We start from the raw sequence: 41139 nt of genomic DNA on the forward strand, positions 1-41139 counted from the left end.
AGCAGTTTCATAAATTTCGTTTTTATTCATTCTCGGTGACCTCCTTTGAGGATTATTTCAATTCTAATTATACAGTGGACACAATTTTATTTTAACTCCCTTAACCTAATATTACGGTTTTGAATATAGGGAAAGTAACGCCAATATATAGGGTTATAAGAGCAATAAAATATGCACAAGTTATATAAAAAACATGATAAGACGAAGCCCTGAAATTAACTAAGTTCCAGGGGTTGTCTTAAAAAATCCTACAGTATCTCGACACTATCCTCAAAAAATTTGTGATTGACATGGTTTAGAAGGATGTATATAATAAAAATGAAGAGTGGGGTTATAGCTCAGCTGGTCAGAGCGCTACGCTCACATCGTAGAGGCCACAGGTTCGAATCCTGTTAACCCCACCAGTAAGTTGAAGGTTTCCGGCATGTGATATATGCCGGGATTTTTATTTTGGTTCGCAATATTTAAGTCACCTCTTGACATATTATCGAAATGCTGTAGAATGGTAGTATAATGAAAATCTTTCAGAGTTTACTTTTCAAAAACTACTATATGGAGGTTGTACAATGTACATTCCGACAATTAGTCCTTATGCTTTTAAAATTGGTCCAATTGCTGTTCATTGGTATGGAATTTTTATGGCTATTTCTATTGCTATTGGTGGATATTATTTGTACCGACAGGCGATGAAACTGAATTACGATGAAGATTTTTTGCTTAATCTTTTGATGATTGTCGTAATTTCAGGAGTTGTAGGTGCTCGACTTATGTTTGTGTTGGCAAATTATCCTGAGTGGTTTATTAAAAATCCTATTCAAGTGTTAAAGATTTATGAAGGTGGACTTTCATGGCATGGAGCAGTTTTAGGTGGTTTTTTAGCGGGGCTTTATTATTGTCGTAAAAAAGGTGTGAGGATAAATCCCTTGGAGGATTTTGCAGTTTTAGGTCTTGCTATTGGAAACATATTAGTTAGAATTGGCAATATTTTTAATCATGAAGTATTGGGAAGGCCGACTGAATTTGCTTTTGGGAGATGGCCTGCGCAATTAGTAGGAGTTGCTATGGGAGTAATACTTCTCATAAGGTATTTTTATATACAAAAAAAGCATATGCTGATGGATATCAATTTTGGTCTTTTATATTTTACTATCAATTAATGAGAGGTTTAATTGAAGAAACTGTAAGGGATAATCCTTTAATATGGCCTGTATATTTAAATGAAAAATGGGGAATAGGATTTTTTACTTTAACTCAGTTAGTAACACCTTTCATTTTGATATTGGCATACTGGATGATTAGAAGGGTTTTAAATGACTCTGATAAACAATTTTACAATTAAAACTGCTTTTGAGGAGTTTTCTTATTTAAGGCAATTGAATTTATCTTTAACTATTGTTAAATTAAAAGGAAACTACTTTATTTTACCACATTTTAATGGTAAAATTATATTAGTAAATTTCTCACAGAGGAGCTGGAAAGATGGAAAAAAGAAAAGTTTTTGATGACTTATTAGTTAAAATTGACCAGAGGGCAAAAGAAATTGATGATATGAATGAATTTTATGGTGAAGTTGTTAAGATATTAGCAGACAATGTTCCTTACTACAATTGGACAGGTTTTTATTTCATGAAAGATGGAGAGTTAGTAATAGGGCCTTATATTGGTAGACCTACTGAACATGTGAGAATAAAAGTGGGACAGGGAGTTTGTGGAAGAGCTGTTGCAGAAAAAAGCACTGTAATTGTTGATGATGTTACAAAAGAAGATAATTATTTGGCTTGTAGTCTTGAGACGAAATCGGAAATTGTAGTGCCAATATGGGCTAATGGTGAGATAATAGGAGAAATAGATATTGACAGCGATGATTTAGCTGCTTTTGATGAAGAAGATAGAAGATTTTTAGAGAAAGTTGCGGAAATTATAAGTCAAAAACTCAAAAAATAGATTTCTATTTATTTTTTGTGGTATAATAATTGTGTCAGGAAGGAGGATAGGCTATGAGAGAAAGAGTAGAAGAAGTGTTAGAGCTTCTAAGGCCATCTCTTCAAGCAGATGGAGGAGATGTGGAACTTATTGACGTTACAGAGGATGGAATTGTAAAGATAAGGCTGACAGGTGCTTGTGGAGGATGCCCTTTTGCTACTTTGACGCTGAAAGAAGGCATTGAAAGGGCCATCAAGGAAGAAATTCCTGAAGTAAAAGAAGTGATAGCAGTTTAAAAAATCCGGGTTATCCGGATTTTTTTTGTTATATAAGCAGGAATTTAACCATACATAGAATAGTATATATGGAAATATTTTCAAGGAGGTCTATGTATGGTTAAAAAATCTGTTTAGCAGGATTGATTGCCTTAATATTATTTTTAAATTTATCAAGTGCCTATTCAGAAGCTAATACTTATTTAGAAGAAATAATATTGCAAAAAATAATGATGAAGGTACCATTTGCAAATGGGTTAAAATTAGTTGAATATAAATTGGAAAATGGATTATACAGCTTTAAATTTGAAGGAAATAATCCCTTTAAGGCTTTAAAAATTGTATATAATAGTAACAATGATAAGGTGGAATATATAGATTACTACGTAAATACCTTTATGCCTTTTGACAAAAACTTATCAGTGGTGTATTCAGAAGATGAGTCGATAATTTTAGCACACAATTTGATATCTTCGATTACAGGAGAGGAATATCAATTTGTAAAAAGCCTTTCAGATGATGAGTATATTGATGAAAGTTTAGAAAAACCATATATTTATAAGCTAATATTTAAGAAAGTGATAAATAGCCTCATAGTAAATAATAGAGAAATAGTTGTATACATAAATTCTCATTCAGGAGAAGTTGTTAAATTTTTTGGTGAAAATCTTTCGGAAGATGTGGAATATGATGATACAAAAAATATTAAAAGTGTTGATGAGATAAAAAGCTTATATCAAAGATATGTTATCCCTCAGCTTATGCTTTATAAAGAAGGCCAAAAGTACCAGTTAGTTTATATCCCCTCTTTGAATCCTTTATTTTACGGAATTGACGCTAAAAGTGGTATTTTTACTGATTATAAGGGAAATGATATTAAAGAAGAAATGGTTACACTGGATTTTGTAAAGTTAAAAGGCAATTGTTTTAATTTTAAAAATCCAGAGACAATTGCTCATGATATAGCGAGGAGTTTAAAAATAGATAAAATTTCCTTGATCAAATCCGGTTATGTGAATAATTTTTATTTGACGGGTAAACCGGCTGTGACCTATGATTGGAATTTTACAAGTTTAAAAGACAAAATTTTAAATATAAATGTAGCAATTGATTCTCACGACCAAAATATTCTTCACTTAGGTTTTGGTTATTGGAGCTATAATAAGAAAAATTTTAGAATACTTGATATGGAAGAGGCAAAGACATATGTGAAAGAACATCTTTATAATTATTTGTCTTGTGATTTTTTGGTAGCATATCCTATGAATTATCGAGATAATAAAATTTATACTTTTTATAGACAAACAAACAATACGATAATTTCTAATAATTATATAACAATTGAAACAAATGAGGAAGGAATAATTAAAAAAATAATTTTTAATTGGGATTATATTGATTTCCCAAAGATAGACAATACTATCAATATACAAGTTGCTCAAAATATTTTTATGGATAGTGGTTTTAAAATGTACTATTTTATAACAGAGAATAAAAAAGGTAAATTATTGTATATACCTAACTCTTTGGAGTTTATGATAGATGCCAGCACAGGGAAAAAGATATATTACAGTTCTTTAAATTGGGAGGAGGATTAAAATGGATAATGAAATTTTAAAACTTGAAGCGGCTGAAGAATTAGGACTTCTTGAAAAAGTAAAAAAAGTTGGATGGTCTAAGTTATCTGCCCAAGAAACTGAAGATAGGTTCAATAGTTAAGAAAAAGATGAAATTGAAACGGGAGGTAGGAAAAAAAGATAAGTTGTGATATACTTTATTTGAGGTGAATTATGATGGGGGATAAAAGCTTGTTTGAAGAGGCTGCTCGTCTCATTAGGCAGTCAAAAAAAACTATGGTATTGACAGGAGCGGGAATATCAACGGAAAGTGGTATACCTGATTTTAGAAGTCCAGGAACAGGCTTGTGGGAGAATTTAGATCCGATGGAGGTTTTGTCGACAAGAGTATTGTACAATTCCCCGGAAGAATTTTATAAAGTTGGTTTCAAGATTTTGTCTTCAATGAGAAATGCTAAGCCTAATGAAGCTCATTACATATTGAGCGAAATGGAGAAAGATGGTATAATTTCTGGAGTAATTACACAAAATATAGACAATCTTCATCAAAAAGCTGGTTCTAAAAATGTATTTGAAGTCCACGGCAATACGAGAGAAGGAAGTTGTTTACGTTGTGGTAAAAAAGTTTCTTTTGAAATTTTAGAGGAAAAAGTAAATAAAAAACAAATTCCTCCTTGCTGTGATGATTGTAATGGCGTATTGCGCCAGATGTAGTGCTTTTTGGAGACCCTATGCCTTATGCATTTGATTTAGCACTAAAAGAAGTAAAGTCAAGCGATTTATTGATAGTTATAGGTTCTTCTTTGACAGTTTCACCAGTAAACTTTTTGCCAGATATGGTAAGACATTTAATAATTATAAATGCAACTGAAACTCCTTATGATTATAAAGCTGATGTAGTTATAAGAGAAAAAGCAAGTTACGCTCTTGGAAATATATGGGATATAATAAAATTTCAATAAAAAATTTGACAATTTGATATATAAGTGCTATGATAGAAAAGTAAATTATTTATCAAGTTTGGAGGAAGATATAAATGGTAAGAGGTAAAGTAAAATGGTTTAATGCCGAGAAAGGGTATGGCTTTATTGAAAGGGAGGATGGGACAGACGTATTTGTCCATTACTCAGCAATTGAAGGCGATGGCTTTAAGACATTAGAGGAAGGACAAAAAGTTGAATTCGAGGTAGTTGAAGCTGCAAAAGGACCACAAGCTTCTAAGGTAAGAAAGGTAAACTGACGCGAAATCAAACCCTAACATTGATATGTTAGGGTTTTTTAATATAGGAGGTAGGAATATGAAAGATTACATTGTAAGAGCTACAGGTTATAATAATAAAATATTAGCTATTGCAGCTTTTTCAACGCAAACTGTCCAGAAGGCTAGAGAAATTCACAATCTAACACCTACTACTTGTGCAGCTTTAGGAAGAGCTTTGACTGCTGTTGCTATGATGAGAGTTACGATGAAAGGAGAAAAAGATAAGGTTACCTTAGTTATAAAAGGTGATGGACCGATTGGTAATATCGTTGCAGTGTCAAATTACCCAGGAATTGTCAAAGGGTATATAGGAGATCCTACAGTGGATTTGCCACTTTCTGAAAAAGGGAAATTAGATGTAGGCAAGGCTGTTGGTAAAAATGGATATGTGACTGTAATAAAGGATATAGGTTTAAAAGAACCTTACGTTGGAACTGTAAAGCTTCAAACTGGAGAAATTGGAGAAGATATAGCCTATTATTTTTATGCTTCTGAACAGATACCTTCTGCTGTTGGGGTAGGAGTGTTAGTTGGTAAAGAAGGAAATGTCTTAGCTGCTGGAGCTTTATTATACAGTTATTGCCCGATATTGAGGAAGAAGTTGTAGCAAAGTTAGAAGAAAAACTTAAGAATATTTCTTCAGTGACAGAATTGCTGATGGAAGGACATCTGCCGGAAGATATATTGAACATTATATTAGGGGAGTTGGGATTTGATATTTTAGAACGGACAGATTTAAAATATGAATGTGATTGTTCACAAGAAAGATTTGAAACTGCAATAATTGCGCTTGGAAAAGATGAGATAAATAAACTTATTGCAGAAGGACAATCAGTTGAAATGGTGTGCCATTTTTGTGGCAAAAAGTATATAATAGAGGAAAGTAGACTTAAAGAATTGCTGAGAATTGCAGAGGAATAAAGCAAATTTAAGAGAATCACCAATATTTTTTATTCTTAATTAGACGTAAAGGCGAAAAAATCCTCAAAATAGTGTTGACTAATAGCAGTTTTTTATGTATACTATTACTTGCACGGCAGTAAAATGGTCGTATAGCTCAGCTGGGAGAGCACCTGCCTTACAAGCAGGGGGTCATAGGTTCGAGTCCTATTGCGACCACCAGGCCCAGTAGCTCAGTTGGTTAGAGCGCCAGCCTGTCACGCTGGAGGCCGAGGGTTCAAGTCCCTTCTGGGTCGCCAGTTATGCCTCGATAGCTCAGTTGGTAGAGCAAGGGACTGAAAATCCCTGTGTCAGTGGTTCGATTCCACTTCGAGGCACCATTTATGCGGACATAGCTCAGGTGGTAGAGCATCACCTTGCCAAGGTGAGGGTCGCGAGTTCGAGTCTCGTTGTCCGCTCCATTATGGCGACATAGCCAAGTGGTAAGGCAGAGGTCTGCAAAACCTTTATTCCCCGGTTCGAATCCGGGTGTCGCCTCCATAAAAATATAAAAGTTTAAAACATAGCAAAAAGCCCTAGAAAGGGCTTATATTTTTTGATTTTTAAACTCTAATCGTTTGTAGTCTTTTGGACTGGAGGGGAATTATGGTAAAAATTATCGACATAGAAAATATAGAACAAATTATAAAGGAAAATGATATAGTGTTTCTTTATTTTTCTACACAAGATTGCGGAATATGTACTTCATTACTTCCTAAACTTGAAAAAATGCTAGCAAATTATCCAAAAATAAAAAGTTTTCACATTCCTATTGACGAGATTCCGGTGGCTTCTGGTAAGTTTTCTGTTTTTACTGTTCCTACTGTAATAGTTTATGTGGATGGAAAAGAGGCAATAAGAGAGGCTCGCTTTATAAGTATGGACACATTGGAAGAAAAAATTTCAAAATATTATTCTTTTTTCTTTGGAGAAACTGCGTAAAACTTTATTAATGATGTGGTTTTTGCCAAGATTTTTATATAATAATATGGGATGGTATCACATAAAGACAATTTTAAAAGGAAAAGATGATGTTAGTTGTTATTTAAAATGATAAAAAAAGTTAGGGCATATAGCAGTATGCTCTATTTTTATATGAGGAAAGAGGGTGAAAAAATGTTTAATCCTTTTGTTCCCCATGGTAATTTTAAATGGGTTGTAATTGATGGAAGGGAGAGGGAAATTGGAGATAGTTTGTTTAAGTTAGGAATAAAAGTTTTATATACGGAAAAATGTGCAGATTTATACGATGCTATTTCTTTCCATCCCGATATACTTTTACATCCGTTAGGAGATGGAGAAATTATTGTAGCCCCCAATGTGACACCAGAGTTTATACACAAATTGAAATTAATAGGTTTAAAAGTAAAAATAGGACAAACTTTTTTGAAACGTAACTATCCTTATGATATCGCATATAATGTAGCAAGATTGGGAAACACAGCTTTTCACAATTTGAAGTACACAGATCCTGTTTTAAGAGAGTCCTTAGAAAGAAAAGGCGTCAAGTTTTTAAATGTAAGGCAAGGTTATACAAAATGTAATATGGCAATCATAGATGATAATAGCTTTATAACTTCAGACAAAGGAATATTTGAGGTAGCAGTTGATAATGGTTTTGAAGCACTTTTGATAGAACCTGGAGGTGTTTTTTTAAAGGGTTTTGAATACGGATTTATTGGCGGTGCAATGGGGCTTATAGGAGAGAAAAAATTAGCAGTGACTGGTGTGTTTAAATCTCACAAAAATTATGAAAAAATTATTGAATTTTTATATAAAAAAGGAATTGAAATTGTTTATCTTACTTTTAAACAAATAAAAGACATTGGTTCCATCATTCCACTGATTTAAAACAGATAAAAACGAGAAAAAGAGACATATACTATTAACGAAGGGAGTGAGAAGATTGCAACTATTTTCCATAGGTGTTTCAAAGGATTTAAAACTAGATGAAGAAAATTTGAAACATGGTTTAAAAAATTTAGCTGAAAATGGTATAAAAATTGCAATAAATTCTAATGTATATGGCCCAGTTACGTATTATAGCTTAAAAGTTGAAGATAATCAAGGTTTTAGTAATGTTGGGAGAATAAGAAATTATATAGCAGAAGCTATTTCAGATATAATAGTTAACCAAATTGACAAACGGATAATAAAAAAATTAATCAATAAATATTACCATTATTTTTCAGAAGATGAAAAAGAGGAAATAGAAAAAATTGCTTACAATATTTTGGAAGACGACGTGAATAGAGAAACATTTAAATTGGCAAAAAAAGAGCAAATTTTTGTATTGATAAGGGATTTTTTAAAAGAGAGTGATTATATAGACTTAGAAGGGTTTGTGAATTTTAGACTTAGGGATTTTATTGGCGAACTTAGCGAAGTTACAGATAAAGCTGTTGATGAATTTTTAATGAGAAAAGAGTATAACGAGTTATAGGTTTACTTAAATACTTTGTGGAATTACAGGACTCAAAAGTTGAAGTATTGAATGTCATTGTTGATAAAAATGGCAAGTTTAAACTTTATGATGAAAATTCTAAACCAATATCTAGTGATTTTATTGATGAAATAGTTAATGAATTAAAAGATGGTGTTATAAGTGATGAAGATGCTTTGATGAGTACGCTTATAACCATAGCTCCTAAAAAGATATTTTTTCATTCCATTAACAATATGAGAAATAGGGAAATTTTAGAGACCATTAAAAAAGTTTTTAATAACAAAGTGGAAATTTGCTATGGTTGTGAGTTGTGTTCAAAAATTAAGTGTGAAAAATAGCCCAGCTTAAGGCTGGGTTTTAAAATTCGTCAAAATCTGATATTATTATATTTGGTGATTTTTTAAAATTTAGAGGTGGTGGAATGCAATTTTTAACAAGGATGCTATTTTTAGCTTTTGTAGGAGCTGCTATTGGATGGTTTACGAATTTTATCGCCGTTAAAATGCTATTTAAGCCTTTTAAACCTATAAAATTTTTCGGTATAACATTACAAGGGCTTATCCCTAAAAGAAAATGTGAAATTGCTAAATCAATAGGTGAAATTGTGGAAATGGAATTGTTATCTTTTAATGATTTATGGGACAGGCTTTTAACAGAAGAAAATCGGAAATTATTGTTATCGAATTTGGATTTAAAAGTCAAAGAAGTTACAGAGAATAAACTTCCTTCTTTTTTTCCTAAGGCTATAAAAGGAATGATATCAAGGTATATCGGTGAGATTATAAATAGAGAAGTAGAAGTATTTTTGAATTCTCCTTCTAATGAAATGGTGGAGATTATTTCAAAAAGGCTTAAAATATCAGAAATTGTAGAGAAAAAGATAAAAAGTTTTGAATTAGAGAAATTGGAGAATGTGGTGTTTAAAGTTGCTCACAATGAACTTTATACGATAGAGCTTATGGGAGGAGTCTTGGGGTTTATTATAGGGGTATTGCAAGCAGTTATAATACAATTTTTATAAAATTATTATTGACAAAAGCTTTAGGGAAAGATATAATGATTAAAAAATTGAATATTAAAGCAATGAGGGGGAAAGTAGATATTTGATGAACATCACAGAGATTGAATGACATAGGCTGAGATCATTCAAATGTTCTGAATATCGAAAACCACCCCGGAGCTGCGGATGATGAATCCGAACGGTTATTCCGATATAATACCAGAGTATAAAAAAGAGTGGAACCGCAGAGAACCTCTGCCTCTTTACGGGGTAAGAGGTTTTTTATTTAAGATTTTGCAAAGGAGGTAGTTGAATGATTCTCACATTAAAAGATGGTACACAAAGAGAATTTGAAAAGGGTATGACAGTTTATGAAATAGCTAAAAGTATAAGTGAAAGATTAGCAAAAGAAGCCGTTGGTGGAAAGTTTAATGGCAAAGTAGTAGAACTTAATACAAAAATTGAGGAGGACGGAAAATTAGAAATTTTGACTTTTGATGATGAAGAAGGGAAAAAGATTTATTGGCACACTTCTTCCCATATTTTAGCACAAGCTGTAAAAAGGCTTTTTAAAGATGTGAAATTGGCAATTGGTCCAGCCATAGACAATGGTTTTTACTATGATTTCGACACAGATAGGCCTTTTACAACGGAAGACTTTGAGGCTATAGAGCAGGAAATGAATAAAATTATAAAAGAGGATTATAAGTTGGAAAGATTTGTTCTTCCAAAGGATAAAGCTATAAAATTAATGGAGGGAAAAGGTGAACCTTATAAAGTGGAGCTAATTAAAGAGATACCAGAAGGGGAGGAAATTTCTTTTTACAAACAAGGAGAATTTACTGACCTTTGCGCAGGACCTCACCTTATGTCAACAGGTATGGTAAAGACTATTAAATTGTTATCAGTTGCTGGTGCCTACTGGAAAGGCGACGAAAAAAATAAAATGCTTCAAAGAATATATGGAATAAGCTTTCCTAAAAAAAGCATGTTAGATGAATATTTACATATGTTAGAAGAAGCAAAAAAGAGAGACCATAGAAAATTAGGGAAAGAGCTGGATTTGTTTAGTATCCACCCTGAAGGACCAGGCTTTCCATTTTTCCATCCTAAAGGAATGATTATAAGAAACATTTTAGAAGATTTTTGGCGTAAGGAACATATGAAGCACGGTTATCAGGAAATAAAAACACCTATAATTTTAAATGAGGAATTGTGGCGTAGATCTGGACACTGGGACCATTACAAAGAAAATATGTATTTTACTGAAATAGACGGTGAAACTTACGCGATAAAACCCATGAATTGTCCTGGAGCAATGCTTGTTTACAAATCTACAATGCATAGTTACAGGGATTTACCCTTAAGACTTTGTGAATTGGGTTTAGTGCATAGACATGAACTTTCAGGAGTTTTGCATGGGCTTATGAGAGTAAGAAGTTTTACTCAGGATGATGCTCACTTGTTTATGACTCCTGAGCAGGTAGAAGACGAAATTTTAGGGGTTATAAATTTAGTGGATTATTTCTATAAAATCTTTGGCTTTGAGTATTTTGTTGAATTGTCTACACGTCCTGAAAATTCTATGGGGTCTGATGAAGACTGGGAATTGGCCACAAATGCTTTGATTTCTGCTTTAAACCGCGTGAATTTACCATATAAAGTTAATGAGGGGGATGGTGCATTTTACGGACCCAAAATAGATTTTCATTTAAAAGACAGCATAGGTCGTACATGGCAATGTGGAACTATCCAATTAGATTTCCAGATGCCTGAAAGGTTTGAACTGGAGTATATAGGCCCAGATGGAGAAAAACACAGACCTATAATGTTACACAGGGTAATTTACGGAAGTATAGAAAGATTTATTGGAATTCTTACTGAACATTTTGCGGGGGCTTTCCCAACTTGGCTGGCGCCAGTACAAGTTAGAGTTTTGCCTATATCTGATAAACACTATGCTTATGCCCAAAATGTATATGGGCGTCTGTTGGAAAATGACATAAGAGCTGAATTGGACGACAGAAATGAAAAAGTAGGATACAAAATACGAGAGGCACAACTTCAAAAGATTCCCTATATGCTGATTGTAGGGGATAAAGAAGTAGAACAAGGGACAGTATCTTTAAGGTCAAGAAAAGAAGGGGATCTAGGTGCTATTTCCTTAAGTGAGTTTATAGAAAAAATTCTTAAAGAAATCGCTACAAAAGCTTTATAAAATCAAAATGCTCCTTTAAGGGGCATTTTGATTTATTGTTTATTGAAAGAATTTAAAAAACGTGATAATCTAAAATTAAAATATCAATTTTGAGGGAGAGGTATGAAAAAGAACTTAGAGGTTTACAAGCATTTGAAATACAACATAAAAATGAATATGATAAATGGTCTTGCATGGGCTATAGGCTTTAATATGGTTAACCCTTTTATTGGAATATATGCCATAAAATTAGGAGCCGACGATTTTCAGGTATCTCTTTTAAATTCTCTTCCCGCCCTTATGGTGGTAATTGGAGTAATTCCTGTGACCTACTTGATTAATAGCTTAAAGAATGTTCATAAATTTGCTTATATTGTTCTTTATATTGCACGAGCTTTTTATTTTTTACTTGCTCTTGCTCCCTTTTTTAATAAGGAGTTCCAACCGTGGATTGTAGTCATATTAGTAGGAGTAATGAATTTACCTTCTATGGCGGTTGGTATGTGCTGGCAGTCTTTTATGAGTGAATTAATTCCTCACGAATATAGAAGTAAAGTTTTCGCTGACAGAAATTTTTGGACGACAATTGTGGCAACAATTACAGTTTGGTAACAGGATGGTTGCTTGATAATATAGTATTTCCTATTAATTATCAAGTAATATTTACCATTGCATTTATTTTCGGATTAATAGAATCTTATTATTTTTCAAGGTTTTACGTGGTGGAAAGCGATTTGGAGGAAGCCAATCCCGCAAATTTTTACGAAGCTTTTAAAAACATGTTGGAGTCCAAAAAATTCATATATTTTAATATAACTTCTTTTATATATTATTTTACATGGATAATGGCTTGGCCTATATTTACCGTATATAAAGTGAATTTTTTGCATGCTAACAACGGATGGATGAGTATATTTACTATTGTTTCCTCGATTGGGTCTATTTTAGCTTTTTATAAATGGGCTGACCTTTCTAACAAAAAAGGAAACGGATTTACTGTTGCATTAAGTGCATTGCTTCTAGGATTTATTCCTCTTATGTGGGCTACAACTAAAAGCCTTTATGTTGGTGCTGTTTTTGATTTTTTAGGGGGTATAGCTGTAGGAGGTTATAACATGTTGCTTTTAAATTGGCTGTTAGAACTTTTACCTCCTACATCAGGAAAAATGAGTTACATAGCAGTTTTTACATTAATTACCCAAATTGCTGCTTTTATTGCTCCTATGTTTGGAATGTGGCTTTATACACAAATTGGTTATGTAGTTTTTATGATTTTAACAGGTATTGCAAGAATAGTAGTGAGTATTTTGTACTTTTTAGTAGCTAATTATGAAGATGAGATTAAAAAAGTTGAAGCAAAGTAAGGAGGAAAAGTATGAGGTATATTACTGCAGGTGAATCCCATGGAGAAGCATTAATTGCTGTTATTGAAGGTCTTCCTGCAAATCTTTTAATAGATGAAGACTTTATAAATAAAGAGCTTAAAAGAAGACAAGGTGGACATGGAAGAGGAAAAAGAATGGCAATTGAAGAGGACAAAGTCCACGTTTTAAGCGGTGTGAGCAACGGGAAAACAATTGGTTCCCCTCTTGCTATACAGATAATAAACAAAGATTATGAAAATTGGAAGGGTAAAATAGTTCCAGCTATGACAAGACCTCGCCCTGGTCATGCAGACCTTTCAGGAGCAATAAAATATAATCAAAGGGATATAAGAAATGTTTTGGAGCGTTCCAGTGCACGAGAAACAGCAGCGCGAGTGGCAGTAGGAAGCGTCGCAAAATTACTTCTCAAGGAGTTAAATATATTCGTAAAAAGTAAAGTTTTAGAAATAGGTGGAATAAGTGTAGAAGAAGAGTGGCCAAAGATTATTGAAGAGGCAAAATCAAAAGGAGATACTTTAGGTGGTGTAATAGAAATAATAATAGAAGGTGTGCCTATTGGATTGGGAAGTCATGTGCAATGGGACAGGAAACTGGATGCTCTTTTAGCTTATCATGTCATGAGTGTACAAGCTATAAAAGGAGTAGAGTTTGGCTTGGGATTTGAAGCAGCAAGAAGACCTGGATCTTTAGTTCACGATGAAATATACTACGATAAAGAAAGAGGTTTTTATAGAAAATCCAATAATGCAGGAGGAATTGAAGGCGGGATTTCAAATGGAAGTCCTATAATTATAAAGCTGCGATGAAGCCAATTCCTACACTTTTAAAACCTCTTAATTCAATTGATATAAATTCAAAGAAACAGGTAAAAGCTGCCTATGAAAGGTCTGATGTAACTGCTGTAGAAGCTGCTGCCTGTGTATTAGAAGCGGTATGCGCTTGGGTGATTGCTGATGAATGCCTTAAAAAGTTTGGTGGTGATTCAATTGAGGAACTAAAGAAAAATTATGATGCTTATTTAGAGTATGTAAAAAATTTCTAGATTTTAAAAATAAAAAGGTAAGCATAAAGTTCGCGAAAAATTTCGGTAGACTAGTTAATAGAGTTGACATTTTGCACAAGACGAGTGACTTGACAGAGCAGTTGCTAAGCATAAAAATAAATATTGACAAAAAAATAAAATAATGATAAACTAAAGAAGCAATAAGTAGAAGCGCCCGCTTCTCACCTTTCACCGAGGGTGCAAAGGTTTTTTCAAAAGTAGTTATTGTTGTTTTGTTATAAAGAAGCGGGTATTTCTATATCCGCTTTTATTTTTTCATAATTCTTAGGAGGTGTGTATTTATTAACAAAGAGCTGCAGGTCAATGAGGAAATAAGAGACAAAGAGGTAAGGTTGATAGACCAAGATGGAAAGCAAATTGGCATAATGTCGGCAAAGGAAGCTTATAAAATTGCTCAAGAGCGACATCTTGATTTGGTTAAGATTGCCCCTCAAGCCAATCCGCCCGTGTGCAAATTGATGGATTTTGGTAAGTACAGGTACGAGCTTAGTAAGAGGGAGAAAGAGGCAAAGAAAAAGCAAAAGGTGATAAATGTTAAAGAAATAAGAATGTCTCCAAATATTGAAGATCATGATTTTGGAGTAAAGTTGAGAAGTGCTATTAAATTTTTAAAAGAAGGTGACAAGGTAAAAGTTACTATAAGATTTAGAGGAAGAGAAGCTGTTCATACTTCACTGGCAGAAGACCTTTTAAAGAGGTTTGCAGAAGAGCTTGATGAGTATGGCGCTATAGAAAAAGCTCCTAATATGGAGGGTAGGAATTTAATAATGGTATTAACACCAAGAAAATAGTAACAATTACAGAAGGAGGATATATTTATGCCTAAAATGAAAACACATAGAGGAGCAGCAAAAAGGTTCAAAGTATTAAAGTCAGGAAAAGTTAAAAGGTCAAAAGCTTATAAAAGTCACCTTTTGACCCATAAAAATGCAAAAAGAAAAAGAAGATTAAGAAAAGCTACTTATTTAGTAGGTGGGGATGCTAAAAATATCAGACGCTTACTACCTTATTCATAATAGATTAGGAGGTTTTTAAAATGGCTAGAGTAAAATTTGGCAAAGTAACGAGGAGAAGACGCAAAAAAATATTAAAGCTGGCAAAAGGTTATTGGGGAGCTAAAAGCAAACTTTTTAGAGTTGCTAATCAAGCAGTAATGAAATCTTTAATGTACGCTTATATTGGTAGGAAATTAAGAAAGAGAGATTTTAGAAGACTTTGGATAACAAGAATAAATGCTGCTGCAAGAGCTCATGGGATTTCCTACAGCAGGTTTATAAATGGACTAAAAAAGGCTGGAATAGAAATTAACAGGAAGATGCTTTCAGAAATGGCTATACACGATGAAAAAGCTTTCGAAGAATTAGTAAATATAGCTAAGCAGCATTTAAACGCATAAGGCCAGTTTTTTGGCCTTTTGCTTTAACTAATTTTATAAAAGAGTGGTGGGAATGTTAATTACGAGTGAAAACAATGACCTTATAAAAAAAATAAAAAAGTTAAAAGACAAAAAGGGCCGATACGAAGAAGGGCTGTTTTTTGTAGAGGGTACTACAAGTGTATTGGAAGCTTTAAAAAGTAACTTTGAAATAGAGTACATAGTTATGGGAGAAGGGGTTAAAATAGATATTCCCACAGGGAATTTTAAAATTGTACATACTACTGAAAGAGTCTTTAAAAAAATAAGTGACACAGTAACTCCACAAATGGTGATGGCAATTATAAAAATACCAAAATATGAAGAAGATACTTATATAAAAGACAAAGGCATATATATTATAGCGGACAATATTCAAGATCCAGGAAATTTAGGTACTATAATCCGTACGGCTGATGCATTTGGAGCTAGTGCTATTTTTACTATAAACAACTGTGTAGATGTTTTTAATCCAAAGGTTTTAAGAGCATCCATGGGGTCTATTTTTCACATTCCTGTCATAGTTACTGCTTCACAAATTTTGTTAAAACTTAAGCAAAGAGGAATAAAAGTTTTTGCAACTCACTTAAAAGCTCGGAAATTAGTTCATGAGTGCAATATTTCGGATAAAGTAGCTTTTGTTTTGGGGAATGAAGCGAAAGGTGTCAGTGTTGTAGACTGGTAGATGACTTTGTAAAAATACCCATGACAGGGGAGGCAGAGTCTTTAAATGTTTCAATCGCTGCTGGTATATTTTTATACGAATCTCAAAGGCAGAGGTTGATAAAAAATAATTAGGATGGTATAATTTTAAAAAAATATTGCAAAATGCTATGAAGGAGTAAAGTACATTATCGAAAATCACAGGGAGATAACACCGCAGACTGAAAGTGTTATCGTTAGGTAGATAATGGAAAGTTCCCTCCGGAGCAGCGTGCTGAACTAATAGTAGGCATTGCCGGTCATGCCGTTAACCAAATGAGTGAGCATTTTTTATAAAATGCTAATGTAGGTGGTACCGCGGATTCTTCGTCCTATTGACGGAGGATTTTTTATTTTAACTAATACGCTAAAAGAGGGGTTGAGATATATGGAGGAATTGTTGCGCAAGCTTTATGAAAATGCACAAAGGGAGATTTTGTCAGCCGATAGTTTACAACAAATTGAAAACTTAAGAGTCAAATACTTGGGCAAAAAGGGTGAATTGACACAGATTTTAAGAGGAATGAAAAATTTAAGGCCTGAAGAAAGACCATTGATTGGTCAAATTGCCAATGAAGTAAGAGAAAAAATTGAGGGATTACTCACAGAAACAAAAAATAAAATTGCCCAATTAGAAAAAGAAGAGAGAATTAAAAGTGAGTACATAGATATAACTATGCCGGGAACACCTTATGAGTATGGTCACAAACACCCTCTGACACAAGTATTGGATGAAATCAAAACAATATTTTTAGGATTAGGCTTTTCTATTGCAGAAGGACCAGAAATAGAGTTTACTTATTACAACTTTGAAGCATTAAATACACCAGAGGACCATCCAGCTAGAGACTTACAGGATACCTTTTATGTTACTTCTGATATACTTTTGAGAACTCAAACATCCCCAGTACAAGTAAGGACTATGGAGAAAAATAAGCCTCCAATAAGGATTATATCTCCAGGAAGGGTTTATAGATCTGATGAGATAGATGCAACTCACTCTCCAGTGTTTCATCAGATGGAAGGGCTTGTAGTAGACGAAGGAATAACTATGGGAGATTTAAAAGGAGTTTTAAATATATTTGCGAAAAAGTTTTTTGGAGAAGACACTCAAACCAAATTTAGACCTCATTATTTTCCTTTTACAGAGCCCAGTGCAGAAATGGATGTGAGCTGTTTTGCTTGTGGTGGAAAAGGTTGTAGAGTTTGCGGATATACTGGTTGGATTGAAATTTTGGGAGCAGGGATGGTACATCCTAATGTCTTGAGAATGTCTGGTATTGATCCTGAAAAATATAGTGGATTTGCTTTTGGCTTGGGAATAGATAGGATTACAATGCTGAAATACGGAATAGATGATTTAAGGTTTCTTTTTGAAAATGATTTAAGGTTTATACAACAGTTTTAAAGGGGTGGTCGTATGTTAGTATCACTTTTGTGGTTGAAAGAGTTTGTCGATATAGATGAAGATGCGAAAATTATTTCTGAAGGTCTTACTATGTCAGGGTCAAAAGTTGAGACTATAACAAGCTACGGGAAAGAAATTTCAAATGTGGTGGTAGGGAAAATTATTTCATTAGAAAAACATCCTAATGCAGATAAATTGTTAGTTGGCATTGTAGATGTAGGTACTGAAAAACTACAAATTGTAACCGGAGCACAGAATATTAAAGTGGGGGACTACATACCAGTAGCCCTTCATGGTGCAACTCTTCCTGGAGGAGTTAAAATAAAAAGAGGCAAATTGAGAGGAATAGAGTCAAATGGCATGATGTGCTCTGCTAAAGAATTGGGACTTGATGAGAGCCTGTTGCCAGAATACCAAAGAGACGGGATTTTTATATTGCCACCTTTCCCATTAGGAATGGATATAAACGAGGCTCTTCAGTTAAAAGATGATGTATTAGAATTTGAGATAACTCCAAATAGACCTGACTGTTTGTCAATGGTAGGAATAGCGAGAGAGGTAGCTGCGACTTTTAAGAAAGAGTTTAAAATGCCAATGATAGAGGTTAAGGAAAGCGAAGAACAAAATCCTGCAAAAGTGACTATTGAGGCTACAGATTTATGCTTTAGATATGTAGCGCGGGTTGTTAAAAATGTTAAAATTGGTCCTTCTCCTATGTGGATGCAGATACGCCTTTTAAAAGCGGGAATAAGACCTATAAATAACGTGGTGGATGTTACAAACTATGTAATGCTGGAATTAGGTCAGCCTTTACACGCTTTTGACTTGGACAAAGTTGAAAACAAGCATATAATTGTGAGAAGGGCAACAGAAGGGGAAAAATTAGTTACATTGGATGGGAAAGAAAGGATTTTAGACAGCTCAATGTTGGTTATTGCGGACGAAAAGAAAGCTATAGGTTTAGCCGGCGTAATGGGAGGAGAAAATACAGAGATAACTGACACTACTGTAAATATTTTAATAGAAAGTGCTAATTTTAAAGGAAGCAATATAAGGCATACTTCTAAGAAATTGGGGTTAAGAAGTGAAGCTTCTTCAAGATTTGAAAAGGGTTTAGACCCAGAGGTTACAGTTTTGGCTTGTGAAAGAGCAGCACAGCTTATGGAAAAATACTGTGGCGGTACAGTTTTAAAAGGGCTTGTGGACGAGTATCCAAAGCCAATTGAAAAGACAGTTTTAACTGTAAATCCTCACAGGATTAATAGATTTTTAGGCACAGAGCTTCCGACATCTCAAATGATTGAAATATTGGAGTCTTTAGAGTTTAAAGTTATAGAAAAAGGCAATGACCTTGAAGTAACGGTACCTCACTTTAGAAGAGATGTTACAATGGAGGCAGATATTGCTGAAGAAATAGCAAGACTTTATGGGTATAACAATATTGAAGACAGTTTAATGAAAAATGCAGAAACTACCTTGGGGGCATTGACCAAAGAGCAACGACTAGAAGAAAAAGCAAGGGAAGTTCTATTGGCTTGTGGGTTAAATGAAATTGTTACTATGTCTTTTATGGGGCACAAGGATTTAGACAAAATAAACGTACCTTTAGATAGCCCTCTTAGAAAAGCAGTCAAAATTATAAATCCTCTTGGGGAAGACCAAAGCCTTATGAGAACTACTCTACTGCCCTTTATATTGAACGTAGCTTACACTAACTATAGTAGAAAAGTACAAGAGTTCAAAGTTTTTGAAATATCCAAAGTGTTTATACCCAAAGAATTACCCTTAAAAGAATTACCACAAGAAATAAAGACTGTTGCAATAGGAATGTACGGGGAAAATGTGGATTTTTTCTCATTAAAAGGAATAATAGAAACATTCCTTGAAGTAATGGGTATAAAAGGAGTAGAATATGTAAGGGCAGAAGATCCTTCCTATCATCCAGGAAGGTCTTCAAAAATTCTCCTAGGTGACGAAACATTAGGTATATTTGGAGAGATACACCCTGATGTTTTGGAAAATTACGATATACCTGTTAGAGTCTACGCTGGAGAAATAAACTTAGATAAAGTAATACAATATTCTAATGTAGAAAAGAGGTATATTCCTCTTCCCAAATATCCAGCTGTAGAAAGGGATATAGCAGTTTTGGTAGATGAAGACATTTTTGTAAAGGATGTGGAAAAAGTTATACTTGAAACGGGAGGTAAACTTGTAGATAAAGTTGAATTGTTTGACGTCTATAAAGGTCCTAACATCCCTGAAGGTAAAAAAAGTGTTGCTTTCTCTATCTGGTATAGGTCTTATGAAAGGACTTTGACAGATGAAGAAGTAAGTGTAATTCACAACAACATTGTAGAAGATCTTGACAAAAAATTAGGAGCCAAATTAAGATAAAAAGGCAATTTTAAGCCTTTTTTATCTTTTATCTTAATTATAAGAAGGAAATTGCACTTTAATGTAGAACTAAGTAAAATAAACAAAAGATTAAGGGGATGTTTTTGTGGAGTTAAATAAAGTCACTGTGATTATAAATGGGAATGAATATATTTTAAAATCTGATTATCCTGAAGAGCACGTAATAAAACTTGCCAATTATGTAGACAATGTGATTAAAGAGTTATCACAAAATTACGAAAAGTTATCACAAATGCAACTACTACTTTTGTCGTCTTTGAATATCGCAGATGAACTTTTTATTGCAAAAGAAGAAAATAATGCTATCAAAAAGGAATTGCTTTCTTTGAAAGTAGAATTAGAAGAAAAAAATCGCTATATAAAACAATTAGAGGAGGAGCTTAGTAAAACTAAACAACAGCTTTTAGAGACAGAGGAAGAATTTCGGCAGTTTATAGAAACTTTTGATGAAGAAAAGTAAAGGTGATTGGATGAAAAAAGTTGAATTATTAGCTCCAGCAGGAGATTATGAGGCTCTAATGAGTGCAGTTAATGCAGGATGTGATGCAGTGTATTTAGGAGGAAAAAATTTTGGTGCAAGAGCTTATGCAACCAATTTTGACCATGATGATTTAAAAGCTGCTTTGGAATTCTGCCATTTAAGAGATGTGAAGGTATACGTTACTGTAAATACCCTTGTAGCGAATGAAGAATTTGAAAAGCTAGTGAACTATTTAGATTTTTTGTATTCTATAGGTGTTGATGCTGTTATAGTGCAGGATATGGGAGTATTAAAGTTTTTGCGAGAAAATTATCCTGGTTTAAAAGTTCATGCCAGTACACAAATGACAGTCCATAATTTAGAAGGAGTACAGGAATTAGCTGAAAAGGGAGTTTCCCGGGTTATTTTATCAAGAGAGCTTACGTTAAAAGAAATAAAGGATATAGTTCAAAATTCTAATATTGAAGTAGAAGTCTTTGTTCATGGAGCACTCTGTGTCAGTTATTCTGGACAGTGCTTTATGAGTAGTATACTAGGAGGAAGAAGTGGAAACAGAGGAAGATGTGCACAACCCTGCCGTTTAAAGTATTCTCTTGTAGATAAAGAGGGAAAAGTTTTAGAAAAGGATTTACACCTTTTGAGTATGACGGATTTATGTACTATAGAAAATATACCAAACCTCATTGAAGCAGGAGTTACTTCTTTTAAGATAGAGGGCAGGATGAAAAATGCCGAATATGTTGCTTCTGTTGTAAAAGCTTACAGAGAAGCTATTGACTGTTTTTATGAGGGCAAAGCTTTTGATTCAGGTAAAGCTATAGAAGAGATGTCTCGAATTTTTAATAGAGGATTTTCTAGTGGCTATCTTTTTGGAGTTAAGCCTCCAAAATGAGTTATATTTCTCCTAAAAACACGGGAGTTGCTGTGGCAGAAGTGATAAGTGTGACTTCGAAAAATGCAAGGCTGAGACTTTTAAGGGATATTGCAAAAGGTGATGGAGTTTCTGATGAAAAAAGAGAAAAGGGGCAAAAGGTTGAAGTAATATTTAAGAATGGGAAGAAGGTAGATAGAGCTTATGAAGGAGATATAATAGAACTACCTCTTAAGTTTTATGTAAAAGAAAGAGAAATATTAAATAAAACTTATGATGTATTGTTAAATAACAAGCTGAAAAACTTACCTTCCAAAAAGATTCCTATAAAAATTTATGCGGAGTTAAAAAAGGACAAACCTTTGTATATAAAGATACAAGAAGGAATTCATACAGTAGAAGCTTATAGTGATGAAATAAGTCAGATAGCGGAAAAAGTTTCTATTAAGGAAGATTTTTTGAAAGATAAACTTACTCAAATAAATGACACAGCCTTTTATGTAGAAGAAATAGAAGTAGTAGTTGAAAAAGGACTTTACATGTCTGTAAAAGGAATAAAAGAAGCGAGAAGAAAAGCACTAGAAATGTTAGAAAAGAAAAAGTTAGACTATTATAAAAGAGAAGAAAAGCACACATTTTTTAAGCTACCTTCTTTCAAAGAAAAAAAGGAAAATATAACCTTAACTTTTTATACTGACAAGCTTGAACATTTGAAGATAGCCAGCCAATTGGGTATAGAATATGTCTATTTCAATTACAAGCTTGATGTAAAACTTTTAAAAAAAGGTTTAGAACTAATAAAAGATTCAAAGACAACGGTTATACCTGCTTTCCCTTCTATATTGAGGGAAGAGATAAAAAGAATAAAGCCTCAATTAGAATTTTTACAGGATATGGGGATAAACAAAATTTTGGTTTCAAATTTAGGGCTTTATCATATTGCAAAAAATTATGACTTTGAGATATTTATAGATTATCCTTTGAATATTTTCAACAATTTAGCTGTAGATTACTTTAAACCTTACGCTGTGACTTTATCTTATGAACTTACGCTGGAGCAGATTAAAGATATTGCCAAAAGAAGTGACGTAAAATTTGAAGCTTTAATATACGGTAGACTGCCTCTTATGACGATGGAATATTGTCCAATAAAGAATTTAGTAGGCTGTGACAGAGAAAGGTGTGAAAAAGGTTATTATTTTCTAGAAGACAGAAAAGGCAAATTAATGCCTCTTAAAAGCAATGGTTTTTGCAGGATGCAGATTTTAAACGCAGATGTGCTTTTAATGGTAAGCATAAAGGAGCTTAAACAAGCTGGACTTTCTTTTTTGAGGATACATGATACAATAGAAGAAGATGAAGAAATAGAGAAAGTTTTAAAAATGCATATTGAAGCTTTAGAAGGGAATGAAATTGAAATTTTAGAAGGAAAATATACAAAAGGACATTTTTACAGAGGAGTTTTGTGATGGTGAGGGGAATTAATAGTAGAGCATTAAAAAGTCTTGAATTTGACAAGATAGTGGAGTTTATTGTTAGCTATTGTGATTCGGATCTAGGCAAACAAAAAGCTTCAGATATTGTCATAAAGAAAGACATAGAGGAAATAGAGAGGGAATTAGATTTATTGAATGAGGCAATTTACTTTATTTCCTCCTATGGGGGTATTTCTTTTGCTTTTGAGGACATAAGGGATTATATAAAAAAGCACAAATAGATTCCGTGCTTTATAACAAGGAGCTTTTAAAGATAAAGAAGTTTCTTAAGTTGGTAAGCCAAATAAAAGGCTATTTCAAAAATCTTCAAGAAAGTGATAGATTTGTAAGGTTAAAAGAATACGATAAAAAAGTTTTACCGATAAAAGATTTGGAAAAAAGGATTGAAAATATAATAATTTCAGAAGATGAAATAGCAGATGATGCTTCTCCACTGCTCAAATCTTTAAGAGGGCAGAAATCAGCCATAAATGAAAAAATAAGGGCAACATTGAATTCGATAATTTCTACCCGTCAAAAAGAATTGCAAGAGCCTATTATAACTGTAAGACAGGGAAGATATGTTGTACCTGTAAAACAAGAATATCGCAGCACTTTTAAAGGTATTGTCCACGACCAATCCTCCAGTGGTGCTACTCTTTTTATTGAACCTATGCAAGTAGTTGACTTAAACAACGAATTGAGACAAGTGGAACTAAAAGAAAGACAAGAGATACAGAGAATACTTTTTGAGCTTTCTCAAGAGGTCAAAAGTATGCACAGGCTTTATTTAATGACATTGAAATAGTTTCAGAATTAGATTTTACATTTGCTAAGGCTAAATATTCTTTAAAGCTAAAAGCCGTAAGGCCAGAGCTAAACACAATGGGATATATTAATTTAAAAAAGGCAAGACACCCTCTCATAAATCAGGAAGCTGTTGTCCCTATAGATATATACATAGGAGACCAATTTAATACCCTAGTCATTACTGGTCCTAATACGGGAGGGAAAACTGTAACTTTAAAGACAGTGGGACTTTTAACTATAATGGCAATGGCAGGGCTTAATATTCCTGCAGAAGAAGGGTCACAGGTTTCAATATTTGAGGAAATTTTTGTGGATATAGGCGATGAGCAGAGTATTGAACAAAGCTTAAGCACTTTTTCTTCCCATATGACGAATATTATAAGCATGCTCCAAAAAGTAAACAAAAATTGCCTTGCTTTGTTAGATGAATTAGGGGCAGGTACTGACCCTGTAGAAGGTGCTGCTTTGGCTATGAGTATTCTCGATACACTGCATAAGATTGGTGCCAAGACAATAGCTACTACCCATTATAGTGAGTTAAAGCAGTATGCTTTAAAAACCGCAGGAGTAGAAAATGCAAGCGTGGAATTTGATGTTGAAACTTTAAAGCCCACCTATAAGCTTATAATAGGTCTTCCTGGCAAGAGTAATGCCTTTGAAATAGCTAAAAGATTAGGGCTTCCTCGGCAAATAATAGAAGATGCAAGAAAATATATTTCAGGAGAAGCCTTAAAATTTGAAGATATAATTGCAGACGTCGAAAGTAAGCGAAGGGAATTGGAAAAGGCAAACCACGAAATGGCTTTTTTAAGGAAAGATGTGGAAATCTTGAAAGAGGAATTAGAGAAAGAAAAGAAAAAATTGCAAAATGAAAGGGATAAAATATTAAAAGAGGCGAAAGAAAGGGCAAGGAAAATAGTACAAGAAGCGAAATTTACTGCTGAGGGGATAATCAAAAAGATTAGAGAAGCAGAAGAAAGTACACAAAATAAAGACAGGATCATACAAGAAGTAAGAGAAGAATTGAAGAAAAATTTAGAGGAATTAGAAGAAGAAGTTTTAAAGCCTAAAGAGGTTTCCTACGGCAAAATTCCTGATAGTTTAAAAGAGGGACAGACAGTCTATATAGTGCCTTTAGGCCAAGATGGGATTGTGCTTTCTCTTCCTGACAAATCAGGGAATGTGGAAGTGCAGGCAGGAATTTTAAAGATGACTGTGCATATAAGTAATTTAAGGGTAGTGGAGGAGAAAGAAGATGAGGTAGTAAAAAAAGGCTACAGCAAATTTGTACACGAAAAGTCTCAATCTATAAGACTTCCATAGATGTGAGAGGCAAAAACCTTGACGATGCTTTGTTAGAGGTGGAAAAATATATAGACGATGCGTATTTGGCTGGTCTTACTCAAGTGACAATTATTCACGGACGGGGTACAGGGGTGTTAAGGACGGGTATATCGCAATTTTTAAGAAGCAATAAACATGTTAAATCTTTTAGGTTAGGTAAATACGGTGAAGGAGGAGACGGTGTTACAATAGTTGAATTAGTTGACAAATAGGGGATGATAAAATGTATTTAGTAAGTGCTTGCCTTGCTGGTGTTAACTGTAAATACGATGGAGGAAACAATGAAAATAAAGAAATAAAAAAATTGGTAGAGGAAGGGAAGGCTATTTTAGTTTGTCCTGAGCAATTAGGGGGGCTTCCAACTCCTCGACTGCCCTCTGAGATAAAAGTTGATAAGGTTTTTAACATTGAAGGAAAAGAGGTTACGGAAAATTTCTATAGAGGAGCGTATGAGACTTTAAAAATTGCTAAAATGTATAAGATAAAGGAGGCAATTTTTAAAGCTAAAAGCCCTTCTTGCGGCTGTGGAGAGATTTACGATGGCACTTTTTCGGGGAATTTGATAGATGGAGATGGAATTACCACAAGGATTTTAAAGAAAAATGGGATATCTGTTATGACAGAACATGACTTTTATAGAAAATATAAAAAATAAGTAACAAAAACACCTCCTCCACATAAAATGTAGGGGAGGTGTTTTACTTGAAGAGGAAAAGATGGGGACTAAGGCGGGTTAATTCGTTTTACATATATTTGATTTACGTAACTATTTTATTTGTGATTTTATACTATTTTACAGAATATCGATTAAAACCGGCTATTATAGCAGTAAGTGAAACTTTAGCAAAAGAAACAGCTGTAAATACTATAAATGATGCTATAAATGAAAAAGCGCTAAAAGGAATAGAGTATAAAGATTTAATTTATGTAAGAACAGATAACAATGGAAAAGTGTCAATGTTACAGGCAAATACTATTGAAATGAACTTGCTGGCTTCTAAGATTACAAAAGAAGTGAAAGAAAATTTAAATAATTTAGGTCCTCTCTATGCTAAAATTCCTTTAGGTTCGGTTTTTTCTACTGATTTATTTGCAAATGCAGGGCCACGTATAAAAGTAGGGCTTTTGCCAGTTGGAGCGGTAGATGTTGATTTTAGTTCACAGTTTGAACCGGCTGGAATAAATCAAACAAGGCATAGAATATATTTAGATATTCAAACTACGATACGAATAATTGCGCCTTTAGCTTCAGAAAAAATAATTGTTACACTTCACATGCCTATTGCAGAAAGTATAATAGTTGGAGATGTACCTTCAAGCTATGTGGATGTAAATGGAGATAAATTTACAATTCCTGTGCCTCAATCTCCAAATTCAAATGTAGAAATACAAAAATAACTATTGAATTTTTTTGATAATGTGATATAATAAAAAACGTGTGATAAGTGGGGGTGTAGCTCAGTTGGGAGAGCACCTGCTTGCAAGCAGGGGGTCAGGAGTTCGAATCTCCTCATCTCCACCAAATAAAAAGAAAATTACCCGATAAGGGTATTTTTTTTTGCTTTCGTATAACTTAGCAATTTTTTCTTCAAAATGCAGGATTTCTGCATTTTTTGTCGAATTATTAAAAAGATGGTGCTCAAAGAGGTGAATTAAATGAATACCGATGTAGAAGTCACATACAAAAAACGATTGGATAATATTGTAGAGAAAACAATAGAGGCAATTGAAAGCAGTAAAATACAAATTTTTTGATATTTTAGAAAAGGCAAAAGAAGAAGCGAAAAGATTGGAAGCGCAATTAGAAGAGCTAAAAATCCAAGTTATAAATGTTATAAAAGAAGTAGAGTTGTGCGAAAGGAAAGAAAAAAAGTGCAAACTAAAACTTGCACTTGTAAGTAAACAGTTTGGGCACCTATCTGAACAAGCAGTAAGGAAAGCTTATGATGAGGCAAAAGAGGCTCAAATAGAGTTGGCGTTAAAGAGACGGGAAGAAAAAGAATTAATAGAAAAAAGAAATGAACTGGAGAGAAAACTTATAGACAATAAGACTATTATTGAAAAAGCTGAAAAGCTTGTTTCTCAAATTAACGTAGCTCTCAATTATTTAAATAGGGATTTAAAAAAAATGAATACTCAATTAGAGCAATTGAAAGACAAACGAGCTTTGAGTGTAAAAATTATTGAAGCACAGGAAGAGGAACGAAAAAGAATTGCAAGGGAAATTCACGATGGTCCTGCGCAAGCGATGGCAAACGTGTTATTGAAATCTGAACTTTGTGAAAAATTGATAACCAAAGATATTGAACAGGCGAAAGTAGAACTTAAAAATCTAAAAAATATTGTACAACAATCTCTAAAAGAAGTAAGGAAAATAATATATGACTTAAGACCTTCTGCTCTTGATGACTTAGGTCTTATTCCGGCATTATCCAGGTACATAAAAAATTTTTCAGAGGAGACAGGCATATTTGTAGATTTTAGTGTTTTGTCGGATTACAAGAGACTTAGTCCTGAGATTGAAATAACTTGTTTTAGAGTAGTACAAGAGGCTCTTACAAATATAAAAAAACATTCCAAGGCAAAAAATGCTTCTGTTAAATTTGAGTTTGGCATGCGATTTATTAGCATAATTATCAAAGATGATGGCATTGGCTTTGATAAGGAAAATATTGGACAAGGCTATGGGCTGATGGGCATGAGGGAAAGAGTAGAAATTTTAAACGGTAAATTTGAAATAAGTAGTTTCAAAAATAAGGGTACTCAAATTTATATTTCTATACCTGTAAGGGGTGTTGAGGATGATCAGATTGTTAGTGGCTGATGACCATGCTTTGATAAGAAAAGGGTTAGTCCAGCTTATTGAAATGGAAAAAGATATAAAAGTTATTTCTCAAGCTTCAAATGGGGAAGAGGCTTATCAACTTGCAAAGAAATTTATGCCCGATTTAATACTTATGGATGTAAATATGCCTGTAATGAATGGCATAAAAGCAGCAAAAATGTTAAAAGAAGAAAAACATCCAAGCAAAGTATTGTTTTTGACTATTTACAACGATAGAGAATACATTTTGGAAGCACTTAAATTGGGAGTAGAAGGGTATATTTTAAAAGATGCTGAATATGATGATTTAATAAAAGCGATAAGGACTATTTACAATGGAGGAGTTTATATTCATCCTTCTTTAATGGAAGAAATAGATAACATAGATCACGAAAACTTGAAAAAAGACCTCACACCACGGGAGATAGAGATTCTCAAACTTATTTCTAAAGGGTATAGCAATAAAGAAATTGCACAAAAACTATTTTTAAGCGAGAAAACTGTCAAGAACCATGTTTACAATATTTTTAAAAAATTAGATGTGAAAGACAGAACTCAAGCTGCTATTTATATGCTTAAAAATGAGACGATTTTACAAAACTAAACTTTTACAATGCTAAATTTGACTTTTATACAAAAAAAGCGTATCATATTGTTGATACACAATGTCATCCATACAAAAAACCACGGGGGGTAATTTCTTTGGAAGAAAAAGATTTAAAGGAAATTGAAAAGCGTTTAGGTTACAAAAAAGTGGATGCATGGACAAAGATTACGCAAGAGGAGAAAGAAAAGGTTTACCAATTTGCAGAAGACTATAAAGATTTTATGGCAAAGTGCAAGACGGAAAGAGAAATAGCAGAAAAAATTGTAGAAATGGCCGAGAAAAACGGTTTTATTAACATTGAACAAGTTACAAATTTAAGGCCGGGCAGCAAAGTGTATTACAACAACAAAGGAAAATCAGTAGTTTTAGCTGTAATTGGTAAAGAGTCAATGCAAAAGGGAATAAAATCGGTAGCATCTCATATTGATTCTCCGAGAATTGACCTAAAACCTAATCCAATGTATGAAGATGGTGGTTTGGCTTTATTTAAAACCATTACTATGGGGGCATTAAAAAATACCAGTGGGTGACAATCCCTTTGGCTCTCCATGGAGTAATTGTCAAAGCAAACGGTGAGAAAATAAACATTATACTGGGAGAAGATGAAAATGACCCAGTCTTTTACATAACAGATTTATTGCCCCACTTAGGGAAAGACCAGATGGAGAAAAAAGCAGCAGAGGCGGTTACAGGAGAAGCATTAAATGCTGTAGTTGGAAGCATTCCTTTTTCTGAGGAAGTCAGCGTGAAACCCAATATTTTAAAATATTTAAATGAAAAGTATGGCATAGTGGAAGAGGACTTTTTAAGTGCTGAGTTAGAATTAGTACCTGCCTATAAGCCTCGCGATATAGGATTTGACAGAAGTATGATTGGAGCTTATGGTCAAGATGACAGGGTTTGTGCTTATGCTTCTTTAAGAGCTATTCTTGAGCTTGAGGTGCCAGAGAAGACAGCTGTTACAATATTTGCCGATAAAGAAGAAATTGGAAGTATGGGCAATACGGGTTTACAATCAAGATTTTTTGAAAATGCTATTGCAGAGATATTAGAAAAATACGAAGGTAGCACAGATATTAAATTAAGAAGGGTTTTTGCGAATTCCGAACTGCTTTCTGCTGATGTAAATGCTGCATTTGATCCTACTTATCAAGAAGTCAGTGAAAAACAAAACACTGCTTATATAGGTAAAGGGGTTTGTGTAACCAAATATACTGGTTCAAGAGGAAAATCGGGGTCAAATGATGCAAATGCTGAGTTTGTCGGCAAAATAAGAAAACTCTTCAATGAAAATGGAGTAGTATGGCAGACAGGTGAGCTGGGCAAAGTTGACATGGGAGGCGGCGGCACAGTAGCACAGTTTGCAGCGAATTACGGAATGGAGGTTTTGGACTGCGGTGTTGCTCTTTTAAGCATGCACGCTCCTTATGAACTGTCTTCTAAAGTGGATGTGTATATGGCTTATAAAGCTTATAAAGTGTTTATGGAAAAAGATTAAATCCGGGAAAACCCCGGATTTAATCTTTTATAAACATTTCAACAACTATTATGCCATTGCCCTCTTTATTTTTCACTATTCCTACTCCTACCTTGTTGTAATAAGGGTTTAAAATATTTGCTTTATGTCCTTCTTTATTACCACCTCAAATCATATATTCTACAGACAGCTGTAAATTCCTTCAAGTAATTTATGGTGAGATAGGAACATTGTATCAACTTTTGCTTTATTGGAATATATTGATTTTGAGGTGGTATTAGTGAAATATGGATTGATTGTCTTTTACTCTTATCAGCATGGTTTAATGGCAGAAAAGATATTAAAGAAAAATAATATTCCGGTGGAGTTTGTACCAACTCCCAGAAGTATCACAGAAAGCTGCAGCCATTCTCTCAAATTTGGATTAGAATCTTTACGAATAGTACAAAACCTTTTGCAAAGGCTCAACATTACTTATAAAGGGATATACGAAGTAGAGAGAATTCCTGCGGGATATAAAATAGTCAAAATTATTTAATTTTCGTCGCTTTTTATAAATATACTTTTTATTTTTTGAAAAGTACTGACATTTTGAAGAGCTTCAAGTTTGCTGTTTAAAGTTATTATTTGATTTTGCAAATCTTTTATTTGTTTTTTAAGATTTTCATTTTCTCTTATCAAACTATTCACCATTGTATTATAATTGTCCGCTTTAAGGACAATTTTTATTTTTTCGTCATTTGTTTGTCTTAATAATTCTTGTAAGTCGGCTATATTTTTGTTTTTTATTGCAAGTTCAACATTTTTTCTACTTAGTTCTTCTTCTAATTTTGTTTTTTCCTCTTTGATAGTTTCAAGTTTTTTTATTAGGATGTTCAAGTATTCCTGAACTTCTTTTATATAGAAAGTGAAGTAAGAACCTTTCTCGCCGTTTTTACGGGCTAATTTGTACTGCAAAGAAGGAATTACATCTCCTTTATCGTTTATCAGTAAATAATTGCTTTGAAATTTGTCTATCGAGGTTTTTAACTTAAAAAAGTTGTATTCAGAGAAAGAAGGGGGAATCTTAAAGGGCTTGCACCAACTATTTCCTTCATCAGAGGACATGGTGGCAAAAAAGCTCTCGTTTTGAAGGTAAGTGCACCATAAAGTATTTTCTAAAAGAGAGATATAGCAATTTTTAATATTTGTAGAATAAGCTAAAGTCATGATACTACCCCAACTACCTTTTGGCCAGCTTCCAGGGGTTTTCTTTCTGTATTTTATTTCTTGAATTATATCTTCCTCTACCCATAAAGTATGTACATTTTTTTGAGGATCTATAGTTATTGTAGGATAGAATATTCCTTCTGCTTCTGAAATTAAGAATTTTGGCGACCAGTTATCTTTTATGTAGTTAAGGTAGTAAAGTTGGCTGTTATTTTTTTCTTTTGTAATGTAAATTAAGTGAATATTTTCTTCTTCATCAATGAATAAGTCATAAAAAGGGGTGAAAGAGATATTTCTTATAACAGCTATATTATTGCCATCCCAATTTTTTGCCCATTTTTGGTGTATTAAATGGACTTCTCTAGGATTATTAAAATTACTGATTGTGAAAAATATGTGAAGTGTTTTATTTTTTATAAAAAGGTGAAAATTGCTTATGTACGTTTTTTTATCTTTATAAGCGTATAAAGCTTTTCCTATCCATCCCTCTTCCTTTTGAATTAAAAAAACTATTTCTCCTTTTGAATTATAGTATATCAGATTTATTTTTCCTTCTTCGTCGTAACAAACGTCAAAATCACTTAAACAGTCTTTTACAATGATTTCTTCTGATAATATTCCATTTTCTATAGTGTTCAATATAATTTTTCTATCTTTAAGACAAAGATACTGTAAAAAATTCTCATCTTTTTTAATTACAATCTTGTCCATAAATTTCCCTCCTTTCGCTAAAGTATATGCATAAAGATTATTGAATAGAATTAACATGTTATTGCAATAATGAAAGAAGGATTTTTGAGGTTAAGTGTAGAAATAAATAAAAAAATAAATCAGGCATCAATACAGACAAAAAGGAGGATAAAAATGGATTACGATGTAATAGTTTTAGGGGGAGGACCGGGGGGTTATACTGCTGCTATTAGACTCAGTGAATTAGGGAAAAAAGTCGCTGTTGTGGAAGAAGATTCACTAGGGGGTACTTGTTTAAATCGAGGCTGCATACCGACAAAAGTCTATTCTCATGCGGCAGAGCTTATAAATGCCATAAAAGATGCTAAAGACTTTGGAATAATGACCCAGTATACATTAGATATTGCAAAACTTCGCCAGAAAAAAGATAGAGTAGTAAAAAGACTTGTCGGTGGAGTAGGCTATTTGATGAACTTATACCATATAGATGTTATAAAAGGAAGAGGAAGGTTTGTTGATGAAAATACTATAGAGGTTGATAAAAGATACACGGCAAAAAATTTTATAATTGCGACAGGTTCAAAGGTGTTTTTACCTCCTATTGAAGGGATTAACTTAAAAGGTGTTATAACAAGTGATAAAGCATTAGAACTTGAAAAAATTCCTGAAAAAATTGTCATCATAGGGGCAGGAATTATAGGATTGGAATTTGCAAATATTTATTCTGCTTTAGGAAGTCAAGTTGTCATTATTGAAATGCTTCCTCAGCTTTTGCCTATGTTAGATAGAGATATAGCGAATACGATGGAAAAAATTTTGAGGCATAAAAAAATTGAACTACATTTGAATAGTAAAGTAGAAAAGATAGAAGAAGGTTTAAAGGTGATTTATACCACAGAAGGGAATACTCAGGTAGTGGAATGTGATACTGTTTTAGTTGCTGTAGGAAGAGCTGCCAATGTAAATGGAATTGAAGCTTTAAATCTTGATATGGATAAAAAAGGCATAAAAGTGGACTCTCACATGAGGACAAGTATAAAAAATATATATGCAATTGGAGATGTTACAGGAGGTATACAACTGGCTCACGTGGCTTCTTATCAAGGTATTGTAGCTGCTCACAATATAGCAGGAGAAGAAAAGGAAGCGGATTTAGATGCAGTGCCTAATTGCCTCTATACAAATCCTGAAATAGCGTGGGTAGGTTTGAATGAGGTTCAAGCAAGAGAAAAATTGAAAGATGTAAAAATAGGCACTTTCCCTTATACTGCTTTAGGAAGAGCAATGACTATGGGGCAAAACGATGGATTTGTAAAAATAATCGCAGAAACAAAATATAATAGGGTAGTGGGGATGGAAATAATAGGTGCTGGCGCTACAGAGATAATTCATGAAGGAGTGCTTGCCATAAAAGAAGAGTTTACATTAGAGGAATTAGCAGATACAATTCACGCTCATCCTACGCTTTCAGAAAGCATAAAAGAGGCAGCAGAAGACGCATTAGGAATGCCTATAAATAAAGGATAAGTTAAAAAGGAGAGATTCACTTGAGAAAAGGAGAAGTTTTAAAACTGGGAATTGTACCTTATCTTGAGGGGAAAAAGATACAGTTTGAAGCCTTGGAAAGGGTTAAAAAGGGGGAGGCGGACGGGATTCTTATATTGCTTCAACATCCACCAGTGTATACTATAGGAGTTTCAGGTGGTTTTGACGAAAACATCCTTGTGCCTTTAGAGGAACTTAAGAAAAAGCGGAGCTTTATAAAGTAGAAAGGGGGGGTAAAATAACTTTTCACGGACCAGGACAAATAGTGGCCTATCCTATATTTGATTTGGCAAAGTGGCAAAAAAATGTTCATCTTTTTGTTTACAAATTAGAAGAGACGATTATAAAACTTTTGGAGGATTATGGCATAAAAGCGGGAAGGAAGCCTAAATACACCGGAGTATGGGTAGGAGATGAAAAGATATGTGCCATAGGTATCGCTGTTAGGCGCTGGATTACTTGGCATGGAATAGCCTTTAATGTAAATACTGACCTTTCATATTTTGGCTTAATAAATGCCTGCGGTATCACTGAGTTTGGAGTTACTTCTATGCAAAAACTTGGAATAAATGAAGACATAGAAAAAGTAAAAGAAAAAATGGTTGATAAATTTAGTGAAGTTTTTGAAATACAATTTAGGGAAATAACTTTAGATAGATTGGCGGTGATTGATAGTGGAAAAGCCTGAATGGCTCAAAGTGAGGTTATTAAACGAAAATTTAAACAAGATGGAGTCTTTTTTAAAAAATATGTCTTTAAACACAGTTTGTCAAAGTGCCAATTGTCCCAACATGGGGGAATGCTTTGCAAGGAAGACAGCTACTTTTATGATTATGGGAAATATATGTACGCGAAACTGTAGGTTTTGTGCGATAGAGAAAGGACATCCTCAACCTCTTGATGAGGATGAGCCTCAAAGAATTGCTGAGGCTGCTCAAAAGCTAGGATTAAAGCATGTTGTGGTTACTTGTGTTACAAGAGATGATTTACCGGATGGTGGAGCATCACATTTTGCAAAGACGATTTATGAACTTAAAAAATTACCCGGAGTTACAATTGAGGTACTTGTATCTGATTTTATGGGTAAAGAAGAGTCTATTGCTCGAGTAGTAGAAGCCAAGCCAGATATAATAAATCACAATGTAGAAACAGTACCGGGACTTTATCCTAATGTAAGGCCAAAAGCAGATTATTTAAGGTCTTTAAATCTTTTAAAAATGATAAAAGAACTGGACCCTTCTATACTTACTAAGTCAGGAATTATGGTAGGTCTTGGGGAAACAGAAGAAGAGGTTATACAAGTTATGAAAGACTTAAGAAGTGTTGATTGTGACATGATGACTATAGGACAGTATTTGAGGCCTTCAGCAAAACATATAGAAGTAGCAGAATATGTTATTCCTCAACAATTTAAAAGATATGAAGAAATAGGATATGAATTAGGTTTTAAATACGTAGCTTCTGGTCCCTTAGTCAGAAGTTCTTATCATGCTGATGAGGGGTTGAAGGTGATGAAGAGTTAGTTTCAACTTTTTTTAAATTTTTTGATATTACATTAATTTATGATATAATAAAATCAATACATAGGGAAAGGAGATGTTAATTATGCCTGAGTTTGGAACTCCTTTTTCTGGACTTACTGAAAAAAGGAAGGTCACCCACGAAGAGTTGGTACGGGCTATACGCTTTATGGTGGCGGCAGAGTATGAGGCAATTCAACTTTATACTCAGTTGGCAGAAGCTACTGATAATGAATTAGCAAAAACAGTTTTGATGGACATAGCAGATGAGGAAAAAGTGCATGCGGGAGAATTTTTGAGGCTTTTGAAAGAATTAGCTCCTGATGAGGAGAAATTTTACGAAGAAGGGGCAAAAGAAGTAGAAGAAATGATTGAAAAGATTAAATAAAAGAAAGAGTTTGTGCTTATAGATAGTTACAAAATAAGTGCCTCAATCGAGGTACTTATTTTTTGATTTTTTGTAACAATCTAATACATTGAAACGTATATTGTAGATAGATAAGACAATTTAAGTTATTAAAAGCTGTAACTTTTAAGGGGGGAAATAATATGGCTTTTTCTAAAAAGATGGTGGGACAGCAAGAAATAGTGCCAGGTCCTGTACAGCCAGGGCAACTTCCAGAACCTACAGAGATAACTTGCATTGAAGTGACTAAGATATATGATGCTTGTTCTCAGAGAATATGCCTTGATGATATACCTCCTATTACCTTTGTACCAACAAATCTAACTTTAACTCCTTCTTTTGGGGGATGTGAAAATATAACAGTATCTTTGGTAACACCGCCGGGTTTTGTGATAACGCCGCTTCCTGATAGAGAAGGATTTGCGAGGGTAGAAGCTACTTTTCAAGTGACTTTTGATATAGTGATTAACTATCCGGATGGAACTACACAAACATTGCCAGGTAATACTACTACTTTTAACAAAGATATTGTACTTTACGTGCCAGACCCAAGTGTAGCAATAATGAAATACGAAGCGTTAGCAGAGTGCTTGTACGGAAAGGTTAATCTAGGAGTTACTACCACTGTAGAAGTGATAATTGGGATATGGATTGTGATAAAATCCGCAGTAGATGTACAATTATTAGTTCCTTCTTATGGATTCTGCCCTACTCCAGCAGCTTGCGAGGAGTTCGTCACAGATGTGTGCGAAATTTTCAATCAAAAGCCTTTTCCATCTTTTGATCCGCCTCAAATGCAACAAAATCCTTATTAAAAGCCAGCTACTTAGCTGGCTTTTTTACATAGTGATTGACTCTTTATTATTTTTGTGGCAAAGTTATAATAGAATATGAGCAAAAGAAATCTATCTGTTGAAAGGTGTGTTGTAAGTGAGTGATAGTTTGAGAAATGATATTTTGCTAAGATTAAAAACGATAAAAGGGCATATTGCCGGTATAGAAAAAATGGTAGAAGAATCAAAAGGATGTGAGGATATCTTGTTGCAAATAGCAGCTGTTAAAGCCTCATTAGAAAAAGTAGGTATGTCAATCATTCAAGAACATGCAAAAGAATGTATATTAGCAAGTGAGGATGGAAAGGCTACCTATGAAGAGGTAGAAAGAATTATTAATTTAATGATTAGATTTGTAAAATAAATCGAGGAATTTGCTATTATTAAAAATCTAGTTAAAGGGATGATGGCCATGGAAGTATATCTCGACAATAGCGCTACTACAAGAGTTAGGAAAGAAGTAATTGAAAAAATGTCTGAAGTTTTAGATAAGGAATACGGCAATCCCTCTTCTTTACATATGAAAGGCTATCAAGCTGAAAAGTTAATGAAAGAAGCGAGAGAAAATGTAGCTAACTTAATCAACAGTGAGCCCGAAGGAATAATTTTTACTTCTGGAGGGACAGAATCAAACAATCTTGCTTTAATAGGGGTTGCAGAAAGTTTAAAAAAGAAAGGAAATCATATAATATCTTCAAAGATTGAACATCATTCTGTGCTCAATGTTTTAAAATATCTTGAGGAAAATGGCTTTGAAGTAACTTATCTAGATGTGGATAAAACAGGAAAAGTAGATGTAGAGGATTTAAAGAGGGCGATAACTAATAAAACTATACTTATATCAATTATGGCTGTAAATAATGAGTTAGGAACAATAGAGCCAATAGAGGAAGTAGCTGATATTGCAGAAAATGAAGACATAGTTTTTCACGTTGATGCTATACAAGCAGTAGGAAAAATAAATATAGATGTAAAAAAGCATAAAATAAAGATGGTGTCTTTAAGCAGCCATAAAATACACGGTCCTAAAGGAGTAGGTGCGCTTTATGTTGATAAAACAGTAAAGATTAGGCCAATAATTTTTGGAGGAGGCCAAGAAAAAAATTTAAGATCTGGGACAGAAAATTTACCGGGTATTGTAGGATTTGGAATAGCAAGCAAATTAGCCAAAGAAAATTTCCACGATAATGTAAGCAAATTAATGACATTAAAGAAGCGACTTTATCAAGGCATAGTTTCTGAAATAAAAGATGTCCATTTAAACGGGCCAAATGTTGAAGAAGGAGCGCCTCATATACTCAATATTTCTTTTGCCGGTGTGAGGGGAGAGGTGCTTTTACACGCTCTTGAAGAAAAAGGCATATATGTTTCTACGGGATCGGCTTGTTCTTCTAAAAAGAAAGGGCAAAGCCACGTTTTAAAGGCGATAGGCTTAAAAGAGGACCTGATTGAAAGTGCTATAAGATTCTCTTTTGGAATTTTTAATACAGAAGAAGAAATTGATTATACAATATCAGCTTTAAAAGAGAAAATAGATTTTCTTAGAAAATACAAACGGAGGTAAAATATGAAAGACGTATTATTGATTAAATATGGAGAACTGGCACTAAAAGGAGATAACAGGTCCTTTTTTGAAAACAAGCTTGTGAAAAATATAAAGAATGCTCTTAGAGATTTTGATGAGGTTAAAGTTGAAAAAACTCATGGCAGGATATATGTAGAATGCGATGGTGATATTGAAGAAGTTATAGAAAGGTTAAAAAAAGTTTTTGGCATTGTAGGCATAACAAAAGCAAAGAGAACTGATTTAAAGTTGGAGGATATATATCAAGCTGCGATAGAGTTGATGAAAGAGCATACGGGAAGGACCTTTAAAGTGGAAACTAAAAGACCAAACAAGTCTTTTCCTTATGACAGCATGGAAGTTACTCGGAGAGTAGGAGCAGCAGTATTGAAAAATGTCAAAAACTTAAAAGTAGATGTCCATAATCCTGATGTGCTCTTGATGGTAGAGATAAGAGAAATGGCATTTTTGTATGCGGGAGTGATTGAGGGAATAGGAGGCCTTCCTCTTGGTACGAATGGTAAAGCTACAGTACTATTATCAGGAGGAATTGATAGCCCTGTAGCTACTTGGATGATGATGAAAAGAGGAGTAGAGATAGAAGCAGTTTATTTTCACAGTCCTCCTTATACTTCTGAAAGGGCTAAAGATAAGGTTGTAGATTTGTGCAAAGTCCTTTCTCAGTATGGACAAAAAATAAAATTACATGTAGTGCATTTTACTGATTTGCAATTAGAAATTTATGAAAAGTGTCCACCCAAATTTACTACTATAATTATGAGAAGGATGATGATGAAGATAGCAGAAAAAATTGCTCAAAAGAATGGTTCTATGGCTCTAATCACTGGGGAAAGTTTAGGACAAGTTGCAAGCCAAACGATTGAAAGTTTATATGTAACCAATGCTTCTGTCTCTATACCAATATTTAGGCCTCTCATTGGAATGGATAAGACGGAGATTATAGATTTAGCTCAAAAGATTGGTACTTTTGAGATCTCTATAAGACCCTATGAAGATTGTTGCACTATTTTTGTGCCAAAACATCCTGCTACAAAGCCTAAGTTAGAAAAAGTAATAGAAGCAGAACAAAAAATGGAGTATCAAAAATACTTAGATAATTTTGAAGAAGAAATCGTGGAAGTTTAAACCAAGCCTCTAGTGCTTGGTTTGTTTTTTGCTACTTCTTTTAAAAAATTAATTTTTTCAAAGTAAAACTTAAAATAATTTAAAATTAATATTGACATTTTTAAATTACGCGTTATAATGAAAAACAAAACAACGGATAAGAATGTAGGTTTTACTGATAAACTTACATTTTAAGAGGTGATATTATGAAGGAAATTTTAGGGAAATGCCCTGTTTGTGGAGAAAAATTAGTAGTGACGAGACTGGAATGTCCTCAATGTGGCACAGCAATTGAAGGCAAATTTGAACTTTGTAAATTTTGCTATTTGTCAAAAGAGCAGAGAGATTTTTTGGCACTTTTCATACGGTCGAGGGGAAATATAAGGGAAATGGAAAAAGTATTAGGTTTATCTTATCCTACCATCAGAAATAAATTGGATAATTTAATTGCTACTTTAGAATATAAAGCTGAGGAGACGCCAAAGATAGACAAAAAAGAGTAACGTATAAAAATCGCCTTTTATGGCGATTTTTATACGTTAAATCTAAAGACTACCACATCTCCATCTTGCATCACATAATCTTTTCCTTCCAGTCTCATAAGTCCCATTTCTCTTGCTGCTGCCTGTGAACCGGCTTTTACTAAATCTTCATAAGAGATTACTTCTGCCCTTATAAATCCTTTTTCAAAATCTGAATGAATTTTCCCTGCTGCTTGAGGTGCTTTTGTGCCTTTTTTTATTGTCCAAGCGTGGACTTCTTTTGGCCCAGCGGTGAAAAAGGTTATAAGACCAAGAAGAGAGTAACCATGTCTTATTATGTTGTTAAGGCCAGGTTCGGCAAGGCCGTATTCTCTCAAGAGTTCATTTCTTTCTTCATCACTTAAAGAGGCTAATTCTTCTTCAATTTTTGCACTTATAACCAAAACTTGGGAATTTTCTTTTTCAGCATATTCTTTTAGTTGCTTTACATATTGATTTTCTTCTCCTGAAATTAAATCTTCTTCTGATATATTTGCTACATACATAACAGGTTTGGAGGTAAGCAACATAAGTTGACTTACAAAACTTTTCTCTTCTTCAGTAAATTGAAGAGCCCTTACAGGTTTCCCTTCATCTAATCCTTTTTTTATTTTTTCAAGTACTTCCACTTCAAAGGCTGCTTTTTTATCATTTCGCGCAAGTTTTGATGTTTTTTGAAGACGCCTTTCAATAACTTCCATGTCAGCAAGTATAAGCTCTAAAGTTATTATTTCAACATCTCTTATAGGATCAATACTTCCTTCTACATGGACAATGTTGCTATCTTCAAAGCATCTTACCACGTTTAATATAGCATCAACTTCCCTAATATGAGAAAGAAATTTATTTCCTAAACCCTCTCCTTTACTTGCCCCTTTTGTCAGCCCTGCTATGTCAACAAATTTTATAGTTGCAGGAATAACTTTTTGCGGTTTCTCAATTTTTGACAAAAAATCTAACCTTTCATCAGGCACAGATACAATTCCGACGTTTGGCTCAATAGTACAAAAGGGATAATTTGCACATTCTGCACCTGCTTTTGTAATTGCGTTAAACAAAGTGCTTTTACCGACGTTAGGCAGACCAACAATTCCTATTTCCATTTCATCTTCCCTCCAATAGCATTACATATGCATTATATATTACTTACGAAATTTTTTCAAATGTTTTTCATAAAAATTCCATAATTTAGCATAATACTTTTTAATAAAAGTGCAAAAATATATTTCGAGGAGGTGTATAGCTTTGAAAAAAATAAAAAGTATAATTACAATAGTGCTTATTGGGACAATGATAATAGCTTCAATGGCAGGATGCAGGACTACGGCTAGGAAGCCGGCTCCTACTCGTTATACACCGACTCCTACAAGAACGGTTCCTGCACCTTCTAAGACAGCGCCACGTTATACAACACCTGCGCCTAGGACACCGACAACACCGGCTCCGACTCCTGTGAGGAAACCGACAACAGAAAAAGCAAGAGCAACAACTATAGCTACAAATGTTGCTAAAATACCGGAAGTTAACAAAGCCACAGTAGTAGTATCTGGAAGTACTGCTATTGTAGGGGTGGACATGAAAGCAAAAGTGCAAGGTACTCGCGAGACAGATGTAAAGAAGAAAGTAGAAAAGACTGTAAAAGATACTGATAAGTCTATTACAAGGGTCTATGTAACTTCAGACCCAGATTTATACAAGAGAATAGATAATATTGCCAAAGGAATTTCTGCAGGAAGACCAGTTTCTGAATTTGCAAAACAAATTTCGGAAATTATAAAACGCATTACTCCTGGTATGTAACAAAGCCTGGGGTTTTTCCCCCGGGTTTA

29 protein-coding genes, 7 tRNA genes, 14 pseudogenes and 3 other annotated features are annotated in these 41139 nt (G+C 33.7%); of the genes and pseudogenes, 47 read left to right on the forward strand and 3 right to left on the reverse strand.

Annotation, left to right across the window (positions count from 1 at the left end):
• Positions 1 to 327: 327 nt before the first annotated feature.
• The 36 genes and pseudogenes from JCM7501_RS08465 (at position 328) to JCM7501_RS08645 (ending at position 29918) form a co-directional block, all read left to right on the forward strand.
• Positions 328 to 404, forward strand: a tRNA-Val gene (locus JCM7501_RS08465).
• Between the two features lie 162 nt (positions 405 to 566).
• A pseudogene (locus JCM7501_RS08470) lies at positions 567 to 1339 on the forward strand (prolipoprotein diacylglyceryl transferase).
• Positions 1340 to 1479: 140 nt separating this feature from the next.
• Positions 1480 to 1944 (forward strand): GAF domain-containing protein, encoded by a 465-nt coding sequence (locus tag JCM7501_RS08480; RefSeq protein ID WP_028992704.1) that lies wholly within the window; start codon positions 1480 to 1482, stop codon positions 1942 to 1944.
• Between the two features lie 53 nt (positions 1945 to 1997).
• Entirely contained in the window at positions 1998 to 2219 is a 222-nt protein-coding gene (locus JCM7501_RS08485) for a NifU family protein (protein ID WP_028992705.1), read from the forward strand.
• A gap of 122 nt (positions 2220 to 2341) precedes the next feature.
• Complete coding sequence (locus JCM7501_RS08490) at positions 2342 to 3796, forward strand: hypothetical protein (protein ID WP_256201319.1); 1455 nt, start codon at positions 2342 to 2344, stop codon at positions 3794 to 3796.
• A 1-nt stretch (position 3797) separates the two neighbouring features.
• A pseudogene (locus tag JCM7501_RS16245) lies at positions 3798 to 3966 on the forward strand (small, acid-soluble spore protein, alpha/beta type).
• Between the two features lie 25 nt (positions 3967 to 3991).
• Positions 3992 to 4737: pseudogene (locus JCM7501_RS08500) on the forward strand (NAD-dependent protein deacylase).
• A gap of 74 nt (positions 4738 to 4811) precedes the next feature.
• On the forward strand, positions 4812 to 5015 hold the full coding sequence (locus JCM7501_RS08505; RefSeq protein ID WP_003867228.1) for a cold-shock protein: 204 nt from the start codon (positions 4812 to 4814) through the stop codon (positions 5013 to 5015).
• 58 nt (positions 5016 to 5073) lie between these two features.
• A pseudogene (gene hslO, locus JCM7501_RS08510) lies at positions 5074 to 5957 on the forward strand (Hsp33 family molecular chaperone HslO).
• Between the two features lie 125 nt (positions 5958 to 6082).
• Positions 6083 to 6158: transfer RNA gene (locus tag JCM7501_RS08515), tRNA-Val, on the forward strand.
• A tRNA-Asp gene (locus JCM7501_RS08520) sits at positions 6159 to 6235 on the forward strand.
• A 5-nt stretch (positions 6236 to 6240) separates the two neighbouring features.
• Positions 6241 to 6316 (forward strand) — tRNA-Phe (locus JCM7501_RS08525).
• A 5-nt stretch (positions 6317 to 6321) separates the two neighbouring features.
• Positions 6322 to 6397 (forward strand) — tRNA-Gly (locus tag JCM7501_RS08530).
• A 4-nt stretch (positions 6398 to 6401) separates the two neighbouring features.
• A tRNA-Cys gene (locus tag JCM7501_RS08535) sits at positions 6402 to 6476 on the forward strand.
• 105 nt (positions 6477 to 6581) lie between these two features.
• Positions 6582 to 6917, forward strand: a complete 336-nt coding sequence (locus JCM7501_RS08540) for a thioredoxin family protein (RefSeq protein ID WP_028992708.1) — start codon at positions 6582 to 6584, stop codon at positions 6915 to 6917.
• Between the two features lie 174 nt (positions 6918 to 7091).
• Positions 7092 to 7826 carry a DUF6873 family GME fold protein gene (locus JCM7501_RS08545; protein ID WP_013150522.1) on the forward strand — a complete coding sequence of 245 codons (735 nt, stop codon included), beginning with the start codon at positions 7092 to 7094 and terminating at the stop codon, positions 7824 to 7826.
• A gap of 55 nt (positions 7827 to 7881) precedes the next feature.
• A pseudogene (gene ytxC / locus JCM7501_RS15925) lies at positions 7882 to 8759 on the forward strand (putative sporulation protein YtxC).
• An 83-nt stretch (positions 8760 to 8842) separates the two neighbouring features.
• A complete protein-coding gene (locus JCM7501_RS08555) occupies positions 8843 to 9442 on the forward strand; it encodes a DUF445 domain-containing protein (protein ID WP_012995512.1) in 600 nt (199 codons plus the stop codon).
• Between the two features lie 53 nt (positions 9443 to 9495).
• Positions 9496 to 9687, forward strand: a binding site (T-box leader).
• A 47-nt stretch (positions 9688 to 9734) separates the two neighbouring features.
• Positions 9735 to 11639, forward strand: a complete 1905-nt coding sequence (gene thrS, locus JCM7501_RS08560) for a threonine--tRNA ligase (RefSeq protein ID WP_028992709.1) — start codon at positions 9735 to 9737, stop codon at positions 11637 to 11639.
• A 102-nt stretch (positions 11640 to 11741) separates the two neighbouring features.
• Positions 11742 to 12982, forward strand: a pseudogene (locus JCM7501_RS08565) (MFS transporter).
• Positions 12983 to 12993: 11 nt separating this feature from the next.
• Positions 12994 to 14045 (forward strand): annotated as a pseudogene (locus JCM7501_RS08570) (chorismate synthase).
• Positions 14046 to 14202: 157 nt separating this feature from the next.
• Positions 14203 to 14325: a sequence feature (ribosomal protein L20 leader region), on the forward strand.
• Positions 14306 to 14857: a translation initiation factor IF-3 gene (gene infC, locus JCM7501_RS08575; RefSeq protein ID WP_013150518.1), complete on the forward strand. Its 552-nt coding sequence runs from the start codon at positions 14306 to 14308 to the stop codon at positions 14855 to 14857. It overlaps the preceding feature by 20 nt.
• Before the next feature lie 27 nt (positions 14858 to 14884).
• Entirely contained in the window at positions 14885 to 15082 is a 198-nt protein-coding gene (gene rpmI / locus JCM7501_RS08580) for a 50S ribosomal protein L35 (protein ID WP_003867239.1), read from the forward strand.
• A 20-nt stretch (positions 15083 to 15102) separates the two neighbouring features.
• The gene (gene rplT, locus JCM7501_RS08585; RefSeq protein ID WP_009052579.1) at positions 15103 to 15462 is read left to right on the forward strand and encodes a 50S ribosomal protein L20; all 360 of its coding nucleotides are present in this window, start codon (positions 15103 to 15105) and stop codon (positions 15460 to 15462) included.
• Between the two features lie 52 nt (positions 15463 to 15514).
• A pseudogene (locus JCM7501_RS08590) lies at positions 15515 to 16278 on the forward strand (TrmH family RNA methyltransferase).
• A 26-nt stretch (positions 16279 to 16304) separates the two neighbouring features.
• Positions 16305 to 16520 (forward strand) — a binding site (T-box leader).
• Between the two features lie 50 nt (positions 16521 to 16570).
• On the forward strand, positions 16571 to 17590 hold the full coding sequence (gene pheS / locus JCM7501_RS08595; protein WP_028992710.1) for a phenylalanine--tRNA ligase subunit alpha: 1020 nt from the start codon (positions 16571 to 16573) through the stop codon (positions 17588 to 17590).
• A 12-nt stretch (positions 17591 to 17602) separates the two neighbouring features.
• Entirely contained in the window at positions 17603 to 19987 is a 2385-nt protein-coding gene (gene pheT, locus JCM7501_RS08600; protein WP_028992711.1) for a phenylalanine--tRNA ligase subunit beta, read from the forward strand.
• 106 nt (positions 19988 to 20093) lie between these two features.
• Positions 20094 to 20468 carry a cell division protein ZapA gene (locus JCM7501_RS08605; protein ID WP_012995506.1) on the forward strand — a complete coding sequence of 125 codons (375 nt, stop codon included), beginning with the start codon at positions 20094 to 20096 and terminating at the stop codon, positions 20466 to 20468.
• Between the two features lie 10 nt (positions 20469 to 20478).
• Positions 20479 to 22829 (forward strand): annotated as a pseudogene (locus JCM7501_RS08610) (DUF3656 domain-containing U32 family peptidase).
• A pseudogene (locus JCM7501_RS08615) lies at positions 22829 to 25201 on the forward strand (endonuclease MutS2). The pseudogenes JCM7501_RS08610 and JCM7501_RS08615 overlap by 1 nt, the downstream one beginning before the upstream one ends.
• 11 nt (positions 25202 to 25212) lie before the next feature.
• Positions 25213 to 25644 (forward strand): 2-thiouracil desulfurase family protein, encoded by a 432-nt coding sequence (locus JCM7501_RS08620; RefSeq protein ID WP_013150512.1) that lies wholly within the window; start codon positions 25213 to 25215, stop codon positions 25642 to 25644.
• Between the two features lie 47 nt (positions 25645 to 25691).
• Positions 25692 to 26387 carry a sporulation protein YunB gene (gene yunB / locus JCM7501_RS08625; RefSeq protein WP_028992714.1) on the forward strand — a complete coding sequence of 232 codons (696 nt, stop codon included), beginning with the start codon at positions 25692 to 25694 and terminating at the stop codon, positions 26385 to 26387.
• 49 nt (positions 26388 to 26436) lie between these two features.
• Positions 26437 to 26511, forward strand: a tRNA-OTHER gene (locus JCM7501_RS08630).
• Positions 26512 to 26645: 134 nt separating this feature from the next.
• A pseudogene (locus JCM7501_RS08635) lies at positions 26646 to 27813 on the forward strand (sensor histidine kinase).
• On the forward strand, positions 27791 to 28417 hold the full coding sequence (locus JCM7501_RS08640; protein WP_028992716.1) for a response regulator: 627 nt from the start codon (positions 27791 to 27793) through the stop codon (positions 28415 to 28417). Before JCM7501_RS08635 ends, JCM7501_RS08640 begins: the two are co-directional and overlap by 23 nt.
• Positions 28418 to 28515: 98 nt before the next feature.
• Positions 28516 to 29918: pseudogene (locus tag JCM7501_RS08645) on the forward strand (aminopeptidase).
• A 19-nt stretch (positions 29919 to 29937) separates the two neighbouring features.
• On the opposite strand, the pseudogene JCM7501_RS12710 reads toward JCM7501_RS08645, so the two are convergent.
• Positions 29938 to 30057 (reverse strand): annotated as a pseudogene (locus tag JCM7501_RS12710) (CAP domain-containing protein); the annotation flags it as partial.
• A gap of 120 nt (positions 30058 to 30177) precedes the next feature.
• Between JCM7501_RS12710 and JCM7501_RS08650 the strand changes: the two are divergent.
• Positions 30178 to 30435 (forward strand): DUF3343 domain-containing protein, encoded by a 258-nt coding sequence (locus tag JCM7501_RS08650; protein ID WP_012995497.1) that lies wholly within the window; start codon positions 30178 to 30180, stop codon positions 30433 to 30435.
• Here JCM7501_RS08650 and JCM7501_RS08655 read toward each other — a convergent pair.
• The gene (locus JCM7501_RS08655) at positions 30432 to 31817 is read right to left on the reverse strand and encodes a hypothetical protein (protein WP_028992717.1); all 1386 of its coding nucleotides are present in this window, start codon (positions 31815 to 31817) and stop codon (positions 30432 to 30434) included. The genes JCM7501_RS08650 and JCM7501_RS08655 overlap by 4 nt on opposite strands.
• 153 nt (positions 31818 to 31970) lie before the next feature.
• On the opposite strand from JCM7501_RS08655, the gene lpdA reads away from it, so the two are divergent.
• From lpdA to JCM7501_RS08700, 9 genes and pseudogenes are all read left to right on the forward strand, one after another.
• The gene (lpdA, locus tag JCM7501_RS08660; protein ID WP_028992718.1) at positions 31971 to 33323 is read left to right on the forward strand and encodes a dihydrolipoyl dehydrogenase; all 1353 of its coding nucleotides are present in this window, start codon (positions 31971 to 31973) and stop codon (positions 33321 to 33323) included.
• A gap of 20 nt (positions 33324 to 33343) precedes the next feature.
• A pseudogene (gene lipB / locus JCM7501_RS08665) lies at positions 33344 to 34029 on the forward strand (lipoyl(octanoyl) transferase LipB).
• Positions 34016 to 34864: a lipoyl synthase gene (lipA, locus tag JCM7501_RS08670; protein WP_028992720.1), complete on the forward strand. Its 849-nt coding sequence runs from the start codon at positions 34016 to 34018 to the stop codon at positions 34862 to 34864. Before lipB ends, lipA begins: the two are co-directional and overlap by 14 nt.
• 73 nt (positions 34865 to 34937) lie before the next feature.
• Entirely contained in the window at positions 34938 to 35249 is a 312-nt protein-coding gene (locus tag JCM7501_RS08675; protein WP_198002283.1) for a ferritin family protein, read from the forward strand.
• Between the two features lie 161 nt (positions 35250 to 35410).
• Complete coding sequence (locus JCM7501_RS08680) at positions 35411 to 36082, forward strand: hypothetical protein (protein WP_012995491.1); 672 nt, start codon at positions 35411 to 35413, stop codon at positions 36080 to 36082.
• 115 nt (positions 36083 to 36197) lie between these two features.
• Complete coding sequence (locus JCM7501_RS08685; RefSeq protein ID WP_012995490.1) at positions 36198 to 36464, forward strand: metal-sensitive transcriptional regulator; 267 nt, start codon at positions 36198 to 36200, stop codon at positions 36462 to 36464.
• 48 nt (positions 36465 to 36512) lie between these two features.
• The gene (locus JCM7501_RS08690; RefSeq protein ID WP_013150490.1) at positions 36513 to 37664 is read left to right on the forward strand and encodes a cysteine desulfurase family protein; all 1152 of its coding nucleotides are present in this window, start codon (positions 36513 to 36515) and stop codon (positions 37662 to 37664) included.
• A 3-nt stretch (positions 37665 to 37667) separates the two neighbouring features.
• Complete coding sequence (thiI, locus tag JCM7501_RS08695; protein WP_028992721.1) at positions 37668 to 38810, forward strand: tRNA uracil 4-sulfurtransferase ThiI; 1143 nt, start codon at positions 37668 to 37670, stop codon at positions 38808 to 38810.
• A gap of 185 nt (positions 38811 to 38995) precedes the next feature.
• A complete protein-coding gene (locus tag JCM7501_RS08700; RefSeq protein WP_013150488.1) occupies positions 38996 to 39292 on the forward strand; it encodes a DUF2089 domain-containing protein in 297 nt (98 codons plus the stop codon).
• 29 nt (positions 39293 to 39321) lie between these two features.
• Here the strand turns inward: JCM7501_RS08700 and ychF are convergent, their stop codons facing one another.
• Complete coding sequence (gene ychF, locus JCM7501_RS08705) at positions 39322 to 40413, reverse strand: redox-regulated ATPase YchF (RefSeq protein ID WP_013150487.1); 1092 nt, start codon at positions 40411 to 40413, stop codon at positions 39322 to 39324.
• 142 nt (positions 40414 to 40555) lie between these two features.
• On the opposite strand from ychF, the gene JCM7501_RS08710 reads away from it, so the two are divergent.
• Positions 40556 to 41110, forward strand: a complete 555-nt coding sequence (locus JCM7501_RS08710) for a YhcN/YlaJ family sporulation lipoprotein (RefSeq protein WP_013150486.1) — start codon at positions 40556 to 40558, stop codon at positions 41108 to 41110.
• Positions 41111 to 41139 lie beyond the last annotated feature (29 nt).

The organism is Thermoanaerobacter thermocopriae JCM 7501, from assembly GCF_001310975.1.
Lineage (GTDB): Bacteria > Bacillota > Thermoanaerobacteria > Thermoanaerobacterales > Thermoanaerobacteraceae > Thermoanaerobacter > Thermoanaerobacter thermocopriae.

Coding starts and splice junctions, on each gene's coding strand:
- JCM7501_RS08480 (WP_028992704.1), top strand. CDS start 1,480: ATGGAAAAAAGAAAAGTTTTTGATGACTTATTAGTTAAAATTGACCAG.
- JCM7501_RS08485 (WP_028992705.1), top strand. CDS start 1,998: ATGAGAGAAAGAGTAGAAGAAGTGTTAGAGCTTCTAAGGCCATCTCTT.
- JCM7501_RS08505 (WP_003867228.1), top strand. CDS start 4,812: ATGGTAAGAGGTAAAGTAAAATGGTTTAATGCCGAGAAAGGGTATGGC.
- JCM7501_RS08540 (WP_028992708.1), top strand. CDS start 6,582: ATGGTAAAAATTATCGACATAGAAAATATAGAACAAATTATAAAGGAA.
- JCM7501_RS08545 (WP_013150522.1), top strand. CDS start 7,092: ATGTTTAATCCTTTTGTTCCCCATGGTAATTTTAAATGGGTTGTAATT.
- JCM7501_RS08555 (WP_012995512.1), top strand. CDS start 8,843: ATGCAATTTTTAACAAGGATGCTATTTTTAGCTTTTGTAGGAGCTGCT.
- thrS (WP_028992709.1), top strand. CDS start 9,735: ATGATTCTCACATTAAAAGATGGTACACAAAGAGAATTTGAAAAGGGT.
- rpmI (WP_003867239.1), top strand. CDS start 14,885: ATGCCTAAAATGAAAACACATAGAGGAGCAGCAAAAAGGTTCAAAGTA.
- rplT (WP_009052579.1), top strand. CDS start 15,103: ATGGCTAGAGTAAAATTTGGCAAAGTAACGAGGAGAAGACGCAAAAAA.
- pheS (WP_028992710.1), top strand. CDS start 16,571: ATGGAGGAATTGTTGCGCAAGCTTTATGAAAATGCACAAAGGGAGATT.
- pheT (WP_028992711.1), top strand. CDS start 17,603: ATGTTAGTATCACTTTTGTGGTTGAAAGAGTTTGTCGATATAGATGAA.
- JCM7501_RS08620 (WP_013150512.1), top strand. CDS start 25,213: ATGTATTTAGTAAGTGCTTGCCTTGCTGGTGTTAACTGTAAATACGAT.
- JCM7501_RS08640 (WP_028992716.1), top strand. CDS start 27,791: ATGATCAGATTGTTAGTGGCTGATGACCATGCTTTGATAAGAAAAGGG.
- JCM7501_RS08655 (WP_028992717.1), bottom strand. CDS start 31,817: ATGGACAAGATTGTAATTAAAAAAGATGAGAATTTTTTACAGTATCTT.
- lpdA (WP_028992718.1), top strand. CDS start 31,971: ATGGATTACGATGTAATAGTTTTAGGGGGAGGACCGGGGGGTTATACT.
- JCM7501_RS08675 (WP_198002283.1), top strand. CDS start 34,938: ATGTTAATTATGCCTGAGTTTGGAACTCCTTTTTCTGGACTTACTGAA.
- JCM7501_RS08680 (WP_012995491.1), top strand. CDS start 35,411: ATGGCTTTTTCTAAAAAGATGGTGGGACAGCAAGAAATAGTGCCAGGT.
- JCM7501_RS08690 (WP_013150490.1), top strand. CDS start 36,513: ATGGAAGTATATCTCGACAATAGCGCTACTACAAGAGTTAGGAAAGAA.
- thiI (WP_028992721.1), top strand. CDS start 37,668: ATGAAAGACGTATTATTGATTAAATATGGAGAACTGGCACTAAAAGGA.
- JCM7501_RS08700 (WP_013150488.1), top strand. CDS start 38,996: ATGAAGGAAATTTTAGGGAAATGCCCTGTTTGTGGAGAAAAATTAGTA.
- ychF (WP_013150487.1), bottom strand. CDS start 40,413: ATGGAAATAGGAATTGTTGGTCTGCCTAACGTCGGTAAAAGCACTTTG.